Genomic DNA, 56,706 nt, shown 5'->3' with positions numbered 1-56,706 from the left:
CAACCACCTCGATCTCGACGCGGTGCTGTGGCTGGAGCAGTGGTTGCTGAAGTATCCCGGCACGTTGCTGTTGATCTCGCACGACCGCGAGTTCCTCGACAACGTCTGCACGCACACGCTGCACCTGCATGGCGGCAAGGCCAAGCTGTACACCGGCGACTACACCTCGTTCGAGCGCCAGCGCTCCGAGCAGCTGCGGCTGCAGCAGATCACGCACGAGAAGACGCAGGCCGAACGCGCACACCTGCAGAGCTTCATCGACCGGTTCAAGGCCAGCGCGGCGAAGGCCAAGCAGGCGCAGTCGCGGGTCAAGCGCCTGGCGAAGATGGCCGACACCGAAGCGGTGCGTGCCGAGCGCGAGGTGCGGATCGACTTCCCGGCGCCGCCGAAGCTGCCCCATGCGCTGTTGCGCATCAACCACGGCGTATGTGGCTATGCCCTTCCCCCGCGTGCGGGGGAAGGGGCCCGCAGGGCGGATGGGGGCAAGGCGACGGAAGCCGGCCCCCACCCCGGCCCGCCCGGCCCGGCGCAGCGCGCCGGTCGTTCGGGTGACCTGCGTGGCAGTGCCGCGCAAGCAGGTCTCCCTCACCCCCCGCAAGCGGGGGAGGGAGCAGTTGTCATCCTCGACAACGTCGGCTTCGGGCTTGAAGCAGGCGACCGCATCGGCCTGCTGGGACCGAATGGAGCCGGCAAATCGACGCTGGTGAAATCGCTGGTCGGCGAATTGCCGTTGCTCGATGGCGAGCGCTACGCGCACACCGACCTGCGCATCGGCTACTTCGCCCAGCACACCGTCGAGGCGCTGGTGGCCGGCACTTCGCCGATCGACCACCTGCGCGAGATTTCGCCGAACGTCGCCATCCAGGAATTCCGCGGCTTCCTCGGCAAGTGGAGTTTCCCCGGCGACCGCGCGTTCGAGAGCATCGACGGCTTCAGCGGCGGCGAGCGCGCGCGACTGGCGTTGGCCCTGATCGCCTGGCGCCAGCCGAACGTGCTGCTGCTCGACGAGCCCACCAACCACCTCGACCTGGAGATGCGCGAGGCGCTGGCCGAGGCGCTCAGCGATTTCCCCGGTGCCATCGTGCTGGTCTCGCACGATCGCCACCTGATCGGCCTGGTCAGCGATACCTTCTGGCGCGTGGCCGATGGCGTGGTCAAGCCGTTCGACGGCGACCTCGACGAGTACGCGGCGTGGCTGCGCGCACGCGGCAACGCCGGCGAGCTGCGTACGCCGGCGGCGAAGCCGGTCGTGCACGTCGAGCCCGAACCGCCGCCGCCGGGCAAGTCGGTGAAGGTGAATCCGCACAAGCTGGGCAAGGCCGAGGCCCGGGTGGCGGAGCTGGAGCGCGAGATCGCATCGGTCGAACGCGAACTGGCCGATCCCGGCGTGTATGGCGATGCCGCGAAGGTCGCCGCACTCGGACAGCGACAGGCCGCGTTGCGCGAAGAACTCGAAGTCGCGGAATCGGAGTTGCTGGCGTTGTACGGCTGAGCTCCGGTTGCGGGGGCGCTGCGCGGCGGGTACGGTGTCCGGATGAATATCCAGACGACCCTCAAGCTGTGTTCCGTTGCCGCGCTTGCCGTGGCCCTCTCCGCTTGCGTCCGCGTCAGCACGGACTCCGGCGACAATGCCGCCGCCCAGGCCGACGCCGCCGCCGAAACGCTGCAGGACGCGGCTGCAGGCGCCGAACCCGCCGATGCCTTCCTCGCCCGCCTTGCCCGGCACTGCGGGCAGGCCTTCGAGGGCCGCATCATCGCCAACGAACCCCGGTCGCCCGAACCCCACGCATTCGAAGGCAAGACCCTCGTCATGCACGTGCGCGGCTGCGACGACCCGACCCGCGAGCTGCGCGTGCCGTTCCACGTCGGCGACAACCATTCCCGCACGTGGATCCTCACCCGCACCGACAGTGGATTGCGTTTGAAGCACGACCATCGCCTCGAGGACGGCAGCGACGATCCCACCACGATGTACGGCGGCGATACCGCCACGGCAGGCACCGCGCAACGCCAGGAGTTCCCGGTCGACCAGGCGTCCATCGACACGTTCAACGCGCGCGATGGGTTGTCGGTCTCGGTCACCAATGTCTGGGCGATGGAAATCGATCCCGGCCAGCGCTTCCTGTACGAGCTGTCGCGTCCGCAGGACGATCTCAATCCCCAGGGGCGCCTGTTCCAGGTCGAGTTCGACCTGACCCGCCCGGTCGACCTGCCGCCCACGCCCTGGGGTTACTGAGTCCCTGGAGCCGGCGTTGTTTCCGCAGCCCGGCGCACCCTTGAATCCCCGGCCCCAGTCCCCAGACTGGGGCCGGTTTTCGTCAGCAAGCCCGATACCGCCATGCCGATCTACGCCTTCGAATGCACGTCCTGCGGCCACAGCTTCGACAAGCTGCAGAAGCTGTCCGATCCCGATCCGGAGATTTGCCCGTCCTGCGGCGAAGCCGGCATCAAGCGCCAGGTGACGGCACCGGCGTTCCGGCTGGCCGGCAGCGGCTGGTACGAAACCGACTTCAAGAAGGATGGCGACAGGAAGCGCAACCTGGTCGAGTCCGGCGGCGGTGCCGCAAAGCCCGAAGCGGCCTGCAGTGAGTCCGGCAAGCCGGCATCCGGTGAGGCTTCCGGCAAGCCGGAGGCGGCGAAACCTGCGCCCGCGCCGGCTCCGGCGGCGGCCAAGCCTGCCGCCGGAGACGCCTGAGTACCGCGATCAGCGGGCGCTGAACAGCCCGCGGCAGCCGTTGCTCACCCAGATGGTGTTGCCGCGATGGCCCCAGGTGCTGCCTTCGCGACACGGGGCCGAAGACTGTTGCTGCTGCAGGAAGGGGCGCCCGTAGCTGTTGTTCCATGCGCAGGTGTTCTGGCGGTTGTTCTCGCTCGCGCAGCTGACGCTGTAGCCGCTGGCACCTCCACCTGCGTGGCCACCGGCCATGAAGATGCCGCGACAGCCGTGGTTCACCCACAGCACGTTGCCACGCGTGCCCCAGGTGTTGCCTTCGATGCACGGCGCACTGGACAGCTGACGGACAAGTCGCGCGCTGGCTGCGCCGGGGATGGCGCATTCGCGCAGGCGGTTGTTGAGGCTTTCGCAGCGGATCTCGCGGCCGCCGCCGCCGCCCCAGCCCTGGCCGGGGCCGAACTCGGCACGGCAGCCGCCGGTGACGTTGATGCGGCCGGGCATTGCGGTCCAGTTCTGGCCCTCGACGCAACGCGTGTCGGACAGCTGGCGCAGCAGCCGGGACGGCCCTTGCCACGGGGTGCTGCAGGATTGCGGCCGGTTGCGGTCGCTTTCGCAACGCACCACATTGCCTCCGCCGTGCGGTGGGCCGGGGTTCCAGCCACCGCCACTGCTGCCGGCCAGCGAGGTGGCGATGTCCTGCTTGATGCGGCTGAAGGTCCAGTTCGAGCGGTTCACCTGGTCCAGGTAGAAGCGCAGCTGGTCGTCGGGGATGCGCCGCCCCCGCGACTGTTCCGAGTACTCCAGGCTGATCACCCGCACCTGGTCGTCGCGCGAAAGCGTGCGCAGGTTTTCCGGCGCGTAGGCGCGCGTCGCGGGCTGGGCGTGGGACGTGGCCGGCATGGCGGCAAGGCCGGCGGCCAGTGCCGCGGTGGTCAAGACGATGCACAACAACCTGCTCATGGCGATCTCCCTCATGGATGGAAGCGATGGCGGTGCCGGCGTCCCTGCCGCGTCCGGGCGTGCGAACCGTTAAAATGCGCCCTTTCCGGCGTCTGCCGGCGGATCGTACACCCGGAGCCCCCATGCGTACCCATTTCTGCGGCCTGATCGACGAGGCGTTGATCGGCCAGCCCGTGACCCTGTGCGGCTGGACCGACGTCGCCCGCAACCTCGGCGGGGTCTGCTTCATCGACCTGCGCGACCACGAGGGCATCGTGCAGGTGACGGTGGAACCGGACAACGTGGACGTGTTCGCGGTGGCCGAGACGCTGGGCTACGAGGACGTGTTGCAGGTCGAAGGCGTGGTGCGTGCGCGCCATGCCGTGAACGCGAAGCTCCGCACCGGCCAGGTGGAAGTGATCGCCACGAAGATCACCGTGCTCAACAAGGCCGAGCCGTTGCCGTTCCACCACCACGAGAATCCCGGCGAGGACACGCGCCTCAAGTACCGTTACCTCGATTTGCGCAGCCCGGAGATGCAACGCAAGCAGCGCACGCGCATCCGCCTGGTGCAGGCGCTGCGTCGCTGGCTGGACGCGCGCGGCTTCCAGGACATCGAAACCCCGATCCTCACCAAGGCCACGCCGGAGGGGGCGCGCGACTTCCTGGTGCCGGCACGCATGCACCCGGGCGAGTTCTATGCGCTGCCGCAGAGCCCGCAGCTGTTCAAGCAGATCCTGATGGTGGCCGGCTTCGACCGCTACTACCAGATCGCGCGCTGCTTCCGCGACGAGGCGCTGCGCGCCGACCGCCAGCTGGAGTTCACCCAGCTCGACATGGAGTTCGCGTTCGTCCGCGAGCGCGACGTGCAGGATGCGGTGGAAGGCATGATCCGCGACGTCTTCAGGGAAGTGATGGACGTCGAACTCGACGCGCCGTTCCCGCGCCTGACCTGGTTTGATGCGATGCGTCGCTACGGTTCCGACAAGCCCGACCTGCGCTTCGATCTTGAACTCGTCGACGTGGCGGACCTGGTCAAGGACAGCGGCTTCGCCGTGTTCACTGGCCCTGCCAACGACCCCGATGGACGCGTCGTTGCGTTGCGCATTCCCGGCGGCGCGTCGCTCAGCCGCAAGCAGATCGACGAGTACGCCGCGCATGCCGCCAAGTACGGCGCGAAGGGGCTGGCCTACATCAAGATCGACGAGGCAGGCGCCATCAGTTCGCCGATCCAGAAGTTCTTCAGCGAAGACGCGTTCGCTGCGTTGCTCGCGCACGTCGGTGCCGGCAACGGCGATATCGTCTTCTTCGGTGCCGGTGCCTACAACAAGACCAGCGACTTCATGGGCGCGGTGAGGCTGAAGGCCGGCAAGGACTTCGGCCTGGTGCAGGACGGCTGGAAGCCGCTATGGGTCACCGACTTCCCGATGTTCGAATGGGACGACGAGGCGCAGCGCTACGTCGCGCTGCACCATCCCTTCACCGCGCCCGCGGTCGACGACATCGACGACCTGCGCGCGAACGCCAGGACCGCGGTGTCGCGCGGCTACGACATGGTGCTCAACGGCAACGAGATCGGCGGCGGTTCGATCCGCATCCATCGCCCGGAGATGCAGAGCGCGGTGTTCGAATTGCTGGGCATCGGCGCGGAAGAGGCGGAGGCGAAGTTCGGCTTCCTGCTGGACGCGCTGCGCTACGGCGCGCCGCCGCATGGCGGCATCGCCTTCGGCATCGACCGTATCGCCGCGCTGATGGCCGGCACCGAATCGATCCGCGACGTGATCCCGTTCCCCAAGACCACCAGTGCGCAGTGCCTGATGACCGGCGCGCCGTCGCCGATCCCGGACGCGCAGCTGGCGGAAGTGCACGTGAGCGTCCGCAAGCGCGAAGACTGAGCGCCGGGCCGGCGGCGCCACGGAGCGCCACCGGCCGTCGATCGGTCGGATCACCCGTCCGCGAAGCGCAGCGGCGCTGTCGCCGGTGCCCGTGCCAGACGTGGCAGGTAGGCGGTGGGGCCGCTGCGTTCGACGCGTGGGCCGCTGCCCAGTCGCAGGGCGCGCAAGGCTTCCTCGGTGACCAGTGTCGCCAGCCTGCGTCCCAGGCAGGCGTGCGCTCCACCACCGAACGCGAGGTGCCCGCGCGCGCCACGCTCCGGATCGAAGCTGCCTGGCCGTGGATAGACGCGCGCGTCCAGGTTCGCCGACGCCCACCACATCAGTAGCGTGGTGCCTGCTGCGATGTGCGTGCCGTCGAACGCGATCGGCTCGCGCGCCATGCGCACGCTGAGCATCGTCGGCGAAGTGAGCCGTAATGCCTCCTGCACCACCGCTTCCAGGGACCAGCGCCCCTCGTGGATGGATGCAGGCAGGCTTGGCTGGCGCAGCAGTACGTCCAATGCGCAGGCAAGGGCGGATGCTGTGGTCTCCACCGCATCGATCGCGAATGCGGCCACCAGGTCCGACGCACGGGCAGGGGTGTCCGGCACCAGCCGTGCCGCCATGTCGATGAGCATGGCGGAGCCTGCGTTGGACTGGTGGGCCTGCAGCAGCGCCAGCAGTCTCGCGGCGGCTGCGTTTGCGCGCATGGACCGCGCTGCATCGGGGGCGTCGTTGAGCGCGGTGTTGATGACGTCCATGTCTTCCGGCAGCGCGTCCGCGCAGGCGGGCGGCAGGTCGCACAGCGCGCAGAACATCCGCGCCGCCAGGGGCCGAGCGAAGTGGGACACCAGGTCCGGCGATGGCTGCGTCGGCAGCGAATGCAGCAAGTCCGAGCAGGCGGCGGCCGCCTCCGGGCGCAGTGCGTCGATGCGTCGCGCAGACAGCCCGGCGACCACGGCGTTGCGCAGCGGGCGGTGGGTGGGTGCCGATTGCAGGAACAGGCCCCAGCGCAGCAGGCGGTTGATGTCCGGATGCCGGGGATCCTCCACCAGCGGATGGCCGTCGGCCCGCGGGTCGCGCGCGAGGGCGAGCAGGGCCCGGTGGCCGAGGACGGCGATTGCGCCGTCGCCCGCGTCGAACAGCGATGCACCGGTGGCGAGTGCGGCATCGAAGAAGGGTTGCGGATCCTGCCAGAACGCAGGATCGGCCGGGAGCGTGAAACGCGGCATGATCATATCTCTCTCCAGTCGAGGCACAGCGGCCCGTCGCGGCACCCTCGGGGGCTGCGACGGGATGGGCATTGGCTGTGCGCTCAGCGCAGACGGATCGAGGCGGTCATCGATGGGCTCCGGTTCGCGCAGAAGTATAGCCAGGCATCAGACACGGCGTCGGCGAACGGCTGGAGCCGTGGTGGCGTCAGCTGCGACAATGCCGCAGTGAACGAACTTCCCGATCGCGTCGGTCCCCCCCTCCAGCCCCGAAGCCTGCACGTTCGCCGGGCCACGGCAGACGACGCCTGGACCCTCTCGGCGCTGGCCACGCGCACGTTCACCGAAACCTTCGGCCACCTGTATCCGGCGGATGATCTCGCGTTCTTCAACGAAAACGCCTACGCCCCCGACAAGCAGCGGGTCATCCTGTCGCATCCCGACTACGCGGTCTGGCTGCTCGAACGCGATGGCGAAGCCGTGGGTCACGCCGCGGCCGGTCCCTGCGGCCTGCCGCATCCGGACGTGCGCGAGGGCGACGGCGAACTCAAGCGGCTCTATCTGGTGAACAGCCTGCAAGGCGGCGGGCACGGCACGCGCCTGATGCAAACGGCAATGGACTGGCTGCTGCGCGACGGTCCACGCACGCTGTGGGTGGGCGTCTGGTCCGAGAACTTTGGTGCGCAGAAGTTCTATGCGCGCCATGGCTTCGAGAAAGTCGGTGGCTACAAGTTCCCCGTTGGCAACACGCTGGACGACGAGTTCATCCTGCGCAGGCCCGCATGAAGACCGACGTCGCCACCATGCTTTCGCGACGCGCCTTGCTGGCGGTCGCCGGCCTTGGATTCGTGCTGTTCGCCGGCTTGTGGCTGCTGTCGATGGCGCGGCCGCACCTGGTGGAGCAGGCCGCGCGCACGCTGCTGGTGGAGGAAGTGGAACGGCGTGTCGGCGAGCGCCTGGACCTGCTGTCCGGGCACACGGTGGTCGGGCTGGCACGCCAGACGATGGCAAGGCATGCCGGCGAAGCGGAACAGTTGCAGCAGCTGCAGCGCATGCTGCCGGCGCGCGTGGCCGGCGTGGTGGATGCCATGTCCGATCCGCAGTGTCCCTGCCGCGCGGAACTGGCGCAGCGGATGCACGACGGGATCGGTGCGCGCCTGCAGCAGCTGGCCCGGCTGGATGAGCGCCTCGATGGCCTGGTCCGCGGTGCGTATGCGCATACCGCCGCCAGGCTGCATCGCGAGTTCCGCATCTTCACCGGTGCCAACGCACTGGTGTTCCTGCTGCTCGGGATCGTCGCGCTGCGCAAGCGGGCGGTGGCGTTGCAGCTATGGGTGCCCGCGGTGGTGCTGGTGGCCGCCGCGACCGCGGCCGCCTGCCTCTACCTGTTCAACCAGGACTGGGTGCGTACGATCGTCTTCGACGACTACGTCGGCTACGGCTATTTCGCCTGGCTTGCATTGCTGGTCGCCCTGTTCGCCGACATCCTGGCCAACCGGGCGCGGGTGACGACACGCATCGTCAATGCCGTCCTGGATGCCATCGGGAGTGCAGTCACGGCAGTGCCGTGCTGAGCGCGTCGCCAGGCCAGGACAATGGCGTGGCGGAGGGCGGGCATCGGCTGTCCAGGTGCCGTTTCGACCGGATGTGCGCGAACGGCCGCATTCGCATGCGGCCGTCGCGTATCGAGCCCTGATTCGAAAGTTCACTCGCGGAGGAAGTCCAGCAAATCCTGGTTGAGCCGATCCTTGTGCGTGTCGGTGATGCCGTGTGGCGCGCCGGGATACACGATGACCTTCGCGCCCTTCGCGTAGCGCGGCACCGCGTTCGCCGTGAGGTCGACCGGCACGATCTGGTCGCCGCCGCCGTGGATCACCAGCGTCGGCACGTCGAACCGACGCAGGTCGCCGCGGAAATCACTGGCCGAGAACGCGGCAATGGAGTCGTACGTGGCCTTGTGTCCTGCCTGCATGCCCTGCGCCCAGAACGACTGGATCAGGCCCTGGTTGGGCGTCGCGCCCGGCTGGTTGAAGCCAAAGAACGGGCCGGATGCGATGTCGAGGTACTGTTGCGAGCGATTGGCCTGCGCGTCCTTGCGGAAGCCGTCGAAGACTTCGAGCGGGATGCCGTCGGGGTTGTCGTCGGTCTTCAGCAGGAACGGCGTGACCGCACCGACCAGCACCGCCTTCTTCACCCGCGCCGTGCCGTGTCGGCCGATGTAGCGCGCCACCTCGCCGCCACCGGTCGAGAAGCCGACCACGGTGACGTCGCGCAGGTCGAGGGCAGCGATCACCGCGGCAAGGTCATCGGCGTAGTGGTCCATGTCATTGCCATCCCAGGGCTGGCTGGAGCGGCCGTGGCCGCGGCGGTCGTGGGCGACCACGCGATAACCCTGCGACGCCAGGAAGATCATCTGCGATTCCCAGCTGTCCGAGTTCAGCGGCCAGCCGTGGCTGAAGGTGACGACCGGGCCGTCCTTCGGGCCCCAGTCCTTGTAGTAGAGGCGGACGTTGTCGTGGGTGACGATGTAGCTGCCGTCGACGGTGGCGCTGGCGGTGGCCTGCGTCGGGTTGGCCGGCTGCGCGGCGTTTGCGGTGAAGCCGGCCTGGAGGGCGAGCGCGAGCAGGCTGGCGGCGAAGGCGCGGGAGACGGTGAGGGTGCGGGTGTTCATGGTGTTTTCTCCGGATGAGTGCGTGCGTGAAGGGCGTTGTCGATCAGTCGGCGATGTGCAACGTCACGTCGATGTTTCCGCGCGTGGCGTTGGAGTAGGGGCAGACGAGGTGGGCCTGGTCGACCAGGGCCTGCAGCATGTCGCGGTCGATGCCGGGCGCCGCGATGGTCAATTCGGCCTCGATGCCGAAGCCGGCGGGGATCTGCCCGATGCCGACCTTGCCGGTGACCGTGGTGGTCGAGGGCAGGGCGACGTTCTGCTTGCCGGCGACGAACTTCAGCGCGCCGAGGAAGCAGGCCGAGTAGCCGGCGGCGAACAGTTGCTCGGGATTGGTGCCGGGGCCGCCGGCGCCGCCCAGTTCGCGCGGGGTGGAGAGGGCGACGTCGAGGACGCGGTCGGAGGACCGGGCGCGACCGTCGCGACCACCGGTGGCGGTGGCCGTCGCTGCGTAGAGGATCTTTTCGATGGACATGGCGGTGGTTCCTGTCTGGGTGGGCTTGCCGGGCGGTGTTGCCTGGTGATGTGTACTTTGCGCGCCCATCCGGAACCATTGGTGATGTAAAGTATTGAAAACTTGATCTGGAGTATCGATATGGCCGACCGGCTCGCGGCGCTGATGGCGCATTTCCCGGTGAGCGCGCAGGTGTTCAACACCGGGGCGCTGTGCGGCATCAACACGCTTGAAAGCGATGGCGTGCACGGCCAGTTGCATCTGGTGCGCAGCGGCCCGGTCGAGATGCGCCACGGCAAGGAAACGCTGCAGGTGGAACGACCGAGCCTGCTGCTGTTCCCGCGCCCGCTGACGCATCGCTTCGTCACCGATCCCGTGCGCGGTGCGGACATGGTGTGCGCCAACCTCGCGTTCGAGGGCGGTGCCGCCAATCCGATCGCGTCGGCGCTGCCGGACGTCGTCTGCGTGCCGCTGGACGAGATCCGGGGCGCCGAGCCGGTGCTGTCGCTGCTGTTCGAGGAAGCCTTCGAGCAACGCTGCGGGCGCGTCGCGCTGGTCGAGCGACTGTTCGAGGTGGTGATGATCCAGGTGCTGCGCCAGCTGATGGAAAGCGGCGAGGTGCGTGGCGGCCTGCTGTCGGGTCTGTCGCATCCGCGCCTGCGCAATGCACTCGTGGCGATGCATGAAGCACCCTCGCGCGAGTGGACGCTGGACGAACTGGCGGACGTGGCCGGCATGTCGCGCAGCGTGTTCGCCATGACCTTCCGCGAGACGGTGGGGACCACGCCGGGCCAGTACCTGCAGGGTTGGCGCATCGGCCTGGCACAACAGGCGTTGCGTCGTGGCCGCCAGTTGAAGGTGATCGCCGCCGACGTGGGCTACGGCAGCGAAGCGGCACTGTCGCGCGCATTCAAGGCGCAGACAGGGCTTTCGCCACGTGCATGGAAGAATGCGCATGCGTTGGCGGCATGAACCTGGAGGGTACGGATGGCAGGCAGGGTGGCCAGGCAGGTGTGCAGGTGATGGCCGTGGCGCCGGACACCCGCCGCGTGATCCTGCTGCACGGCGTGTGGATGGTCGGCGCGACCATGCGCTGGATGGCGGCACGCCTGCGGGAGGCGGGGTTCGAGCCGGAAGTGTTCGGCTACCACAGCATCCTGGGTGGACCAGCGGCGGCGGTGCCGAAGCTGGTGTCTTTGCTGCGCGAAAAGGGGCCAGCGCATCTGGTGGGCCACAGCCTCGGTGGCCTGGTCGCGCTGGAGGCGCTGGCGGCCAAAGCCGTCGACATGCCCGTGGCGCGAGTGGTGTGCCTGGGCACGCCGCTGTGCGGCAGTCGGGCGGCGAGGGTGTTGGCGCGCCGATCGTGGACCGGGATCTACCTCGGGCGCAGCGCCAGCCTGCTTCGGCAGGGGTGCGTGACCTGGCCGCCGGGCATTGAGGTCGGCATGGTCGCCGGCTGCGTGCCGCGGGGCTTCGGCGCCCTGGTCGCGCGGTTCGAGGGCGCGCACGACGGCACCGTATCGGTCGAGGAAACCCGGGCACCGGGGCTGGCCGGCCACGTGGTGGTGGAGGCCAGCCACACCGGGCTGCTGGTGTCGCGCGCCGCCGCCGCGCAGGTCGTCGGCTTCCTGCAGACGGGCCGCTTCCCGGCGTGACGCCGGGCTTGCTGCGCCGCCGTATAATCCCCGCTTTCCCGCAGCATCCGGTTCCTGACGCATGGGACGTGGTCCATCCATCGAGTCGCGCAAGAACGCGGTCGACGCCCAACGGGGCAAGATCTTCACCAAGATCATCCGTGAGATTTCCGTGGCGGCGCGCGCCGGCGGCGGTGATCCCGCGGGCAACCCGCGCCTGCGTAGTGCGATCGACAAGGGCCTGTCGGTCAACATGTCGAAGGACGTGATCGAGCGCGCGGTCAAGAAGGCTACCGGCGAACTGGAAGGCGTGGAGTACGAGGAGATCCGCTACGAGGGCTACGCGCCCGGGGGCGTGGCGGTCATCGTCGACTGCCTGACCGACAACCGGGTGCGTACCGTGGCCGATGTGCGCCATGCGTTCGGCAAGTTCGGCGGCAACCTCGGCACCGAGGGCTCGGTGGCTTTCATGTTCCGGAAGCTCGGCGTGCTGTCGTATGGCGCCGGTGCGGACGAGGATGCGATCACCGATGCCGCGATCGAGGCCGGTGCCGACGACGTGGTGGTGTATCCCGAGGATGGCGCGATCGACGTGCTCACCGCGCCGGATGCCTTCAACGACGTCAAGGACGCGATGGTCGCCGCCGGGCTTGCGCCGGATCTCGCGGAAGTGACGATGCGTGCCGACAACGACATCGCCGTCGAAGGCGAGACCGCGCAGCAGGTGGTCAAACTGCTGCGCTGGCTGGAAGACATGGACGACGTGCAGAACGTGTACTCCAACGCCGACCTCGGCGAAGACGCATACGCGTAAGCCGGTGACGTGACCAGGATCCTCGGCATCGACCCGGGCTCGCAGCGCACCGGCGTGGGCATCATCGACATCGATGCCGCGGGTCGTGCGACGCACGTGTTCAATGCGCCGCTTGTGCTGCTGGGCGAGGGCGACTTCGCGCTGAGGCTCAAGCGCCTGTTGCTGGGATTGAACGCGCTGATCGACGAATGGCGGCCTGACGAAGTGGCGATCGAGCGTGTGTTCCTGGCGCGCAACCCGGACTCGGCGCTCAAGCTCGGACAGGCGCGCGGCGCGGCGATCAGCGCCGTGGTGCTGCGCGACCTGCCGGTGTTCGAGTACGCGGCCAAGGAAGTGAAACTGGCGGTCGTGGGCCGCGGCGGCGCCGAGAAGCAGCAGATCCAGCACATGGTGGGCCTGATGCTGAACCTGCATGGCAAGCTGCAGGCCGACGCCGCCGACGCGCTGGCGGTCGCCATCACCCATGCGAACGTGCAGGCGACGGCGCGCCGCCTCGGTGTCAGCACGCAACTGGCCTGGAGCCGCAAATGATCGGACGCTTGAAGGGAATCCTGGTCCACAAGCAGCCGCCCTGGCTGGTGGTGGACGTGCATGGCGTCGGCTACGAGCTGGAAGCGCCGATGAGTACCTTCTACGACCTGCCGGAGGTGGGCCGCGAGGTATCGCTGTTCACCCACCATGCGCAGAAGGAAGACAGCGTGTCGCTGTACGGCTTCCTCACCGAGTCCGAACGACGGCTGTTCCGCGACGTGCAGAAGGTCAGCGGCATCGGCGCGAAGATCGCGCTGGCGGTGCTGTCGGGCACCTCGGTCAGCCAGTTCGCGATGCTGGTGCAGACCGGCGACGTGGCGGCGCTGACCAAGATCCCGGGCATCGGCAAGAAGACCGCCGAGCGCATGGTGGTGGAACTGCGCGACCGCGCGGTGGACTTCGTCGTCGCCGGTGGCGTGCCGCCGGTGCAAGGCGCTGCCGATCCGCTGTCGGAAGCCACCATCGCCCTGCAGCAGCTGGGCTACAAGCCGGCCGAGGCGCAGAAGATGGCCAAGGCCGCGGCGGCCGATGGCGATCCTGCCGAAGCCATCATCCGCAGGGCGCTGCAGTCCGCGCTGCGCTGACCCACGTTCCAGAGCAAGCCCCCACGCCAAGCCCATGAACACGTCATCCCCATCCCAATCGCAGCATCCGGGCGGGCTGTCCGCGAGCGCGCGCGGCCTGATGTTCGGCGCGATGGCCATCGTCTTCGGCGATATCGGCACCAGTCCGCTGTACACCATCAAGGAAGCGTTCTCGCCGCAGTACGGGCTGGTCGCCAACCACGACACTGTGCTCGGCCTGCTGTCGCTGGTGTTCTGGTCGCTGATGCTGGTGGTGACGCTGAAGTACGTCACCGTGATCCTGCGCGCCGACAACGAAGGCGAGGGCGGCATCATCGCCCTGATGACGCTCACGCGGCGTTTCGTGGCCAAGGGCACGCGCTCGGCCTACCTGATCGGCGTGGTCGGCATCTTCGGCGCGGCGCTGTTCTTCGGCGACGGCGTGATCACGCCGGCGATCTCGGTGCTGGCCGCGGTGGAAGGGCTGCAGGTGGTGTCGCCGCGGCTCAACGGGTTGGTGATCCCGCTGACGCTGCTGGTGCTGGTGGCGCTGTTCTCGATCCAGCGCTACGACACCGCGCGTTTTACACGACTGCTGTTCGGCCCGATCGCGGGATTGTGGTTCTTCGTGCTGGCGCTGATGGGCGTGATGAACATCCTGCACGACCCGGAGGTGCTGAAGGCCGTGAATCCGCTGTGGGCGGCGCAGTTCTTCGCCGACCATACCTTCGGCGGCATCTTCATCCTTGGCGCGGTGATCCTGGCGGTCAGCGGTGGCGAGGCGATCTACACCGACCTGGGGCGCTTCGGTGCGCGCCCGATCCGCCGCGCCTGGTACTTCTTCGTGCTGCCGGCGCTGATGCTCAACTACCTCGGGCAGGGCGCACTGGTGCTCGAGAACCCGGAGGCCGCGCGCAACCCGTTCTACATGGGCGTGCCGGAATGGGGGCTGGTGCCGATGATCCTTCTGTCCACCGCGGCCACGGTGATGGCGTCGCAGGCGGTGATCGCCGGCAGCTTCTCGGTGGCGCACCAGGCCATGCAGATGGGCTACATCCCGCGGATGACGGTGCGCCACACGTCCAGCAGCAACATCAGCCAGATCTACATCCCGGCGATCAACTGGTGGATGATGGCGATCGTGGTCGGGCTGGTGGTGGGCTTCGGCAGTTCGTCGGCACTGGCCAGCGCGTATGGGGTGTCGATGTCGATGACGATGCTGATCGACACCGTTCTGCTGGCCGTGGTGGCGCGCGCGCTGTGGCCGCGCTGGCGGGTGTGGGTGATCCCGCTGTGCATCGTGCTGCTGATGATCGACCTGGCGTTCATCGTCGCCAATTTCGTCAAGATCCCGCTGGGCGGCTGGTTCCCGGTGGCGCTGGGCGTGGTGCTGTTCACGATGCTGCGTACCTGGCGCCGCGGCCGCAAGCTGCTGCGCGCGGAGATCCAGAAGGACGGCATCGACCTGCGCACCTTCCTGCCGGGGCTGATGCTGGCGCCGCCGGTGCGCGTGCCCGGCACGGCGGTGTTCCTCACCGCGGACAAGCACGTGGTGCCGCACGCGTTCCTGCACAACCTCAAGCACAACAAGGTGCTGCACGAGCAGAACGTATTCCTGACCGTGGCCACGCTCAACGTCCCGTACTCGCACAAGCGCATGGTGGTGGAGCAGATGGGCGACGGTTTCTACAAGGTGCTGCTGCGTTTCGGATTCATGGAAACGCCGGACGTGCCGCAGGCGCTGATGCAGACCTGCGACGTCTGCGAACTGGTGCTGGACCCGATGGACACCACCTATTTCCTCAGCCGCGAGAACGTGGTGGCCTGCGTGCGCCGCGGCGGCATGCCGCTGTGGCGCGACAAACTGTTCGGCGCGATGCACCGCAACGCCGCGCCGGTGGCGGGTTACTTCCACATCCCGGGCAACCGGCTGGTGGAACTGGGCGCGCAGGTCGAGATCTGAGCGGAATATTCTCCGCCTGCGACTGCTCCGGTCGTCTGTAGGAGCAGTCCATGCCCGCGACCATCCTCGCCATCCCGGCGCAAGCCGGGACCCAGTGCGCAGGAGAAGTGCCCGAGTCCGGGAACACCGAGGGGCGCCTGCCGGGACCACGCCGAGTCGCGGCCCGATATCCGCTTGGTCGGCGCGGTCCCGGCAGGCGCCTCCACACCTCCAACGGGCGGAACGGAAAGCGAGGGCAAGGGCGCCGCCACTTCGCTCTTTTCCCGAATTCGCGAGCGTCTGTCGAGCGCAGGTCCAATGCCGCCGCAACCGAGCGGATATCGGGCCGCGACTTGCGGTGGCATTGGACCTGCGCGCCCGCGGCCCGTGAGTCCCCCCCGATCGCGGAGAACTTCAAAAGGACGCCGGCCGCCGGGCTGCGCCGGGGTGGCGGAACTGGGAAGGCGCTGCGGTCGGTACCTCTCGCGCCCATCGACGTGCCCGCACGAACGGCTACACCAGATTCGCGAACGTCTCCACCAGCTTGGTCGGTCCGGAGATCACCAGGATGTCGCCGGGCTCGATGTAGGTATCGGCCTGGGCATAGATGAAATCGGCATGGCGGCGCTTCACGCCGACCACGGTGATGCCGTATTTCTGGCGCAGGTTCGACTCGCTGAGGGTCATGTCCAGCGATTCTTCCGGCGCGGTGGTCTTCGCGATGGCGAAGCCGTCCTCGAATTCCATGAAATCCATCATCTTGCCGGTCACCAGGTGCGCCACGCGCTCGCCCATCGCCGCTTCGGGATGCACCACGTGGTGCGCACCGATGCGTTCGAGGATCTGGCCGTGGCGCAAGCCGGTGGCCTTGGCCCAGATGTCGTCGACACCGATCTCCTCCAGCGCCAGCACGGTCAGCACGCTGGCCTCGATGTCGCTACCGATGCCCACCACCGCGTGCTGTACGTGCTTGAGGCCCAACTGCTTCAATGCGTCGATGTCCGTGGAGTCGGCCTGCACCACGTGGGTCAGGCGATCGGCCCACTTCTGCACGCGTTCGGCATTGGAATCCACGCCCAGCACCTCGTGGCCCAGCCGCATCAACGATTCGGCCACCGCTCCGCCGAAGCGGCCCAGGCCGATGACGACCACGCTGTCTTCGGAACCTGCAATTGACTTAGCCAACGATGGGGCGCTCCTCTGGATAGCGGTACAGGCGGCGCGTCGCGCGCAGCGCCAGACCAGTGGCGACGGTCACCGTGCCGACGCGGCCGATGAACATCAGGATGATGATGATGCACTGCCCGGCGGGCGGTAGCTGCGAGGTGATGCCGGTGGACAGGCCGACCGTGGCCGTGGCCGAGATGGCCTCGAACATCACGTCTTCCAGCGGGAAATCGGTCACGCTCATCAGCGCCAGTGTTCCCACGGCAAGCAAGGCCATCGCCAGTAGCACCACGGTCAGCGCCAGGCGCAGCGTCTGCGACGGGATGCGGCGGCCGAAAGCGATGGTGTCGGGTTCGTTTCGGATTTCCGACCACACCGCGAAACCGAGCAGGAAGAACGTCGTCAGCTTGATGCCACCGGCAGTGCCGGCACTGCCGCCACCGATGAACATCATGGCCCACGTGGCGGCCTGGCTTTCCAGGGTCATCGCCCCGGTAGCGATGGTGTTGAATCCGGCGGTGCGCGCGCTGACCGCGCCGAACACCACGCTCAGCCATTTTTCCCACGTCGGCATCCCGCCAAGCGTCGCCGGGTTGTTCCACTCGTACAACGCCAGCACCGCGCCGCCCGCCACGACCAGCAATGCCGAGCCGAGGAGCGTGATCTTGGTGTGCACCGACCAGCGCCGGTAGTTGAACAGCTTGTGCCGCAGCTCGTACACCACCGGGAAACCCAGGCCACCCAGTACCACCGCGAAGGTGATCGCGAACAGCACCCACGGGTCGTGCGCGAAGCCCATCAGGCTGTCCGACCAGGTCGAGAAGCCCGCGTTGTTGAAGGCCGACACCGACTGGAACGCGCCGTGCCAGGACGCTTCTCCCCATCCCATTCCGTAACCGAAGCGCAGCCGCAGCGTCAGCGCCAGCCACACGATCGACTCGACGATCAGCGTGGTCAGCAAGACGATCTTCACCACGCCGCCCACGCTGCCCAGCCCCAGCCGGGTGTCATGCTGCGCGGCCACGCGGGTGTTGAGGTTGAGCCGCCCGGCGACCAGCAGGCCCATCAGGGTGGCGCCGGCCATGATGCCGAAGCCGCCGACCTGGAACAGCCCCATGATCACCACCTGGCCGAAGCCCGACCAGTAGGTCGGCGTATCCACCACCACCAGGCCGGTCACGCACACGGCCGACGTTGACGTGAACAGCGCCGTCAGAAGCGGCGCGGAGCCTTCGCCCATGGTCGCGCCCGGCAGCATCAGCAGGCCGGTGCCGATGACGATGACGATCAGGAAACCGATCGGGAGCAGGCGGGCGGGATGGCGGATGCCCTGTTGCAATGCGGACTCCGACGCGGCCGGGGAGGGGCGCGACGGCGCGCATTGTGCCACGCACGCGATCAAGTCCGCGGCGGGCGCCCACGCTGGCAATCGCGCCAGGCGCCCCCATGTCGATGGACATGGATCGTCTCGACATGCCCGTTTCCCTGCTGGACCTGGCCCCGGTCTGCGAAGGCAGCACGCCGGCGCAGGCCTTCGCCAACGCGCTCGACCTCGCGCGCCATGCCGAGTCGCTGGGCTACACCCGCTACTGGCTGGCCGAGCACCACAACATGCCCGGCATCGCCAGCGCCGCGACCGCGGTGCTGATCGGACACATCGCCGGCGGCACGTCGCGCATCCGCGTCGGCGCCGGCGGGGTGATGCTGCCCAACCACGCGCCGCTGCAGGTGGCCGAGCAGTTCGGCACGCTGGCTTCGCTGTACCCGGGTCGCATCGACCTGGGCCTGGGGCGCGCGCCGGGCACCGACCAGCCCACGGTGCAGGCGCTGCGTCGCTACTACGCCGGTGCCGACGCGTTCCCGTCCGACGTGATGGAACTGCTGCGCTACTTCGAGCCGGTGCAGCCCGGCCAGCCGGTGCAGGCCGTGCCCGGCGCCGGGCTGGACGTACCGGTGTGGATCCTGGGCTCCAGCCTGTTCGGGGCGCAGCTCGCTGCGTCGCTGGGCCTGCCGTATGCCTTCGCGTCGCACTTCGCGCCGGCGGCGATGACCGAGGCGCTGGCGCTCTACCACCGCGACTTCCGGCCGTCGAAGCGGTTGCGCCAGCCGCACGCGATGCTGGCGCTCAACGTGGTCGCGGCCGACACCCGCGCCGAGGCCGAGCGGCTGTTCACCACCCAGCAGCAGAGCTTCGTACGCCTGCGTCGCGGTGCGCCCGGGCTGATCCCGCCGCCGATCGACGACATCGATGCGTTCTGGACGCCGCAGGAAAAAGCCATGGTGGGGCAGGCGCTGGCCTGCGCCGTGGTGGGCGATGCCGCCGACGTGCGCGAGGGCATCGCCGAATTCGCGCGCCGCCATCGCCCCGACGAGCTGATGCTGACTGCCAACATCTTCGACCACGCCGCCCGCCGGCATTCGTTCGCGCTGGCGGCGGACGCGTTCGCGCGAAAGGGCCACGCGGCGGCCTGACCACGATGCGTGGCGACGGGGGCCGTGCGATCATGCGGGGATGACCACGGACCGCATCATCGACGCCGACGCCACGCGCGAGGACGACGCCATCGAGTCGTCGATCCGGCCGAAGCGGCTGGCCGATTACCTGGGCCAGCAGCCGGTGCGCGAGCAGATGTCGATCTACATCGACGCTGCGAAGCAGCGCGCCGAGGCGCTCGACCACGTGCTGATCTTCGGGCCGCCGGGCCTGGGCAAGACCACCCTGTCGCACGTGATCGCCAACGAGCTCGGCGTCAGCCTGCGGGTGACGTCGGGACCGGTGATCGAGAAGGCCGGCGACCTGGCCGCGCTGCTGACCAACCTGCAGCCGCACGACGTGCTGTTCATCGACGAGATCCATCGCCTGTCTCCGGTCGTGGAGGAAGTGCTGTACCCGGCGATGGAGGATTTCCAGCTCGACATCATGATCGGCGAGGGCCCGGCCGCGCGTTCGATCAAGATCGACCTGCCGCCGTTCACCCTGATCGGCGCGACCACGCGCGCGGGCCTGCTGACCGCACCGCTGCGCGACCGCTTCGGCATCGTGCAGCGGCTGGAGTTCTACAGCGCCGACGAACTCACGCGGATCGTGCGCCGTTCGGCGCAGATCCTCGGCATCGCCTGCGAAGGCGAGGGCGCCGTCGAGATCGCGCGTCGCTCGCGCGGGACGCCGCGCATCGCCAACCGCCTGCTGCGGCGCGTCCGCGACTACGCGCAGGTGCGCGCGGATGGCCGCATCGATGGCGCCGTGGCCGGTGCCGCGATGCAGATGCTGAAGGTGGATCCGGAAGGCTTCGACGACCTCGACCGTCGGCTGCTGGAGTTGATCATCGACAGCTTCGACGGCGGGCCGGTCGGGGTGGAATCGCTGGCCGCGGCCCTGTCCGAGGAGCGCGGCACGCTGGAGGATGTCATCGAGCCCTACCTGATCCAGCAGGGCTTCCTGGTGCGCACCGCGCGCGGACGCATGGCGACCCACAAGGCCTATCGTCACATGGGGCTCACGCCGAAGGACGGCCGCGCGGACCTGTTCGCGGGAGATGCCGGTGGCGGGTGATCCGGCGCACGGTTCGCCGTTCAGTTGGCCGACAAGGGTCTACTGGGAAGATACCGACGCCGGTGGCGTGGTGTACCACGCGCAGTACCTGGCCTTCCTGGAGCGCGCGAGGACCGAGTGGTTGCGCGCACTGGGGCACGGCCAGGAACAGCTGCGCGAGATGCACGACCTCGTCTTCGCGGTGCGGGCGATGCGGATCGATTTCCGCAAGCCCGCGCGGCTGGACGATGCACTGGAGGTGTCCGCCGCCCTGCGCCAGTGCCGCCACGCCAGCCTGGTGATGGCACAGGCCATCCATCGCGACGGGGAACTCCTGCTGGATGCCGAGGTCAGGGTCGCTGCGCTGTCCGCGCGCGACTTCCGCCCTCGCGCCATGCCGCCCGCGCTGCTTGAAGAACTGGAACAACACGTGATCGCCCCCGGAGCCGACGAATGACCCCCATCGCCGCCATGCTGCTGCAGGCCACCGAAATCCAGCCGCTGCCGGACGAGTCCGCGGCCACCGCGACCCAGCTTGCGGATACCGCGACGGCGGCCGCCAACGTGGCTGCGCACGGCGGCATCAACTATTTCGACCTGATGCTCAAGGCCAGCCTGCCGGTGCAGCTGATCATCCTGCTGCTGCTGGTGGGTTCGGTGGTGAGCTGGGTGATCATCTTCCGCAAGTCGCGCAGCTTCAAGCAGGCCAACGAGGACGCCGACGATTTCGAGGACCGCTTCTGGTCCGGCGCGGATCTCAACAAGCTCTATGCCGGCGCGACCGACCGCAACCGCATGGTCAATGGCCTGGAGGCGATCTTCGAATCCGGCTTCCGCGAGTTCTCGCGGCTCAAGGACCGCCGCGACCCGGAAGGCCGCGCGCAGCTGGAAGGCGCGCAGCGTGCGATGCGCGTGGCCGGCACCCGAGAACTGGACCGGCTGGAACGCAACCTGGAGTTGCTGGCCAACATCGGCTCCACCGCGCCTTACGTCGGCCTGGTGGGCACGGTGTTCGGGATCATGGTGACCATGCACGACATGCTCAACAGCGGCGAGCAGGCGGGTATCGCCGCGGTCGCACCGGGCATTTCCGAAGCGCTGTTCGCGACCGCCATCGGCCTGTTCGTCGCCATCCCGGCGGTGTGGGCCTACAACCGCTTCACCACGCGGGTCGAACGCCTTGCGGTGCGCTACGAGAGTTTCGCCGAGGAATTCAGCTCCATCCTGCAGCGCCAGACGCCGGCGGGCTGAGCGGAGGCCGACATGTCCGGAACCGTGATCCGCCGCAAGCGGCGCAAACTCAAGTCCGAGATCAACGTCGTGCCGTACATCGACGTGATGCTCGTGTTGCTGATCATCTTCATGGTGACCGCGCCGCTGCTGACGCTGAGCGTGGACGTGAAGCTGCCGTCGTCCACGGCGCTGGCCACCGCGGACAGCAGCGAGCCCTACGTGGTCGTGGCGTACCCCGACGGGCGCTACGGCCTGTCGCTGCCCGGGGCCAGCCAGCCGGAGATACTGGCCGACGACGCGTTGATGCAGCGACTGGCGGCAATGCGCAACCAGCAGGGCAGCGAACTTCGGATCATGGTGGCGGCCGATGGCGCCGCGCCGTACCAGCGCGTGATCGATGCGATGGGCGTGTTGCGCAATGCCGGCATCAGCAACGTCACCCTGATCTCCGACGCAGGCGGCAATGCACGCTGAAGCCGTCAGGCAACGCTTCGACGGCGACGACGAGGGCTTGGGCCGCGCCGTCGCGCTGGCCATCGCCGTGCACATCGGCCTGGCCCTGGTGCTGTGGCTGGGGGCGAAGATTTCCTGGGACCGCGAGCCGCTCAGCGTGGCCGGGGCACCGTCGATGGAAGCGACGCTGGATGTCTCCAGCAGCGACCAGCGGGCGGTGACCCGCGCACTGGAGTTCACGCCCGAACCCATCCCCGAGCCGGTGCCGGAGCCCGAACCGCTGCCGATGCCGATCGAGGATCTGGTGGCACCGCCGCCGCAACCGGCGCCCGAACCCCGTCCGCAGGACGCCCCGGTGCCGCCGCAACCTGCGCCGCAGGAGCGCGTGCCCGATCCGGCCCCGGTCAACCAGGAGGAAGTGCGCCGCGACGCCGAGCGCGAGCGCGCCCGCATCGAGCAGGAGCAGGAAGCCAGGCGCCGGCAGGAGCAGATCGAACTGGCCGAGCGCCAGCGCCAGGAAGAGGCCGAGCAGAAGCGCCGGCAGGCGCAGCAACAGCTCGAGCGTATCCGCGCCGAACGCGAGCGCGCCGCGCGCGAGGCGCGTGAGGCGCAGGAGCGCGTGGACCGCATCGCCCAGCGCGAGGCGCAGCAGGCTTCGCAGCAGCAACAGGCGTCTGCACCGCCGCCACCCGGCAACCAGGGCACGGATGATGCGCTGGCGGGGCGTTACGCCGCGGCGTTGCAGGACGCGATCCTGCGCAACTGGACGCGGCCCGATTCTGTGCCACTCGGCCAGCGCTGTCGCATCGTCATTCGCCAGATCCCCGGCGGCACGGTGACCTCGGCCGAGGTGGATCCCTCCTGTCCCTACGATGCCATGGGCCGGCGGTCGGTCGAGGCGGCGGTGCTGAAGGCGCAGCCGCTGCCGTATGCAGGCTTCGAGTCGGTCTTCCAGCGCACCCTGATCCTGAATTTCACCGCGCAGGACCGTTGACCCCGCGCTCGTGGTGGACAAGTCCGCCTGCGTTCATCTTCATCCGGCCGTTCGCGGCCAAGCTGTATCAAGCCTTCTTTCCCGGACATCCCCTGCTGCCATGAAACGACTCCATCGCTGGCTGTTCGTCCTGTTCGTGTCGCTCTTCCCGCTGGCTGCCTCCGCGCAACAGGGGCTGGAGATCGACATCATCGGCGGCAACGCCTCGGCCCTGCCGATCACCATCGTGCCGATGCCCTACCAGGGGTCAGGTGCGGCCCCGGATACCGACGTGTCTGCCGTGATCCGTGCCGACCTCGAGCGTTCCGGCCAGTTCCGCACGCTGCCCGAGCGCGACATCGTCGAGCGTCCGACCCGGGGTGCCGACCTCAATTACCCCACCTGGCGGGCGCTGCGGCAGGACTTCATCGTGGTCGGCCGCGTGGTCGATGCCGGCGGCGGCAGCTACCGCGTCGAGTACGAACTGTTCGACGTGGCCAAGCAGGAACGCCTGCTCGGCTTCGCCATGACCGCGCGCAGCAATGCCATGCGCGACGTGGCCCACCAGATCGCCGATGCGGTGTACGAGAAGATCCTCGGCGTGCCGGGCGCGTTCTGGACCCGCATCGCCTACGTGACGTCGTCAGGCACCGGCAGCAATGCCCGCTATGCCTTGATGGTCGCCGATTCCGACGGCTGGAACCCGCAGACGGTGGTGCGCTCGAACGAGCCGCTGCTGTCGCCGGCCTGGAGCCCGGATGGCACCAGGCTGGCCTATGTCAGCTTCGAGCGCGGCAATTCCGCCATCTACATCCAGGACATCGTCAGCGGCAGCCGTGAGCTGGTGTCCAGCTACCGCGGCATCAACAGTGGCCCGGCGTTCTCGCCCGATGGCCGCAGGCTCGCGCTGACCCTGTCGCGCAGCGGCAACCCCGAGATCTACGTGATGGACCTCGGCAGCAAGGCGTTGACCCAGATCACCAACCACTTCGGCATCGATACCGCGCCGGTCTGGAGCCACGATGGCACCAGCATCTATTTCACCTCCGACCGCGGCGGCCGCCCGCAGATCTACCAGGCGCCCGCCGGGGGCGGCGGGGCGACGCGCGTGACCTTCGAAGGCAACTACAACTCGGACCCCAGCCTGTCCTTCGATGGCAAGAAGATTGCCGTGGCGCAGGGCGCGGGCAACGTGTACCGTATTGCGGTGCTGGATCGCAGCCTCGGGTCGCCCCGCTGGTCCACGCTGTCGCCGGGTTCGCTCGATGAGTCTCCGAGCTTCGCCCCCAACGCCAGCATGGTCCTCTACGCGGCGCGTGAGGGACGGAGGGGTGTGCTGTATGCCGTCTCGGCCGATGGTCGCGTTCGCCAGCGCCTGGTACTTGCGGACGGGGACGTCCGCGAACCTGCTTGGGGGCCTTACCGTACGCGGCGTTGACTTCGCCTGCACACGGTACGGTCCAACCTGAATGACCAAAGCCCTGTCAACGCCAAAGGATCGACGAGATGAAGACCACCACGCCTGCTCTGATCGGCAAGCTGCTGCTGGCCGCTGCTATCTGCACCACCATTGCTGCCTGTAAGCGGGATGTCCGGCCCACCACGCCGACCGATACCGGTCCGTCGACCGGCACCGTGACCGACCCGGGTCCGACCACGCCGGGCGCCTACGGTCCCAACGACCTCGATACCGATGCCTGCCTGCGGCAGCGCGTGGTCTACTTCGATCTCGACCAGGACGCACTGCGTCCGGAATTCCAGGCCGCCATGGCCTGCCACGCCAAGTACCTGCGCGATCGTCCTTCGTCCCGCATCACGCTGGAAGGCAACGCCGACGAGCGCGGCAGCCGCGAGTACAACCTCGGCCTGGGCGAGCGTCGCGGCAACGCGGTGTCGTCCGCACTGCAGGCCAACGGTGGCTCCGGCGGCCAGCTGACCGTGGTCAGCTATGGTGAAGAGCGCCCGGTTTGCACCGAGTCCAACGAAGATTGCTGGGCCCGTAACCGCCGCGTCGAAATCGTGTACACGGCGCGCTGATCCAGCGGTCCTGTAGATGCTGAAGATCCTTGCTCCAATCGCGTGCGCGGCGGCCCTGGTGGCCGCCGCGCCCGCATTCGCCCAGCGGGCCAGCCTGGCGGATCGTGTCGCGGTGCTTGAACAGCGTGCCGCCGACAACCAGGGCAACATCGACCTGCTGAACCAGCTCACCGCGCTGCGCACCGAGGTCCAGGCCCTGCGGGCCCAGGTGGAGGAACTGCAGCAGCAGAACGAACAGCTGCGCACCACCAGCCAGCACCAGTACCTCGACCTCGACGGTCGCCTGGAGCGTCTGGAAGGCGGGGCCATGCCGCCGGCCGCTGCTGGCGGGCAACCGGCGCTGCCGCCTCCTGCCTCCGCAACGTCCCCGGCGGCCCGGGATCCGGGGCCGACCATCCACGGCGATCCCGGTTCGTTGTCGCAGATGCAGGTCGCCGACGAACGTGCCGCCTATGAGGCGGCGTTCGATGCGCTCCGTTCGGGCCAATACGAGGAATCGGCCCGCCGCTTCCAGCAGTTCCTCACCCAGTTCCCGTCGGGCAGCTACGCACCGAATGCGCGCTACTGGCTGGGGGAGAGCTACTACGTCACGCAGGACTACGCGCGGGCGCTGGAGCAATTCCAGACGCTCGTGCGGCAGCATCCGACCCACGACAAGACGCCGGGGTCCGTGCTCAAGATCGGCCTCTCGCAGTACGGCCTGAACGACCTGGATGCCGCGGAAGCCACCCTGGCACGCGTCGGCCAGCAGTATCCCGGCACCGATGCCGCGCGTACCGCCGAGGATCGCCTGCACGCGATCCAGATTTCGCGCCTCCGCTAGAATCGCCGCATGACCGCCGTTTCGCCCGATGCGGCCGCCGCATCGAACGCGGACCGGCTCAAGCTCACCGAAATCTTCCTGTCGCTCCAGGGCGAAGCCCGCGACGCTGGCTGGCCGACCGTTTTCGTGCGTCTCACCGGGTGCCCGTTGCGCTGCCAGTATTGCGACACCGCCTACGCCTTCCATGGCGGCGAATGGTGGTCGATCGACGCGATCGTCGAGCATGTGCGCAGCTTCGGCGTGCGCCATGTCTGCGTGACCGGCGGCGAACCGCTGGCACAGAAGCGTTGCCTGGAGCTGTTGTCTCGCCTGTGCGACGCCGGGCTGGCGGTCTCGCTGGAAACCTCCGGTGCGATCGATGTGTCGGCCGTGGACGCGCGGGTGTCGCGCGTGGTGGACATCAAGACACCGGGTTCGCAGGAAGCCCACCGCAACCGCTGGGAGAACCTCCCGCTGCTGACCGCGCATGACCAGGTGAAGTTCGTCATCTGTGGCCGTGACGATTACGCGTGGGCACGCGACCGGGTGCGGGAGCACCGGCTGGACGCGCGCTGCGACGTGCTGTTCTCGCCCAGCAAGTCCGAGGTGTCGCCCACCGACCTTGCCGACTGGATCGTCGCCGACCGCCTGCCGGTGCGTTTCCAGCTGCAGTTGCACAAGCTGCTGTGGAACGACGAGCCCGGGCGATGAGCAGGCCACTGGAAACGCGGTCATGAAGAAGAAGGCAGTCGTCCTCCTCTCCGGCGGCATGGATTCGGCCGTGGTGTTCGCCATCGCGCGCGAGCAGGGATACGCCGTGCACGCGCTGAGCGTGAGCTACGGCCAGCGGCATACCTCGGAGCTGGCGGCGGCGGGGCGGCTCGCCCAAGCGATGGGGGCGGTGGCCCAGAAAGTGGTGGGCGTCGACCTGCGCAGTATCGGCGGCTCTGCCTTGACCGACGACATCGACGTGCCCGAGGCGGGTGGCAGCGGCATCCCGGTCACCTACGTACCCGCGCGCAACACCATCATGTTGTCGGTGGCACTGGGCTGGGCCGAGGTGCTGGGCGCGGCGGACATCTTCTGCGGCGTCAACGCAGTGGATTATTCGGGCTACCCGGATTGCAGGCCCGAGTTCATCGCGGCCTTCGAGCGCCTGGCCAACCTGGCCACCAAGGCCGGGGTGGAGGGAGTGGGGTTGCGCATCCACGCCCCGTTGCTGCACATGGGCAAGGATCGCATCGTCCAGGAGGGGGTTCGCCTGGGCGTCGACTTCGCGCACACGGTCTCGTGCTACGACGCGGATGCGGAGGGCAGGGCATGCGGGCGATGCGATGCCTGCCGGCTTCGCGCGGCGGGCTTCGCCGATGCCGGGATCCCGGACCCCACGCGCTACGTGGCCTGATGCTGCGCTAGAATATTGCCGCGCCGGTGCAACGCCGGTCGTTCGTCGTCGGGTCGTTAGCTCAGTCGGTAGAGCATCGGACTTTTAATCCGCTGGTCGATGGTTCGAATCCATCACGACCCACCATCACGCTTCAGCCTTCGTGCGGGGCACGTCGTCATTCACTGGCAGTCGCGTCCCGGATGACATCCAGCACCGCGTCCCCATAGCGCCCTAGCTTGCCGGCGCCGATCCCGCCCATGCCGGCCAGTTCGCTCTTGCTGGCCGGGCGGCGACTGGCGATCTCGCGCAGGGTGCTGTCGTGGAAAATGACGTAGGCAGGCACGTTCTGCTCCTGCGCCAGCCGCGCGCGCAGCGCGCGGAGCGCCTCGAACAGTGCGAGGTCGGCGGGATCGAGGTCGATCGCGATCTGCGAGCGCGCGACTCCCGTGCCGGTGCGATTGCGTTCGCGCCTCCCTGGAGGCTTGCGCAAGTGCACCGCCTGCTCGCCCTTGAGTACCGGGCGGCTGCTGGCGCCCAGCCGCAGGCCGCCGTAGCCCTCGGTGTCGACTTCCAGGAAGCCCAGCGCCACCACCTGGCGGAAGACGCTGCGCCAGGTGCGCGCATCCAGGTCCGCGCCGACGCCGTGGACGGCGAGTTGGTCGTGGCCGAACTGCCGGATACGTTCGCCGTCGCTGCCGCGCAGTACGTCGATCAGGTGCGCCGCGCCGAAGCGCTGGCCGGTGCGGTACACGCAGCTGAGCGCCTTGCGAACGGCCTCGGTGGCGTCCCACGATTCCGGTGGCTGCAGGCAGTTGTCGCAATGGCCGCAACTGTCGGGGTACTCCTCGCCGAAGTTCGCAAGCAGCACCTGGCGGCGGCAGCGCATGGATTCGCAATAGCCCACCAGCGCGTCCAGCTTGTGATGCTCCAGCCGCTTGCGCTCGTCGCCGGATTCGGACTGGTCGATCATCTGCCGCAGCAGCACCACGTCGCCCAGCCCATGGCACATCCAGGCGTCCGCCGGTTCGCCATCGCGGCCGGCGCGCCCGGTCTCCTGGTAGTAGCCCTCGATCGACTTGGGCAAGTCCATGTGCGCGACGAAGCGCACGTCGGGTTTGTCGATGCCCATGCCGAAGGCGATGGTGGCCACCACCACCACGCCGTCTTCCAGCAGGAAGCGACGCTGGTTGGCGGCGCGGGCGGCGGCTTCCATGCCGGCGTGGTAAGGCACGGCATCGATGCCGTGGCCAACGAGGAATGCCGCGGTTTCGTCCACCTTGCGCCGCGACAGGCAGTACACGATGCCGGCGTGGCCGGTGTGTGGCTGCAGGAAGGCGAGCAGCTGTTGCCTGGCGTTTTCCTTCTGGGTCACGGTGTAGCGGATGTTGGGCCGGTCGAACGAACTGGCGAAGCGGCGCGCCTCCACCAGTTCCAGCCGCTCGGCGATCTCGCGCTGCGTGGGCGGGTCGGCAGTGGCCGTCAGCGCCATCCGTGGCACGCCAGGCCAGCGTTCGTGCAGCACGGTCAGTTCGCGATACTCGGGGCGGAAATCGTGTCCCCATTGCGACACGCAGTGCGCCTCGTCGATGGCGAACAGTGCGATCTGCGAGCGCTCGAGCATCGACAGGAAGCGTTGCGTCAGCAGGCGCTCCGGCGCGACGTACAGCAGGTCGAGGTTGCCCGACTGCCAATCGCGTTCCACGTCCTGCGCCGTGGCCGCATCCAGCGACGAATTCAGGTAGGCCGCGCGCACGCCAAGCTGGCGCAACGCCTCCACCTGGTCCTGCATCAAGGCGATCAAGGGCGACACCACGATGGCGGTCCCATCGCGCAGCAGGGCGGGCAGCTGGTAGCACAGCGACTTGCCGCCACCGGTGGGCATCAACACCAGCGCATCGTGGCCAGTCGCGACGTGTTCGACAATGGCGGCCTGTTCGCCGCGGAACGCGGCATGGCCGAAGACGCGGCGCAGCAGCGCCTCGGGGGATTCCTTCATGCGGCTAGGATACCGCCGCGCCGATGGCAGGCCGTCGGAAAACCGCCCGGCGTGGCGTCGGGCAACAGCGAACGCCGCAGATCGCTGCCGCGGGCGCGCGGCGTACGGCACGCCCGCGGCGGAAGGCTCACTGCAGCAGCGAGCGCAGCATCCAGGCGTACTTTTCGTGGGTCTGCAGGCGCTGGACCAGCAGGTCTTCCGTCGGCTCGTCGTCGATGTCGTCGGCCACGTCCAGCGCCTTGCGCGCGGTGCGACACACGGCCTCGTTCGCCATCACCAGCTGTCGCACCATCTCGCGCCAGTCGGGGGCTTCGGTGGCGCCGGGCTCTTCCTTGATCGACGACAGCTTGATGAACTCGGCATACGACCCGGGGGCGTTGTAGCCCAATGCGCGCATGCGTTCGGCGATTTCGTCCAGCGCGCCCCACTGCTCGGTGTACTGCGTCTCGAACATCACGTGCAGCGAATTGAACATCGGCCCGGTGACGTTCCAGTGGAAGTTGTGGGTCTTCAGGTACAGGGTGAAGCTGTCGGCGAGGAACTTCGACAGCTCCTTCGCGATCTTCTTGCGATCCTTGTCCGGCAGGCCGATGTTGATGCCGGGCCCGCTGTCGTTCGGTGCCGGTGATGCGGCCGGTACAACGGTCGAGGCGGGACTGGCGCCACGCGACGCCTTCGGTTTCCTGGCGGCTTTGGCGGGCTTGGCGGTCTTGGTCTTGGCCATGGGGAGTCTCCTGGGATGGGGTTCGGCGACAATACGCCGCTGGCAGCAAGGACATGTGGCGCCCGTGCGCGAACGCAAGGCAGGCGATGAATTCTAGGCAGGCACCCGCGACGGCTCCGTTAAAGCTGGCGCGGCAAGCGATCGACGGAGCGCTGGCGCGTGACCGTGGTCGGCTGCTGGGCCTGTGGTCGCGCTGGCGCGAGGCCCCGGCAGATGCCCAGCGCCAGGCCCGGTTCGGCACCGCGCTGGAGGCGTCGGTGGCGGCGCGCGTGGCACGGGCCGCGATGTTGCCGGCGGTACCGACGCTACCGGACCTGCCGATCAGCGCCGAGGCGGAGCGCATCGTCGCGCTGATCCGCGGGCACCAGGTGGTGGTGGTGGCCGGGGAAACCGGCTCCGGCAAGACCACCCAGCTGCCCAAGCTGTGCCTGCGGGCGGGCCGGGGTGCGGCGGGGATGATCGGCTGCACCCAGCCGCGCCGCATCGCCGCCCGCGCGGTGGCGCGGCGCGTGGCGGAGGAGTTGCAGGCGCCGATGGGCGGGCTGGTCGGCTACCAGGTGCGCTTCAACGACAACGTGTCCGAGCAGACCGCGATCAAGTTCATGACCGACGGCATCCTGCTGGCCGAGATCGCCTCCGACCGCTGGCTGTCGCGCTACGACACGATCATCGTCGACGAGGCCCACGAGCGCAGCCTCAACATCGATTTCCTGCTGGGCTACCTCAGGCAATTGCTGCGCAAGCGCCCGGACCTGAAGCTGGTCGTGACCTCGGCGACGATCGACACGGAACGCTTCTCGCGGCATTTCGACGATGCGCCGGTGGTCAGCGTGGAAGGGCGCGGCTATCCGGTGGACGTGCGCTGGCGACCGCTGGAAGGCGAAGGCGAAGAGGGTGGCGAACGCACGGTGCTGGACGGCATCGTCGCCGCCTGCGACGAGATCATCCGCGACCGCGGCACCGGCGACACCCTGGTGTTCCTGCCTGGCGAGCGGGAGATCCGCGATGCCCACCGCGCGCTCGAGGGCCGCAAGTACCGGCACACCGAGATCGTGCCGCTGTACGCGCGGCTGTCCGCGCGCGACCAGGACCGCGTGTTCAATCCCGGCCCGCAGCGGCGGATCGTGCTGGCCACCAACGTCGCCGAAACCTCGCTGACGGTGCCGCGCATCCACTACGTGGTGGATCCCGGGCTGGCGCGGGTGAAGCGCTACAGCCCGCGGCAGAAGCTGGACCGGCTGCACATCGAGCCGGTATCGCAGGCCAGCGCCGACCAGCGCAAGGGGCGCTGCGGGCGGATCGCGCCGGGCACCTGCCTGCGGCTGTATTCCGAGGCCGACTTCCAGTCGCGGCCGCAGTACACCGATCCCGAGATCCGTCGCGCCGCGCTGGCCGGCGTGATCCTGCGCATGCTGTCGCTGGGGCTGGGCGACATCGAGGCGTTCCCGTTCGTCGAGCCACCGGACCCGCGCGCGGTCGCGGACGGCTGGCAACAACTGGCCGAGCTGGGCGCGGTGGATGCGCAGCGCAAGCTGACCGAGATCGGCCGCACGATGGCCAGGCTGCCGGTGGACGTGAAGCTGTCGCGCATGCTGGTGGCCGCGCAGGCCCACGGCGTGCTGCCGGAGATGCTGGCGATCGCGTCCTTCCTCGGCATCCAGGACCCGCGCGAGCGCCCGGCCGACCAGCGCGCCGCCGCCGATAACGCGCATGCGCTGTTCGCCGATCCGAAATCGGAGTTCGTGGGCATCCTCAAGCTGTGGCAGGCCTATCGCGCCGCGCACGAGGAGATGACGCAATCGCAGCTGCGCCGGTGGTGCGAGAAACACTTCCTCGGCTTCCTGCGCATGCGCGAATGGCGTGAACTGCATCGGCAATTGAAGCTGCAGTGCGAAGGGTTGTGGAGTGGGGCGGGTCTCGAGCCGCCATCACCCGACGCCTGTCCGCCGCGTCGGCATCGACCGTCGGCGGAGAATGTCGGCGCGACCGGTCGCTTGCGGGGGCGCGCGGGGAAGCACGCGTCTGCGGACGGAGTCGCGGGTGGCAAGGTGGCGGCTTCGTGGTGGGAAGGTGATGGGGTGGCGGGTCGGGACCCGCCCTACGCATTGCTGCATCGCGCCTTGATTGCGGGCCTGCCCACGCAGCTGGGCCATCGCACCGATCGCGGGCTGTACGACGGCCCGCGCGGACGCAAGTTCCAGTTGTTCCCCGGCTCGGCGCTGGCGAAAAAGCCGCCGTCCTGGGTGCTGTCGGCGATGTTGCTCGATACCGAGCGCGTCTGGTCGCTGACCAACGCAGCGATCGAGCCGGACTGGGTGATCGCCGAACTGCCGCACCTGCTGGCACGACGCCACCACGATCCGCGCTGGTCGCGGGGGCAGGGGCGCGTGATCGGCAGCGAGCAGGTCAGCCTGCTCGGACTGGTGCTGGCACCCAAGCGTCCTGTCGACTATGGGCGGCTGTATCCGCAGGAAGCGCGGGCGCTGTTCCTGCGCGACGGTCTGGTCAGTGGCGAGATCAACCTGCGCGCGGCGTTCCTTGCGCGCAACCTGAAGGTGCTGGAGACCGCGCTGGAGGAGGAGGCCAAGCAGCGCAAGGCCGGGTTGGTCGTGGACGAGGAATGGATGGCGCAGTGGTATGCCGACCGGGTGCCAGCGGACATCGTCGATGCGCGCTCGCTCGATGCCTGGTACGCCAAGGCGCCGCCGCCGGCGAAGCGCGCACTGGAATGGACGCGCGACGACCTGCTGGTCGGTGATCGCACCGATGCGGCTCGCTTCCCGGCCTACCTGCCGTTGGGCGACGTGCGCCTGGCGGTGCGCTACCGCTTCGAACCTGGCGCGCCGGATGACGGCATGACGGTGGTGGTGCCGCTGCACCTGCTCAACGCACTGGACGAGGTGCGCCTGTCCTGGCTGGCGCCGGGCCTGGTGGAGGACAAGGCGGCGGCGATGATCCGCTCGCTGCCCAAGCCGCTGCGTCGCAACTTCGTGCCGGCGCCGGATTTCGCGCGTGCTTTCGCAGAGGCGCACGCAGCCGACGAGGGCGATGCCTTCGCCGGTGCGCTGGCGCGTTTCCTGCAGAAGCTGACCGGCGTGGCGGTTGCGGGCACGGATTTCGACGAGGCCGGGCTGGAAGCGCACCTGCGCGTGAACCTGCGGCTACTCGATCGCGACGGACGCAACGTGTTGGCCGAGTCGCGGGATCTGGATGCCTTGCGTGCGCAGTACGGCGCACATGCCGCACGCGAATTCGCGTCACGCGCGGCCGAGGGCATGGCGCGGTCCGGGCTGCGCGGCTTTCCGGCGCAAGCGATCCCGGTGTCCGTGCCCGGTGCGGGCGGAGTGCCCGCGTATCCGGCGCTCAGCGACGACGGCGACGCCGTGTCGCTGGGCGTGCATGCGGACGCGGCGGAGGCTGCGAGACGCCATCCCGACGGCGTGCGCCGCCTGCTGCGGATCGCCCTGCAGGAACGGATGAAGCAGGCGCGCAAGCAGCTGCCGGTGCAGCCCAGGACCGCACTGCTGTATGCGGCCATCGAATCGGGTGCGCCGCGTCCGGGCAAGGACGGCGACCGCCTGCGCGAGGATCTGATCGAGGGCGGCCTGGCGGCGCTGCTCGCCGACGGCGTTGCGGACATCCGTGACCTGGAGGCCTTCGAGGCGAAGCGCGAGGTGGTGGGCAAGGCCCTGTTCGGCGAAGCGATGCAGCGCCTGCGGCAGGCCGAAGCCATCCTGGGCGGCGTGGCCGAGGTGCGCGCGAAGCTCGAGTCGCCGTTGATGGGCTGGGCCAAGGCCAATCTCGACGACATGCGCGGGCAATTGGCGGCGCTGGCGGCGCCGGGTTTCCTTCGCGATGTGCCGGCCGACGCACTGGCGGTGTATCCGCGCTACCTGAAGGCGCTGTCGCTGCGCGCGGAGCGCGCGCTGCGCGACCCCATGCGCGACCAGCAGCGCATGCTCGACCTCAAGCCATTGGCCGACGCGCTGGAAGAGGCCGCAGCGAAAGGGCAGGGCGATGCCGACGAACGGGCGACACTGCGCTGGGCGCTGGAGGACCTGCGCGTGGCCGTACATGCGCAGGAACTCGCCCCACGTGGTGGCATGACCATGAAAAAACTGGCGACGCGGATTGCAGCCCTTGCGGGATGACGCCAAGGCCGCCGCCCGCAAGGCGCGTGGGTCGTTGCAATGATGGATCCCCGCCTTCGCGGGGATGACGTTCCGGTAGCCGCGCGCAAGGCGCGCGAAGCGCCAGGTCACTCGATCCGTTGCACCTTGGCCTGGGTGTTGTAGCCGTCGATGCGCATGTACCACACGCCCATCACGCCCGGGCGGATGCGTACCCCGGGGTTGGTGCGGCGCACGCCGGCCAGCTGCGTGGCATCGGTCTGCTCCCAGACCTGGCCGTTGTCGAGCCGGTAGCGCTTGCCGCGGCCGAAGCCGTTGAACTCACCGTCGATCGAGGCAACGATCGGCTCTTCCGAACCGAAGTGGAAGAAGCCCCGGTTCCTCTCGACCACCTCGCGGCGGCCTTCCTCGCGCGCCTGCTCGGTGGCGGCGGCAACGGCGGCCGTTGCTTCCTGCTGCACGCGACGGTCGAGCCAGGTGTTCAGGCGGGCCAGTTCTTCGGCGCTGAGCTTGTCGAGGCCTGCGGCCTTGAACTCGTCGGCGCTCATGGCCTGTTCGATCGGCGGCGCCTGCTGCGCCAGCACGGATGCGGGCAGGACGAGCAGGGCAGCAAGCAGGATGCAGTGGATCGTGCGCATGGGTGTTCCTCCGGGCCTGAGGCGGATAGTGTAGGGCCTCCGTTCCGTGGATGCGGCGATGGCGACGGCGACGGCCGCCGATCTCGACACCTTGCTTTCGCTGCCGGCGTGCACGTCGCTGGACGCGGGCTTGCGCGCGCTGCTGCACGAAGCCGCCGACGCGTCGCCTGCTGCCGCTTGGGCAGGCACTTCCGCCGAAGCCCGCGACACGCTGGAAGCCCTTGCCCTGCTGAAGGCCGATGGTGAATCGGTCGCGGCGGCGATCCTTGCGATGGTGCCGGCCTGGCGGGAGGCATTGCGGGACGCGTTGCCGTCGCGGCAGCCCGCTGTGGCGCTGCTGCTGGATGGCCTGCAGGCGGCCGGGCAGGTGCGTGCGCTGCATGCCGAACGCGGCGGTGCCGGCAATGCCGAAGGTTTGCGTCGGCTGTTGCTGGCGATGGTGCGCGACCTGCGCGTGGTGCCGGTGCTGCTGGCGCAGCAACTGGCAAAGCTGCGCGCGGCGCCGACGCTACCGCAGGACGAGCGTGAAGCCCTGGCGCGCCTGACCCGCGACATCCACGCACCACTGGCCAATCGTCTCGGTATCTGGCAACTGAAGTGGGAACTGGAAGACCTGGCGTTCCGGCATCTGGAACCCGAGACCTATCGCCGTATCGCGGCGCTGCTGGACGACAAGCGCGTCGGCCGCGAACGCTTCATCGAGCAGGTCAAGCAGCAACTTGGCGAGGCGCTCGCCGCGCAGGGCGTCCATGCGGATATTGCCGGCCGGCCGAAGCACATCTACAGCATCTGGAAGAAGATGCGGAAGAAGGACGTGCCGATCGGTGAGCTCTACGACCTGCGTGCGGTGCGCGTGCTGGTCGACGACGTGGCGGCCTGCTATGCGGCGCTGGGCGTGGTGCACGCGCTGTGGCTACCGGTGCCGGGCGAGTTCGACGACTACATCGCGCGGCCCAAGAACAACGACTACCGCTCGCTGCACACCGCCGTGGTCGGTCCCGAAGGCAAGACGCTGGAAGTGCAGATACGAACCCGCGAGATGCACGAGCAGGCAGAGCTGGGCGTGGCCGCGCACTGGCGGTACAAGGAGACCGGTGGCTCGCAGCGTTCGTCCGCGGCGAATGCCTCGCTCGACCGCAAGATCGAGTGGATGCGACGCCTGCTGGAGTCGCACGGCGAGGCCGCGGGCGACGGTGCGCTGGCCAGCGGCTTCGATGCCGAGCTGGTGGAGGACCGCGTCTACGCGCTGACGCCGATGGGCGAAGTGATCGACCTGCCGGCGGGCGCGACGCCGCTGGATTTCGCCTACCACGTGCACACGATGGTGGGCCATCGCTGCCGGGGCGCGAAGGTCGATGGCCGCATCGTGCCACTGGACCACGTGCTGCACAGCGGGGATCGCGTCGAAATCCTCACCGGCAAGACCGCCGAGCCGCGGCGCGACTGGTTGCTGGCGTCGAACGGCTTCCTCGCCAGCGCCCGCTCTCGCGAGAAGGTCCGCACCTGGTTCCACAAGCTCGACCGCGAACGCAACCTGCAGGCAGGGCGCGAGATGCTGGACAAGGAGCTGCGCCGGCTGGGCCTGTTGAATGCCGACCTGGTGCCAGTGCTGTCGAAGTTCAACGTCACCAGCGCCGACGACCTTTGCGTACTGGTGGCGCTGGGCGACGCCGGTCCGCACCAGGTGGGGCGCGCGCTGCTGGAACGCGAGCGTGCCGATGCCGCGCCGTCGGACGCGGCGCAGGTGCGGGCGGTCGCGCCGCAGCGCGTGCCGAAGGCCGCGGCTTCCGCATTCACGGTGGTGGGCGTGGGCAACCTGCTGGTGCAGATCGCGCGCTGCTGCCATCCGTTGCCGGGGGAGGCGATCGCCGGCTACCTCACTCGGACACGTGGCGTGACCGTGCATCGTTCCGATTGCGTTGCCTACCGGCGACTCGCCGCACAGCAGCCGCAGCGGACCCTGCCGGTCGAGTGGGGCCGCGCCGGAGGCGGGCATGAGGCGGCCGTGGTGGTGGATGCGGTGGACAGGCGGCACCTGCTGCGCGACCTGGGCAACCTGATCGCACAGGAGGACGCCCACGTCTTGTCGATCGCCAACGATGTCGCGTCCGGCGGGCGGGTGCGCTTCCGCCTGCGGCTACGGGTGCATGATTTCGGCCAGCTGAGCCGGCTGCTGGGCAAGATCGAATCGCTGCCCGGCGTGGAGCGGGCCAGCCGCGGCGAAGGATGATGGCCTGTTCAGCGTCGGCGCTTATGCTGGCGCGGTGAACCCGCCATCCCAACGCGACCCGGGCAGGTATCGACAGGAACCGACCCTGGGCGATGGCAGCCGCGTGCCCCTGTACGACCATCGGCCTGACCGACGGCCGGCAGGCGATGGGCAGGTGCGGCGCTGGCGGTGGTGGCTGCTGGCCGGACTCGCGCTTCTCGCCGTGCTCGTGATCGTCTTCCGCGGCATGCTGGCTGATCGGCTGATGCCGCAGACGCGCGCCCAGGCATTGATCGGGCAGGCCGCGCAGGCGTTGGCCGAAGGCAGGCTGACCGACGCCGATGGCAGCGGTGCGCGCGAACTGTACGAAGCCGCGGTGGCGATCGATCCCGACCGTCCGGAAGCTCGCGCCGGCCTGGCGCGCGTGGCCGATGCCGCACTGGTCATGGCCCGAGGCGCCATCGCGCAGGATCGCTTTGCCGATGCGCACGCGGCGCTGAGGCTGGCGCGCGAGCTGGCCGTGCCGCGTGCGGATGCGGATGCCGTGGCCGACCTGTTGCGCGAGCGTGAAGCCGCCCATGCCGGTATCGACGGATTGCTGGCGCGTGCCGAGGCGTCGAGCATGGACGGCCGCCTGCATGGAGGCGAAAACGCCGCGCTGCCTCTGTATGCACGCGTGCTGGCGCTGCAACCGGGTCATCCCGATGCCTTGCGGGGGCGAGAGGATGCCATCGGGGTCGTGCTCGACGGCGCACGGGATGCGCTGCGGCGCGGCGAGGTCGCAGATGCCGCGAGTGCCATCGCGCTCGCCCGTCAATTCGACGCCGGGCATGTCGATCTGCCGGATACGCAGGCCCGCCTGGTCGAGGAACTGGAAGCGCTGAGACGCCGCGCCGATGCCGACCTGTCGCGCGGCCGCATCGAGCAGGCGGTCGCGGCCTGGCAGATGCTGCTCCAGTACGACGCGAACGATGGCGATGCACTCGCCGGCCTGCAGCGTGCGGCGGAGGCGCACGCGGCGCGCGCGCGGCGCCATGCGGCCGACTTCCGCTTCGCCGAAGCCGATGCCGCCTTGCGCGAAGCGCAGGCGCTGGCGCCGGACAACGGCGGCGTGCGTGCTGCCGTCGCGCAGGTGGAGCGTTCCCGCCGGGCGCATCGCAGCACGGGCGCGCCGATGCCCACCGCGGAGCGCGCGCGTCGCGTGGAGGCCTTGTTGCAGCAGGCCAGCGCCGCCGAGGCCCGCGGCGACCTGCTTACGCCGCCTGGCGACAGCGCCTACGACAAGCTGCGCGCGGCGCAGGCGCTTGCCCCCGGTGATGCCGGCGTGCGCCGCGCAGTCGGCCGGCTGCTGCCAACGGCACGTGCCTGCTTCGAGAGCGGCCTCAGCGCCAACGACCTGGGCCGCGCACGCGGCTGCCTGGACGTCCGCGAGGCCTTGGGCGAGGACGATGCGAACCTCAGCCAGGCCCGTCGTCGCCTGGCGCAACGCTGGCTGGCGATTGGCGACGAGCGGCTTGCCGGAGGCCAACTGCAGTCCGCGCGCGCGGCGCTGGAGGCTGCGCAGGCCATCGATCCGGCGACGCCGGGGATCGACCCGTTCGCGGAGCGGTTGCGTACGGCGGCTGGCAACGCGCAGCGTTGAGTCAGGCGATGCGTTCATCCGGCCGTCCGCCTAGAATGGATCGGATGCCACCCCATGCCGCGCCAATTGCCGGGCTCCGGACACTTCCGCCACCGTCCCTGTGCCGTTCGTTCGTCGAGGTGGCAATCCGGGCAGGGGGCCGTTGATGCGTGTTGCGGTGGCCCTGTGCACCTACAACGGTGCCCGCTTCCTGCAGGCGCAACTCGACAGCCTCGCCGCGCAACGCCGACGGCCTGATGCGCTGGTGGTCGGCGACGATGGGTCCACCGACGGCACGCTCGAGATCCTGGAGCGGTTTGCGGGCGAGTCGGGTACCGGCATCCGTGTCGACATCCGGCGCAATTCGCGGAACCTCGGGTTTGCCGCGAACTTCGACGCTACCCTGCGCCGGTCCGATGGCGACGTAGTGTTCCTGTGCGACCAGGACGACGTCTGGCACCCGGACAAGATCGCGCGCATGTGCGGCGAGTTCGAGCGGCGCCCGCGGCTTGGCTTGCTGCATACCGATGCAAGGCTGGTCGATGTCGACGGCCAGGACATGGGTTGCGGACTGTTCGAGGCCCTTGAGATGACGGCTGCGGAAATCGCCGCCGAGCACGCGGGCCGCGCTTTCGACGTGCTGCTTCGCCGCAACACCGTGACTGGCGCGACGGCGGCGATCCGGCGGGAAGCGCTGCACGAGGCCTTGCCGGTGGCGGAAGGCTGGGTTCACGATGAATGGCTGGCGCTGCGCACATCGCTCGGCTGGGAGGTGGACTGCCTGCCATGGGCATCGATCGATTACCGCCAGCACGGTGCCAACCAGATCGGCATGCGGCGGCGTACATTGCGCGAAAAGCTGGCCGGCATCGATCGTCCGAAGCGCGTATTCATGCAGGATGTCGCCGATCGGCTGACGCTCTTCCTGCAGCGCTGCGACGACGCCGGCCTGCCCCTGCCGCAGGACAGGCGCGACGAGATCCTCGCCAGGATAGGCCATGCCCGATATCGCGCTGGCTTGCCAACGACGCTTGCCTCGCGCTTGCGTGCCGTGCTCGCCGAGTCGCGCGCCGGGGGCTACCACCGCTTTTCATCGGGCTGGCGCTCCATCGCCAGCGACGTGGTGGATCTGAAGTGACGCCGGCATCGCAGGGGCATACGTCCGCCGTTTCAGTCTGCGCGGTGATCGTGACGCATCGACCCGACGTGACGCTTCTGCGTCGCGCCGTGGCCGCGATCAGCCGGCAGGTCGGGGGGCTGGTGCTGGTCGACAATGCCACCCGTTGCGATGCATTCGAGGCCCTGGTTGCTGAATTGACGTCCGACGGTGGTCGCGTCCTGCGCAATCCCGGCAACCTCGGCCTGGCCGCGGGCTTCAATGCCGGGATCGGCGCGGCACGCGAGGCGGGTTTCAGTCACGTCCTGCTGCTCGACCAGGACAGCGTGGCGGAGCCATCGATGGTGGAGGCCTTGCTCGACGGTCTCGCAAGCCTGTCGCGCCAGCAAAAGGTGGCGGCTGTGGGGGCGCAGTTCGTCGATCCCCGCAATGGCGTGGTCGGCCCCTTCGTGCGCATCGGGTTTCCGTTCAACCGCAAGTTGCCTGGTGGCCCCGGCGAACGCGTTCGGTGCGATTTCCTGATCAGTTCCGGTTCGCTGGTCCCGCTGGACGTCATCGATGACGTGGGCGCGATGGACGAGGCGCTGTTCATCGACAACGTGGACATGGACTGGAGCTTCCGGGCGCGCCACCTTGGCTACCAGCTGTACGGTGTCTGCGATGCGCGCATGCAGCACAGCATCGGTGATGCCTTGCGCCCGTCGCGCTTCCGCCGGCGCGGGGTGTTCATCCACAGCCCGCTGCGGCTGTACTACCTGACCCGAAACCGCCTGTTGCTTTATCGCCGTCCGCATACGCCTGCCAAATGGGTGGCGCAGGACCTGCCCCGGCTGGCGGGCAAGTTCATGCGGATGGCTCTGCTCATCCCGCCGCGCGGTGAAAACGCCCGTGCGATGCTGCACGGCATTCGCGACGGCTTGGTCGGTCGTTCCGGTCCGCGCCCGTAACGCGCGGCTGTCTGCCCGGTGAATGGCGGCAGGCCGCCGGACGGGGGCATTGGCTAGACTCCACCCACCCAACAGGAGCCGGCGGCCGTGGCCCGCATCGAATACGACGAAGACGACATCGACGACGATGGCCCGGACGCCGTCGCGCCCGACTGGCGGCGCCGGCTGCTCACCTGGGGCCTGGCCGTGGTCGGGCTGGGCCTTGGCTTCCTGATCCCGTACGTCCTGTACCTCAACCACCAGGTCAGCGAGCGTTTCGGCGAACTGCAGTGGCAGGTGCCCACCCGCGTCTATGCACGCCCACTGCGGCTGGCGCCGGGCCTGGCGATGGATGCGCAGACGCTGAAGACCGAGCTCGATGCCGCCGCCTACCACGAGGGCGACGGCGTGCGTGCCGGCACCTACGTGCGCGACGGCAGCCGCTGGACCATCGCCAGCCGCGGCTTCCGCGACATCGACGGGGCGGTGGGCCCCAGCCGCATTGAAGTCGTCGTCTCGGGTGGTCGCGTGACCGCCGTGCGCGACCTCGTCGGCAAGCGCGAGGTGCGTGCGGTGCGGCTGGATGCGGCACGCATCGCCACGCTGTACGGCCAGCGCCAGGAGGAACGCCGCCTGGTCCGCGCCGACGACGTGCCGCAATTGTTCACCGACACGCTGCAGGCGGTCGAGGATCGCGACTTCGCGCACCACCACGGCATCGACCTCAGCGGCATGGCGCGCGCGGCCTGGGTGAACCTGCGTTCGGGCGAACGTCGCCAGGGCGCCAGCACGCTCACCCAGCAGCTGGCGCGCAGCGGCCTGCTGGGCATCGGTCGCGAGGTGACCTGGAGCCGCAAGCTCAACGAGATCCTGTACGCGCTGATCATCGAGGCGCGTTACGGCAAGGGTACGATCCTCGAGGCCTACCTCAACCAGGTGTACCTCGGCCAGCGCGGGGCGCAGGCGATCCATGGCGTCGCCGCCGGTGCCGAGTTCTGGTTCGGGCGTCGCCTCGAGGATCTGGAAACGCATCATGTCGCGCTGCTGGTCGGCATCATCCGCGGACCGTCCTACTACGACCCGCGGCGGCACCCGGAGCGCGCGCAGGCACGGCGCGATTTCGTGCTGGCCAACATGCTGCAGACCGGGCTGATCGACCAGGCCGAGCACGACCGCGCGCTGAAGGCGCCGCTCGGCATCACCACGTCCCCGGGTAGCATTGCCGCCAACCGTTTCCCGGCCTACGTCGACCTCGTGCGCCGGCAGCTGGCGCGCGATTTCCCCGCGAATGAATTGCAGGGCGCGGGACTGAGCGTGATGACCGGCATGTCGCCCTCGGCGCAGGCCTATGCCGAAGCCTCGGTGGTCGCTACGTTGAAGTCGCTGGAGACCGCGAAGCGTCCGCCGCTGCAGGCCGGCGTGGTGGTGACCGACGTGCACGACGGCGTGGTGGTGGCCGTGGTCGGCAGTGGGCAGCCGACCGTGCACGGCTTCAACCGTGCCGTGGAAGCGCAGCGACCGGTGGGTTCGTTGCTCAAGCCTTTCGTCTACCTGCTGGCGCTGGCGCGGCCGACGGAATATTCGCTGGCGACCTGGGTGGACGATTCGCCGGTCTCGGTGACGCTGGCCAATGGCCGGCGCTGGAACCCGGGCAATTCCGATGGCCGCAGCCACGGCAGCGTGCGGCTGATGGACGCGCTGGCGATGTCCTACAACCAGTCGACGGTGCGCGTGGGCATGCAGGTCGATCCGCGGCGCCTGGCCGAACTGGTGCACACGCTGTCGGGCGTGCGCGCCGAGCCCAATCCCTCGCTGATCCTGGGGTCGCTGGACCAGAGCCCCTATGCGATGGCGCAGCTCTACCAGTTCCTGGCATCCGGCGGCGAGATCCAGCCTCTGCACGCCGTGCGCGGCGTGCTCGACACGGAAGGACGCGCCGTCAACCGTTACGACAAGAAGCCGGCCCCGGCGACCGAAGGCGATGCCATCGCCGCGCGCCTGGTCACGTTGGCGCTGCAACATGCGGTGACTTCGGGCACGGGTCGGCAACTGGTCAATGATGGCCTGGGTCGCCTCAACGCCGCTGGCAAGACGGGGACCAGCAACGATGGCCGCGACAGCTGGTTCGCTGGCTGGACCGGCGACCACCTGGCCGTGGCCTGGGTGGGCAACGACCAGAACGAGATGACCGGCCTGTACGGCGCCACCGGTGCGATGCGGGTGTGGTCGGGCATGTTCTCGCGCCTGCCCAGCGCACCGCTGCGCGTCGGCGATGCCGGGCTGGACTGGCAATGGGTGGCGCAGTCCAATGCCACCGATGCCAGTTGCCCGGGGGCGCGCCGGTTCGCGTTCGTCAACGGTTTCGCGCCGCCTTACCAGTCCTGCGTGCAAGCTATGCCGGGCCTGTTCGAGGGCGAGGGCGAGGGCGAGGGCCAGGAGCGTCGCGGCTGGCGCGAGTGGTTCGGCCTTGGCCGTCGCGACGAAGCCCCGCAACCTGCCCCCGTGACCGAGGAGCCTACGCCTTGACCCCTCTCCAGCACGCGGTTGCTTCCGCCGCTGCCGCGTCCTGCCTGCTGCTGGCGGCCTGCGGTACCGGCCCGGTGGCACCCGACCCCGTGGCCGAGCCGCTGACGACCGACACACCGGACCAGATGGTCGCGAAGATCCGCGCCATGGCCGGCGACGGCGAAGGCGAACTGGCCGTGCAGCCGCTGCGCGACCCGATGGTCGACGACCTGCGTGAGCAGGCCGAACGCCTCCATGCGCAGGGCGCGCACGAAGACGCCGCGGAAGCGTTGGACCAGGCGCTGGAGATCGTGCCCGGCGATCCGGCGCTGCTGCAGGAGCGTGCCGAAGCGGCGATCCTGCTGCGCGATTTCGACGGCGCTGGCGCGCTGGCCGAACGCGCCTTCGCGCTGGGGGCACAGGTCGGGCCACTGTGCCGCCGCCACTGGGCCACCATCGAACAGGTGCGGCTGCTGGCGGGCGATGCCGAGGGCGCAACGTCGGCGCGCGCGCAGGTCGAGGGCTGCAAGGTCGCCGGGCCTGAGCGGTTCTGAGGAGTCGAACGAGGGGCGGCTCGCGGATCGGCGTCGCCGGTTCGGTGCCTGTCGCGCCGATGCGGCGCTCCTACAATGGCAGGCCCGGGGCGATGTCCCACGATGATGGACGCGCGTTCCGCCATGGATGAGCTTTCCGCCGACAGTATTGCCGCCCTCGGCGAGGGGGGCGCGCTGGCGCAGGCGCTGCCCGGATTCAAGCCGCGTGAGGCGCAGCAACAGCTGGCGACGGCGGTGGCCGACGCCCTGTCGCAGCGGGGCACGCTGGTCGCCGAGGCCGGTACCGGCACCGGCAAGACGTTCGCCTACCTGGTGCCGGTACTGCGGTCCGGTGCCAAGGCCATCGTGTCCACCGGAACCCGCGCGCTGCAGGACCAGTTGTTCCATCGCGACCTGCCGCGCGTGCGCGATGCGCTGGGAACCGGGATCAAGACTGCACTGCTGAAGGGCCGCGCCAACTACCTGTGCCGCTACCGGCTCGAGCGTGCGAAGGGCGAGCCACGCTTCAGCTCGCGCGAGCAGATCGCGCAGTTCCAGCGCGTGGTGGCGTGGAGCGGGCGCACGAAAATGGGCGACCTGGCCGAGATCGACGCGCTGCCGGAAGAATCCCCGCTGCTGCCGATGGTCACCTCCACGGCCGAGAACTGCCTGGGCAGCGAATGCCCGTCCTGGAACGAATGCTTCGTGGTGCAGGCGCGGCAGCGTGCGCAGTCGGCCGACGTGGTGGTGGTCAACCACCACCTGTTGCTGGCCGACATGGCGTTGAAGCAGGAAGGCTTCGGTGAAATCCTGCCGGGCGCGCAGGCCTTCATCATCGACGAGGCCCACCAGCTGCCGGAACTCGCGGCGCAGTTCTTCGGCGAAGGCTTGTCGGCGCGGCCGCTGGTGGAGCTGGCGCGCGACGCGCTGGGCGAATGCAAGGACGTGCAGGGTGCGTTGGCCATGGTGCAGGAGCCTGCGCGCGGGCTGGAGCACGCCACGCGCGCGTTGCGGGCGGCGATGGAAGGCTTGCCCTTGCGCGGCACGCAGCAGCGCGCGTTGCACGGGCGGGGGATCGACGACGCTCTGCATGTGCTGGCCGATGCCCTGCAGCGCCTGCGCGATGCCTGCGCGCCGCTGCGCGAGACCGCGCCGGGATTCGATGCCTGCCATGCACGTGCGCAGGAGTTCCTGTCGCGGCTGGCACGCTGGCGTGCCGAGCGCGACTTCGATGGCGAGTTCGAAGCCGCCGACGACGATGTGCGCTGGTACGAACTGACCCCGCGCGGGTTCCGCTTCCAGCGCACGCCGCTCGATGTGTCCGCTCCGCTGCGCGCGCATCGCGAACGCTCGCACGCGGCATGGGTGTTCACCTCGGCGACGCTTGCGGTGGACGGCCGCTTCGACCATATCGTCGAGCGGCTGGGCCTGGACCAGCCGGCGACACTGCTTGCGCCCAGTCCCTTCGATTGGCCCAGGCAGGCGCTGTGCCTGTTGCCGCAGCGAATGCCGCAACCGTCGTCGCGCGACTACACGCAGGTGGTGGTGGACACGCTGCGGCCCGTGCTGGAAGCCTCTGCGGGCCGCGCCTTCATCCTGTTCGCCTCGCATCGTGCGCTGCGCGAAGCCGCGGCCCTGCTGCGCGACGAAGGCGCGCCGTGGCCGCTGTACGTCCAAGGCGAGGCGCCGCGGCAGGTGCTGCTGCAGCGGTTCCGCGAGTCCGGCAACGGCGTGCTGCTGGGTGCGGCGAGCTTCCGCGAAGGCGTGGACGTGGCCGGCGGCGCGTTGAGCGTGGTGGTGATCGACAAGCTGCCCTTCGCCGCGCCCGACGACCCGGTGTTCGAAGCGCGACTGGACGCAGTGCGGCGCGCGGGTGGCAACCCGTTCCGCGACGAGCAGCTGCCGCAGGCGGTGATCGCCCTCAAGCAGGGCGTCGGCCGCCTGATCCGCACCGAGACCGACCGCGGCGTGCTGGTGTTGTGCGACCCGCGATTGACGCAGAAAACCTATGGCCAGGTGTTCATGGATTCGCTGCCGCCGTTCGCGGTGACGCGCGACGTGCGCGACGTCGAGGCGTTCTTTGCGCCAGAATGCAGCGACCGAAACCGCGAAGGGGCAGTGTGATGGCAACCGGCAAACCGCGTGTGCACGGCATTGGCGGCGTGTTCTTCAAGGCCGATGATCCCAAGGCACTCTCCGACTGGTATGGACGCCATCTCGGGCTGGAGGTCCAGGAGTGGGGTGGGGCGATCCTGCCCTGGAAGCGCGCCGACACCGGCGGCGAGGCCTGTACGGTCTGGTCGCCGTTCAGCGCCACGACCGAGTATTTCAGGCCCGGGAGCAAGGATTACATGCTCAACCTCCGTGTCGACGACCTTGCCGCGACGCTTGCCGGCCTGCGCGCCGAAGGATGCGAGGTGCTGGAGCGCTACGAGGAAAGCGAGCAGGGCAAGTTCGGCTACGTGCTCGATCCGGAGGGCGGACTGGTGGAACTCTGGGAGCCGGCGGCCGGCCAGGGCGGCTGAGCGCAGAGCGGGACCCGATCATGAAACTGCTCGCCTTCGAAACCGCCACCGAAGCCTGTTCCGTCGCCGTCTGGATCGATGGTGAGGTCCATGAACGGTTTGAGGTGGCGCCGCGTCGCCACGCCGAACTCGCCTTGCCCTGGGCCGAGGCGTTGCTGGCCGACGCCGGCATCGCCCGGGCGCAGCTCGACGCCATCGCGGTTGGCCGGGGGCCCGGCGCGTTCACCGGCGTGCGGCTGGCGATCGCGCTGGCACAGGGCATCGCGCTGGCGCTGGACCGGCCGGTAGTGCCGGTGTCCACGCTGGCGGTGCTGGCGATGCACGCGCCTGCCGGCAAGGTGCTGGCGGCGATCGACGCGCGCATGGGCGAGGTCTATGCCGGCCTGTTTTCCCGCGATGGCGAAGGCGTGGCCACCATGGGGCCCGAAAGCGTGTCGCCTCCGGATGCCGGCGTACTCCCCGGCGACGACCCCGGCTGGCATGGCGTGGGCACCGGATTCGGGGCAGTCGAGGGTGCATTGCGCGATGCGCTCGCGCCGCGGCTGGCCAGCGTGCAGGCCACCGCATTGCCGCGGGCCTCCCACCTTGCGCACCTGGCCTCGGCGGCCTTCGCGCGTGGCGAAGCCGTGGCGCCCGAGCGCCTGGAGCCGGCCTACCTGCGCGACAACGTGGCGCTGACGCTGGAACAGCAGGCGGCCTTGCGCGCGGCGCGTTGAGACGAAGCAATGGCGCGCCGCCGCGGGGCGATCGCGCGTTGAACCTTGGTCTCCATCGGCGGTCAGCAGTCCCGGTCCTTCCCGGATGAAGCCGATGCCGAAGAACGAATCGCCAGATCGCGTCGCCGCCGGGCGCTGGCCGATGCGCATGCTGCGCGAGCACGGCCCCTTGCTGCTGCTGATCCTGCTGATGATGGTGGCGCGCTCGTCGTTCGCCAACCATTACCAGGTACCCAGCGGCTCGATGCAGCCGACGCTGCAGCCCGGCGACCGCGTCGTCGTCGACATGAGTGCCTATGGCCTGCGCCTGCCGTTCACCGGGATCGAAGTGCTTGCACGCGGTGCGCCGGCACCGGGCGACGTGGTGGTGTTCAAGTCGCCTGGCGATGGCACGCGCCTGATCAAGCGCGTGGTGGCGGTGGAGGGGCAGACGGTGGCCCTGCAGCAAGGGCGGTTGTGGATCGATGGCAGACCGTTGCAGGTGATCGGCGATGGCGATGCGGAGCGCGTGGGTGGCCGTGTCGTGCAACTCGATCTCGCGCATGGCGGCGGGCCGGACATCGTGCCCCTCACGATTCCCGAGGGGCAGGTGCTGGTGCTGGGCGACCATCGCGGCAACAGCGTGGACGGGCGCTACTTCGGGCTGGTGCCTGCGGATGCGCTATATGCCAAGGCGGTGGGGGTGTATTGGCGGCGGGGCGAGGGGCCGGTCTGGAAACGCCTGTAGTAGGGGCGTTGTCATGCTTGACTGAGATTGCGAATGTCCGTTTTCGCGGTTTGTATTCCTAGATGGGTGAACGAATGACGTTTTCCGAGGACGGCTAAGAAAGCAAGAGCATTCCGCCCGTGAACGGGCGGGTTCATTTCTTTTTGCTGGCCCAAAAAGAAACGAACCAAAGAAAAAAGGCCCTCCCCGACAGAGCTAACGTTTCTGGCCGGGTTCGACGGGATTTTTCGACAGGACATCCATGTCCTGTCGAAAAACGTCCGGCATCCATGCCGGACGCCCTCCGGGTCTGCAAGCATCAATGCTTCGTCACGAAGATCAAAGGCTGACGCTCTGCCCCTTTCATCGAGCTGCCCGGGCACTTTCCAGACCCGTAAGGCGCCGCACAGGATGTGCGGCGTTTTCCGACCGAGCCGCGCCAAACGTTATCTTCCAGCGCAACGCCGATGAACGCGTCGCCACGCGTGAAACGATCAACACGACCGAAGAACTGCTTTACGGCGAGCCGGAGAATCCCAACGCGCTCTTCTGCCAATCATTAGCTCCGTCGGGGGAAGGCCTTTTTTTCTTTGGTTCGTTTCTTTTGACTCGCGCCTATGGCGCTCGCCCTTCGGGCCGGCTTCGCCGTTCGTACGCACGATGTGCGTACAGTGGGCCAGCAAAGAAAAGTAACCCGCCGAAGGCTGAAGCCTTTGCGTTCAATCTCCAACAAGACCAGGCGCGGAATGGTTCCAGTCCATTGCCTGATTCGTGGAAATCAATCGTCCAGCATCGTCCCGCCCGGCAGGAACTGCCACGTCCGGGTCACGTGCAGCACGTCGATGTTCTCGTCGGTGCGCGGCAGCGGCGGATACGGTTCGGCCAGTCGCGCGATCCGCAGTGCGGCGTCGTCCAGCAGCCGCGTGCCGCTGGACTTCAGGATCTCCGCACGCTCGACCGAACCATCGCGACGGATCGCGATGCTGATCACCAGTTCGCCGGACAGTTGCCTGCGGCGTGCTTCGTCGGGGTAGTTGAGGTTGCCCACGCGCTGAACGCGATCCACCCAGGTGCGCAGGTAGGTGGCATAGGCGTATTCCTGCGTGCTGGCCGAGACGAACTTGCGCTTCGGTCGCTGCGCGTAACGTTCGGAGCGAAGATGGATTTCGGCCGCCAGCCGTGCCATCTCCAGGTCGCGCTCGATCTTCTCCGACCCCCGTGGCAGCGGCGTGTCGTCCGCCTGCGGCGTGGCATCCGGCATCGGCATGGCGTCGGTGGCGCGCGTGCTGGAGACCACGCGCGCCTCCGGGGGGGGCGTGGCATCGGGTGACTGTGCGCGCAGCTGGATCGGGGACACGCCCGGCTCGGGTTGCGGGTCGTGCCCGACCTGCGCGTCGCGCGGCCGGGTGGTGTGGTCGTGTTCGCCACCGCCCTGGTTGCTCGCCTGGGCGAGGAAGTCGGCCTGTGCCTGGGTCAGCGGGCTGGTGGTCTCGGTGAGGATCACGTCCAGCGTCGGCATCACCGGCGCGGCATCGTCCAGCACGAAGCCCACTCCAAGCACCAGCATGCCGTGCAGCAGCAGCGACAGCACCATCGTCGCGCTGAGGCGTTCGCGTTCGCCGATACGCGGCGGCGGAGGCGGGGTGGCGACCGGCATGCGGCTCAGGCGTCGCCGGATTCGATGGCGTCGAACAGCAGCCCGGCGATGTTGATGCTGAACTGCGCGTCGAGCTCGCGGATGCAGGTGGGGCTGGTGACATTGACCTCGGTCAGCCAGTCGCCGATCACGTCCAGCCCGACGAAACGCATGCCCCGGCGCCTCATTTCCGGCCCCACCTGCGCGGCGATCCAGCGGTCCCGGTCGGTCAGTGGGCGGCCTTCGCCGCGGCCGCCGGCGGCGAGGTTGCCGCGGAACTCGTCGCCCTGCGGGATACGTGCCAGGCAGTAGTCCACGGGCTTGCCGTCGATCAGCAGGATGCGCTTGTCGCCATCGACGATCTCCGGCAGGTAGCGCTGCGCCATCGCAAGGTGGCGGCCGCCATCGGTGAGCGTCTCGAGGATGACGTTGAGGTTCGCCTCGCCCGCCCGCGCGCGGAAGATGGAACGCCCGCCCATGCCGTCCAGCGGCTTCAGCACCGCCTCGCCGTGCTCGGCGACGAAGGCCTTCAGCGTCGGCGCATGGCGGCTGACCACGGTTGGCGGGCAGCACTCCGGGAACGCCAGCGCCGCCAGCTTCTCGTTGAGGTCGCGCAGCCCCTGCGGCGCGTTGACCACCTGCGCGCCCTGGCGGTGCGCGATGTCGAGGACCAGGGTGTCGTGCACGTAGTCGGGGTCGACCGGCGGGTCCTTGCGCATCAGCACCACGTCGCCACGGCCCAGCGCACGCTGTGACGCCTGTCCCAGTTCGAACCAGCCCGCAGGGTCGTCGCGGACGGAGAGTGGGGCGATCAACGCGATCGCTTCGCCATCGCGCATGCCCAATCCCCCCGGCATCACGTAATGCAGGCGATGGCCGCGGCGCTGGGCCTCCAGCAGCATGGCGAAGGTGGAATCCTTGGCGATCTTGATCGACCCGATCGGGTCCATCACCACGATGACATCGAACGGCATTTGAACCACCTGCGGCACTTTGCGACAAATGTTATCAGTCCGGGACACACCCCGAATCCCGCAAATTCGACGGCTTGCGCAGTCTTCCTAAAGGCCGCTTGACAGTGTTGCGGCGGGCTGGGGTATAACGGCGGTTGCAGTGGCGCCGGCAGTGACGAGCGCCACGCCCGGGGGAAAGACAAATGACGCAAGACGAAGTTCGCGCCGGTAGCCTCAATGGGCTGCGGGTCATGGTCATCGACGATTCGAAGACCATCCGGCGCACGGCCGAAACCCTGCTCAAGCGCGAGGGCGCCGAGGTCGTGACCGCGACCGACGGGTTCGAAGCGCTGGCCAAGATCGCCGACCAGCGCCCGCAGATCATCTTCGTCGACATCATGATGCCGCGCCTGGACGGCTACCAGACCTGCGCGCTGATCAAGAACAACCAGGTGTTCAAGCACACGCCGGTGATCATGCTGTCGTCCAAGGACGGGCTGTTCGACAAGGCCCGCGGGCGCATCGTCGGCTCCGAGCAGTACGTCACCAAGCCGTTCACGCGCGAGGAGCTCCTCGACGCGATCCGCACGCACGTCAACAACGCCTGACCGGGAACCCGCATCCATGGCCCGCATCCTGCTGATCGAGGATTCCCCCACCGACACCGCCGTGCTCACCCAGGTGCTGGAGCGCAACGGCCACATCGTGCTGTCGTCGGCCAGCGCCGAGGACGGCATCGAGGCGTGCAAGCGCGAGCGCCCCGACCTGGTGCTGATGGACGTCGTGTTGCCTGGCATGAACGGGTTCCAGGCCACGCGTGCGCTGTCGCGCGACAGCGATACCAAGGAAATCCCGGTGGTCATCGTCAGCACCAAGGGCATGGACACCGACCGCGCCTGGGGCATGCGCCAGGGCGCGAAGGGTTACCTGGTCAAGCCGCCCAGCGAGGGCGACCTGATCGACCAGATCAACCAGCTGCTGGGGGCGTGATGGCGAAGCCTGCGCCACTGACGCCGTTCGAACTGCTGGTCGACTACGAACGGCGCAGCCTGGCGCATGTCGCGGGCCTGCCGGAGCAGCTGGACGCACCGGGGCTGTGGCGTGGCGTGGGTTATCGCATCGGCAAGCGGCGGCTGGCGTCGTCGTTCGACGAGGTGGTCGAGATCTTGCCGATGCCACAGGTCACGCCGGTGCCCGGAGCCCAGCCGTGGATGCTGGGCGTGGCCAATATCCGCGGCAACCTGCTGCCGATCGTGGACCTGAAGCAGTTCCTCGAGGGCGAGCGCACTGTCCTGCACGAGGGGCAGCGCGTGCTGATCGTTCGCCAGCCCGATGGCGACGTCGCGGTCACCATCGACCAGCTGTATGGCCAGCGCAGTTTCCATGAAGCACAAGAGACCACTGGCGAGGACGTGGCCGAAGGCCGCTACGCACACCTCGTGGACAGGGCGTACCGGCTGGGCGAAGACACCTGGGGGGTGTTCAGCCTGGACAAGTTGAGCCGGACGCCGGAATTCCGACAAGCCGCGGCCTGAGCCGCCAACGTACATAAATAAGAACTGCAGGACAGGGGAACACCATGAGCACCGTCATCGACAGCATCGCCGGCAGGGGTCGTACCCTCGGCACCAACTTCTGGGTGGTCGTGCTGGTCACCCTGCTGGTGATCTTCGGCGCCAATACCGGGTATGCCGGCTGGAAGGCGGCGCGCCTGGGCGGCGCCAGTACCGCGGCCTCCAGCCTGCAGGTGAACTCGCAGCGGCTGGCCAACCAGGGCCGCGAGGCCGTGGCCGGCAACGCCGAGGCGTTCGCGGCATTCCGCCAGACCAAGGCGCAGATCGATGGCGACGTACAGCAGCTCAACGCCAACTTCGGCGACGCGCCCGACGTCTCCGGCCCCATCGCTACGGTCACCCAGACCTGGGCACCGTTGGCCGAGAATGCCAACCAGCTGATCGCCAGCGAAGAGGCGGTGCTGGGCCTGGCGGGCAACGCCAACCGTTTCGCGCAGAGCGTGCCGCAACTGCAGGCGCAGCTGGACGAAGTGGTGCGCGCGATGTCGGCCAGCGGTTCGCCAGCCTCGCAGATCTACATCGCGCTGCGCCAGGTGGTGCTGGCCGGCAACATGGCGCGCCGCGTGACCGAGATCCAGGCCGGTGGTGCCGGCGCGACGATCTCCGGCGACGCGCTGGCACGCGACGCCGGCGTGTTCGAGCAGGTGCTTGCGGGCCTGCGCTCGGGCGACGAGGCGATGAACGTGCAGCCACTGGGCAACAGCGGTGCCGTCGCGGCGCTCGGCCAGGCCACGACGCAATGGGAGGCGATGAAAGCGGACCTGGATGCCATCCTCGCCAGTTCCGGCGAACTGTTCCGCGCGCAGGCCTCGGCGGCCTCGTTGACCGATGGTTCCGACAAGCTGCTGTCCGACAGCCAGAGCCTGTTCTCCGCGTTCACCGCCTTCGGCTCGCTGAAGGACACCAGCATCCTCGGCAACATCTGGATCTCGATCGTCAGCGGCCTGCTGGCCATCCTCGCCATCGGTGGCCTGCTGTGGTCGTTGAACCGCGCGCAGCGCGAGCGGTTCGAAAGCACGATGGAACTCAACAACCGCAACCAGGAGGCGATCATGCGCCTGCTGGACGAAATGGGATCGCTGGCAGAAGGCGACCTGACGGTGAAGGCCACGGTGACCGAGGACATGACCGGCGCCATCGCCGACTCGATCAACTTCGCCGTCGAACAGCTGCGCAGCCTGGTGCAGACGATCAACGACACCTCGGTGCAGGTGGCGTCCAGCGCGCAGGAAACGCAGGCCACCGCCATGCACCTGGCCGAGGCCGCGGAACACCAGGCGCAGGAAATCAACTCCGCGTCCGATCGCATCAACGAAATCGCCGCCAGCATCGACCAGGTGTCGAAGAACTCCGCGGAATCGGCCGACGTGGCGCAACGCTCGGTGCAGATCGCGACCAAGGGCGCGGGCGTGGTGCGCGAGACGATCGCCGGCATGGACTCGATCCGCGACCAGATCCAGGAAACCTCCAAGCGCATCAAGCGGCTGGGCGAAAGCTCGCAGGAAATCGGCTCGATCGTGGAACTGATCAACGACATCTCCGAGCAGACCAACATCCTGGCGCTGAACGCCGCCATCCAGGCGGCATCCGCCGGTGAAGCCGGCCGCGGGTTCGCGGTGGTGGCCGACGAAGTGCAGCGGCTCGCCGAACGCGCGTCCAACGCGACCAAGCGCATCGAGACGCTGGTGCAGACGATTCAGTCCGACACCAACGAAGCGGTCAGCTCGATGGAACAGACGACCTCGGAAGTGGTCGCGGGTGCACGACTGGCCGAAGACGCCGGTACCGCACTGGGCGAGATCGAAAAGGTGTCGTCCGACCTGTCGGGCCTCATCCAGGGCATCTCCACCGCGGCGCAGCAGCAGTCCGGCGCCGCGGCCAACATCACCCAGACGATGAACACGATCCAGCAGATCACCTCGCAGACCTCGCAGGGCGCGAACCAGACCGCCGAGTCGATCGGCAACCTGGCGCAACTGGCGGCGGACCTGCGTCGATCGGTCGCCGACTTCAAGCTGCCGGCCTGATCGCGCGGACGGGAGCGTTGATGAATCGGATCGTCGCCGGCCGCCAACAGGCGCGTGCCCTCCCGATGGGGGGTGCGCGATGACTGCGTTGCGCGAAGCCATCGAACACACCGCACTGGGCTGGGTGAAACCCGAGCTCGACGAAACACTGCGCCAGGCGAAACTCGAGCTGGAAGCGTACGTCGACGATCCCGCCGACCCCAGCCACATGCGCTTCTGCGCGAGCTTCCTGCACCAGGTGCAGGGCACGCTGCGCATGGTGGAGCTGTACGCGCCTGCGATGGTGGCCGAGGAAATGGAACTGCTGGCGCAAGCGCTGCAGGACGGGCGCGCGCACGATAGGGACGCTGCGTGCGCGGCACTGATGCGCGGCGTCGTGCTGTTGCCCGACTACCTGGAGCGGTTGCAGAGCGGCCACAAGGACATTCCCATCGTGCTGCTGCCGCTGCTCAACGAGCTGCGCGCGGCGCGGGACGAAGGCGGCCTGAGCGAAAGCGTGCTGTTCGCGCCGGATCTCGAGCGACCGCTGCCGGCTTCGGTGCCGCCTGCGGTCGCCGCGAATGGCCCGTCGCGCCATGACGAGGCCATGCCGCGGCTGTCGAAACTGCGCGAAGCCATCCAGGTTTGGAGCGACGCATCGAATCCGCCGCCGCCACTGTTGGCCGACGCCATCGACGACCTGCTGCCGCACGTGCAGCCGGTCCCGACTCGGCGCATGCTGTGGGTGTCTTCGCGCGTCCTGCGGGCGATGGCCGATGGCGCAATGCCGCCGTCCGCAGCCCTGCGCGATGTGTTCGCCGGCGTAGAGCGCGAATCGCGCCGCGCATTCGAGGATGGCTTCGGGATGCCGCGCAGCGAGTCCGCGCTTGAGCCCACGCGCCAGTTGCTCTATCACGTCGCCCACCACGAAGGAGACCATCCGGCGCTGGCCGAATTGCGTGACACCTTCGACCTGGCGATCGAAGCCCCGAGCGAATCCGAGCTCGACCACGCACGTGGCAGCCTGACCGGTCGAAACCGAGCGTTGCTGGACACGGTGTCCGCCGCAGTGAAGGAAGACCTGCTGCGGGTCAAGGATGCGCTGGACCTGCACCTGCGCACCGGTGCCGACGATGTGTCCGCGCTGCAGCCCCAGATCGAGGCGCTGGCCCGCGTCGCCGATACCCTCGGCATGCTCGGCCTTGGCGTGGCGCGCAACGTGGTACAGCAGCAGCGCGATGCCATGCACGGCATCGTCAATCGCGACCTGCCCGCCGACGAAGATGCCTTGCTCGACGTGGCCGGTGCCCTGTTGTACGTCGATGCCACGCTCGACGACCAGGTCGCGCGCCTGGGCGGCGGCGATGTCGAAGGAGGCGAAAAGGACGACTTGTTCTCGGGCGAGGCGCACAAGGTGGTCGAGACCATCGTCCGCGAAGCCATCGCCAATTTCTCCGACGCACGCCAGGCGCTGGTGGCGTTCGTCGAAACCAGCTGGAGCCATGACGAGCTGGTCGAAGTGCCTCGCCTGCTGCAGGAAGTCTCGGGTGCGCTGCGCATGCTGGAACTGCAGCTGCCCGCCGATTACGTCACCGGGGTCGAGCGCTATGCACGCAGCGAGCTGATCGCGCGTCGACGCGTGCCGAACGGGAGGCAGCTCGATACCCTCGCCGATGCATTGGCCAGCCTCGAGTATTACCTCGAAGCATTGGGCGAACAGCGCGCCAACCGCAACGAGATCCTGGACATCACCCGCGCCAGCCTGGAGTCGCTGGGCTACTGGCCGTTGCCGGAAGCCGCATTGGCTCCGGCTCCGGCGCAGCTCGAACAGGCGCCGGCACTGGCGTCGATCGCCGACGCCGGCGAGCCCGAGGCCACGTCGATCGCGGCCGGGACGCGGGGGTCCGAGCCGGCAAGCCCTGTCGCCGACGCCGGGCCGGAGGCAATCGAAACGAGTTTCGAACCTCGCGCCGCGGCCCCCGTCGGCGGAACGGCTGCGGGTGGATTCGAGAACACGGGCGACGACATCGACGACGAGATCCGCGAAGTCTTCCTGGAGGAATTCGCGGAAGAGATCGACAACCTCGACCGCATGCTGCCGCACTGGCGCGCGCAACCAGACGATCTTGAACGCCTGCGTCCGATCCGGCGTGTGTTCCACACGCTCAAGGGAAGTGGGCGTCTGGTCGGCGCCAGGATGCTGGGCGAGTTCAGCTGGAAGATCGAGAGCATGCTCAACCGCGTGCTCGACGGAAGCCGTCCGGCCAGCGCTGCCGTGGTTGCCATGGTCGACCAGGCGTTCTACACGCTGCCCGAGCTGCTTGCCGCACTGCGCGGCAACGGTGGCGTGTCCAGCGACCTTGAGGCGATGCAGGTCGATGCCGATCGCATCGCCGCTGGCGACGACGGCCTGCCGGCACCGCCTGCAGCGCGTGGGCAGGGGGCTGCGGGCGCCTTGGCCGTCGAAACCGTGCCGGCCAAGGTCGATGCCCTGCTGCTGGAGATCCTCGATGCCGAGGTGACCGGCCACCTCGCTACCGTCGACGCCTGGGTCGCCGGCGCGAAGGCTGGCGATGCCCTGGGCACGGATCCGTTGCTGCGCGCGCTGCACACCATGAACGGTGCATTCGCGATGACCGAAGTGCCGGTCGTCAACGGCATCCTCGGTCCATCGGAGAGCTACGCGCGTCGCCTGCTGGCGTCGGCCGGGCCGGCCAGCGACGAGGGTGTTGCGGCGATTGCCGAGCTGGCCGACGTGGTGCGCGACACCGTGGTTGCGTTGCATGCGCCGGCACCGGCGCTGCCGCTGCGCGATGCGCTGGCTGCGCGCCTGGTGGCCTTGCGCGACAGCCTGCCGGAAGCCAAGCCTGCAGCGACGATGGCCGAAGAAGCAGGCATGCTGGCCGAGGTGGGCGAGGAACGCATCGCCACGCCGGGCGGCGCCGAGGCGCTGACCACAGACGACCTGACTACGGACGATCTGAGCGCCTATGGCGACCTGATCGGGCGCGACACGGATGTCCCGATAACGGATGACGATGTGACGGCTTCGGTCGAGGCCGAACCTTCCGAGGCCGATCGAATCGCTGCATTGCGGGCGCAGGAGCATGAAGACATGCTCCGCCTCGAGAACGAAAGGCTTGAAGCGGAACGTCTCTCGGCTGTCAAGGCCAGCGAAGCAGCGGCTGAAGCCGAGCGCCTCGAACTGGCGCAACTTGAGGCCGAGCTGCTCGCGCTCGAGCGTCAGGAGGCAGAGGCTGCCGAGGCCGAACGCGTCGAGGCCGAACGCGTCGAGGCCGAACG

At 68.7% G+C, this 56,706-nt stretch carries 51 protein-coding genes and 1 tRNA gene (1 of these 52 only partly in view); 40 read left to right on the top strand and 12 right to left on the bottom strand.

Annotated features, from left to right (window positions below; all coding sequences use genetic code 11):
- The 3 genes from E2F46_RS16075 to E2F46_RS16065 all read left to right on the top strand — a co-directional run.
- On the top strand, positions 1–1,492 hold the 3' portion of the coding sequence (locus E2F46_RS16075) for an ABC-F family ATP-binding cassette domain-containing protein (RefSeq protein WP_133323598.1). The gene continues 530 nt to the left of window position 1, outside the view; the window shows 1,492 of its 2,022 coding nt (coding positions 531–2,022); its start codon lies beyond the left edge, outside the window; the stop codon is at positions 1,490–1,492.
- Between the two features lie 42 nt (positions 1,493–1,534).
- A complete protein-coding gene (locus E2F46_RS16070; RefSeq protein WP_133323597.1) occupies positions 1,535–2,236 on the top strand; it encodes a hypothetical protein in 702 nt (233 codons plus the stop codon).
- Positions 2,237–2,338: 102 nt separating this feature from the next.
- On the top strand, positions 2,339–2,695 hold the full coding sequence (locus E2F46_RS16065; protein ID WP_133323596.1) for an FmdB family zinc ribbon protein: 357 nt from the start codon (positions 2,339–2,341) through the stop codon (positions 2,693–2,695).
- 9 nt (positions 2,696–2,704) lie between these two features.
- Here the strand turns inward: E2F46_RS16065 and E2F46_RS16060 are convergent, their stop codons facing one another.
- Complete coding sequence (locus E2F46_RS16060) at positions 2,705–3,634, bottom strand: DUF3011 domain-containing protein (RefSeq protein WP_133323595.1); 930 nt, start codon at positions 3,632–3,634, stop codon at positions 2,705–2,707.
- Positions 3,635–3,756: 122 nt separating this feature from the next.
- Here E2F46_RS16060 and aspS point away from each other — a divergent pair, with 122 nt between their 5' ends.
- Positions 3,757–5,508: an aspartate--tRNA ligase gene (aspS, locus tag E2F46_RS16055; RefSeq protein ID WP_133323594.1), complete on the top strand. Its 1,752-nt coding sequence runs from the start codon at positions 3,757–3,759 to the stop codon at positions 5,506–5,508.
- Positions 5,509–5,558: 50 nt separating this feature from the next.
- On the opposite strand, the gene E2F46_RS16050 is transcribed toward aspS, so the two are convergent.
- Complete coding sequence (locus E2F46_RS16050) at positions 5,559–6,725, bottom strand: cytochrome P450 (protein WP_243720483.1); 1,167 nt, start codon at positions 6,723–6,725, stop codon at positions 5,559–5,561.
- A 201-nt stretch (positions 6,726–6,926) separates the two neighbouring features.
- On the opposite strand from E2F46_RS16050, the gene E2F46_RS17735 reads away from it, so the two are divergent.
- Together E2F46_RS17735 and E2F46_RS16040 are read left to right on the top strand one after the other, a co-directional pair.
- Positions 6,927–7,484, top strand: a complete 558-nt coding sequence (locus E2F46_RS17735; protein WP_243720482.1) for a GNAT family N-acetyltransferase — start codon at positions 6,927–6,929, stop codon at positions 7,482–7,484.
- Positions 7,481–8,272: a hypothetical protein gene (locus E2F46_RS16040; protein ID WP_133323592.1), complete on the top strand. Its 792-nt coding sequence runs from the start codon at positions 7,481–7,483 to the stop codon at positions 8,270–8,272. Before E2F46_RS17735 ends, E2F46_RS16040 begins: the two co-directional genes overlap by 4 nt.
- Before the next feature lie 131 nt (positions 8,273–8,403).
- On the opposite strand, the gene E2F46_RS16035 is transcribed toward E2F46_RS16040, so the two are convergent.
- A complete protein-coding gene (locus E2F46_RS16035; RefSeq protein ID WP_133323591.1) occupies positions 8,404–9,369 on the bottom strand; it encodes an alpha/beta fold hydrolase in 966 nt (321 codons plus the stop codon).
- 43 nt (positions 9,370–9,412) lie between these two features.
- On the bottom strand, positions 9,413–9,841 hold the full coding sequence (locus E2F46_RS16030) for an organic hydroperoxide resistance protein (protein WP_133323590.1): 429 nt from the start codon (positions 9,839–9,841) through the stop codon (positions 9,413–9,415).
- Between the two features lie 120 nt (positions 9,842–9,961).
- Between E2F46_RS16030 and E2F46_RS16025 the strand changes: the two genes are divergently transcribed.
- The 6 genes from E2F46_RS16025 (at position 9,962) to E2F46_RS16000 (ending at position 15,325) form a co-directional block, all read left to right on the top strand.
- Positions 9,962–10,792, top strand: a complete 831-nt coding sequence (locus E2F46_RS16025) for an AraC family transcriptional regulator (RefSeq protein ID WP_133323589.1) — start codon at positions 9,962–9,964, stop codon at positions 10,790–10,792.
- Positions 10,789–11,475 carry an esterase/lipase family protein gene (locus tag E2F46_RS16020; protein ID WP_341777571.1) on the top strand — a complete coding sequence of 229 codons (687 nt, stop codon included), beginning with the start codon at positions 10,789–10,791 and terminating at the stop codon, positions 11,473–11,475. Before E2F46_RS16025 ends, E2F46_RS16020 begins: the two co-directional genes overlap by 4 nt.
- 61 nt (positions 11,476–11,536) lie before the next feature.
- Positions 11,537–12,268, top strand: a complete 732-nt coding sequence (locus tag E2F46_RS16015; protein ID WP_133323588.1) for a YebC/PmpR family DNA-binding transcriptional regulator — start codon at positions 11,537–11,539, stop codon at positions 12,266–12,268.
- A 9-nt stretch (positions 12,269–12,277) separates the two neighbouring features.
- Positions 12,278–12,799, top strand: a complete 522-nt coding sequence (gene ruvC, locus E2F46_RS16010) for a crossover junction endodeoxyribonuclease RuvC (protein WP_133323587.1) — start codon at positions 12,278–12,280, stop codon at positions 12,797–12,799.
- On the top strand, positions 12,796–13,383 hold the full coding sequence (gene ruvA, locus E2F46_RS16005; protein WP_133323586.1) for a Holliday junction branch migration protein RuvA: 588 nt from the start codon (positions 12,796–12,798) through the stop codon (positions 13,381–13,383). The genes ruvC and ruvA overlap by 4 nt, the downstream gene beginning before the upstream one ends.
- A gap of 34 nt (positions 13,384–13,417) precedes the next feature.
- On the top strand, positions 13,418–15,325 hold the full coding sequence (locus tag E2F46_RS16000; protein ID WP_133323585.1) for a potassium transporter Kup: 1,908 nt from the start codon (positions 13,418–13,420) through the stop codon (positions 15,323–15,325).
- 492 nt (positions 15,326–15,817) lie between these two features.
- On the opposite strand, the gene E2F46_RS15995 is transcribed toward E2F46_RS16000, so the two are convergent.
- Together E2F46_RS15995 and E2F46_RS15990 are read right to left on the bottom strand one after the other, a co-directional pair.
- Positions 15,818–16,489: a potassium channel family protein gene (locus E2F46_RS15995; protein ID WP_133323584.1), complete on the bottom strand. Its 672-nt coding sequence runs from the start codon at positions 16,487–16,489 to the stop codon at positions 15,818–15,820.
- A complete protein-coding gene (locus tag E2F46_RS15990) occupies positions 16,482–17,810 on the bottom strand; it encodes a TrkH family potassium uptake protein (RefSeq protein ID WP_133323583.1) in 1,329 nt (442 codons plus the stop codon). Before E2F46_RS15990 ends, E2F46_RS15995 begins: the two co-directional genes overlap by 8 nt.
- A 134-nt stretch (positions 17,811–17,944) precedes the next feature.
- Between E2F46_RS15990 and E2F46_RS15985 the strand changes: the two genes are divergently transcribed.
- The 12 genes from E2F46_RS15985 to E2F46_RS15930 all read left to right on the top strand — a co-directional run bounded on the left by E2F46_RS15985 (position 17,945) and on the right by E2F46_RS15930 (position 27,032).
- Entirely contained in the window at positions 17,945–18,943 is a 999-nt protein-coding gene (locus E2F46_RS15985) for an LLM class flavin-dependent oxidoreductase (protein ID WP_243720481.1), read from the top strand.
- Between the two features lie 40 nt (positions 18,944–18,983).
- Positions 18,984–20,024: a Holliday junction branch migration DNA helicase RuvB gene (ruvB, locus tag E2F46_RS15980; protein WP_133323582.1), complete on the top strand. Its 1,041-nt coding sequence runs from the start codon at positions 18,984–18,986 to the stop codon at positions 20,022–20,024.
- Positions 20,008–20,460 (top strand): tol-pal system-associated acyl-CoA thioesterase, encoded by a 453-nt coding sequence (gene ybgC, locus E2F46_RS15975; protein WP_133323581.1) that lies wholly within the window; start codon positions 20,008–20,010, stop codon positions 20,458–20,460. The genes ruvB and ybgC overlap by 17 nt, the downstream gene beginning before the upstream one ends.
- Entirely contained in the window at positions 20,457–21,254 is a 798-nt protein-coding gene (tolQ, locus tag E2F46_RS15970; protein ID WP_133323580.1) for a protein TolQ, read from the top strand. The genes ybgC and tolQ overlap by 4 nt, the downstream gene beginning before the upstream one ends.
- Before the next feature lie 12 nt (positions 21,255–21,266).
- A complete protein-coding gene (locus E2F46_RS15965) occupies positions 21,267–21,710 on the top strand; it encodes an ExbD/TolR family protein (protein ID WP_133323579.1) in 444 nt (147 codons plus the stop codon).
- Entirely contained in the window at positions 21,700–22,683 is a 984-nt protein-coding gene (gene tolA, locus E2F46_RS15960; protein ID WP_133323578.1) for a cell envelope integrity protein TolA, read from the top strand. The genes E2F46_RS15965 and tolA overlap by 11 nt, the downstream gene beginning before the upstream one ends.
- Before the next feature lie 100 nt (positions 22,684–22,783).
- On the top strand, positions 22,784–24,100 hold the full coding sequence (tolB, locus tag E2F46_RS15955; protein WP_133323577.1) for a Tol-Pal system beta propeller repeat protein TolB: 1,317 nt from the start codon (positions 22,784–22,786) through the stop codon (positions 24,098–24,100).
- A gap of 68 nt (positions 24,101–24,168) precedes the next feature.
- A complete protein-coding gene (gene pal, locus E2F46_RS15950) occupies positions 24,169–24,699 on the top strand; it encodes a peptidoglycan-associated lipoprotein Pal (protein WP_133323576.1) in 531 nt (176 codons plus the stop codon).
- 16 nt (positions 24,700–24,715) lie between these two features.
- Positions 24,716–25,522: a tol-pal system protein YbgF gene (ybgF, locus tag E2F46_RS15945; protein WP_133323575.1), complete on the top strand. Its 807-nt coding sequence runs from the start codon at positions 24,716–24,718 to the stop codon at positions 25,520–25,522.
- Positions 25,523–25,531: 9 nt separating this feature from the next.
- A complete protein-coding gene (gene queE, locus E2F46_RS15940; protein WP_133323574.1) occupies positions 25,532–26,212 on the top strand; it encodes a 7-carboxy-7-deazaguanine synthase QueE in 681 nt (226 codons plus the stop codon).
- Between the two features lie 22 nt (positions 26,213–26,234).
- Positions 26,235–26,906: a 7-cyano-7-deazaguanine synthase QueC gene (gene queC, locus E2F46_RS15935; RefSeq protein WP_133323573.1), complete on the top strand. Its 672-nt coding sequence runs from the start codon at positions 26,235–26,237 to the stop codon at positions 26,904–26,906.
- A 50-nt stretch (positions 26,907–26,956) separates the two neighbouring features.
- Positions 26,957–27,032, top strand: a tRNA-Lys gene (locus E2F46_RS15930).
- A gap of 31 nt (positions 27,033–27,063) precedes the next feature.
- Here E2F46_RS15930 and recQ read toward each other — a convergent pair.
- On the bottom strand, positions 27,064–28,884 hold the full coding sequence (gene recQ, locus E2F46_RS15925) for a DNA helicase RecQ (RefSeq protein ID WP_133323572.1): 1,821 nt from the start codon (positions 28,882–28,884) through the stop codon (positions 27,064–27,066).
- A 127-nt stretch (positions 28,885–29,011) separates the two neighbouring features.
- A complete protein-coding gene (locus E2F46_RS15920; protein ID WP_133323571.1) occupies positions 29,012–29,608 on the bottom strand; it encodes a Dps family protein in 597 nt (198 codons plus the stop codon).
- An 86-nt stretch (positions 29,609–29,694) separates the two neighbouring features.
- Between E2F46_RS15920 and hrpA the strand changes: the two genes are divergently transcribed.
- Positions 29,695–33,759 carry an ATP-dependent RNA helicase HrpA gene (hrpA, locus tag E2F46_RS15915; protein WP_133323570.1) on the top strand — a complete coding sequence of 1,355 codons (4,065 nt, stop codon included), beginning with the start codon at positions 29,695–29,697 and terminating at the stop codon, positions 33,757–33,759.
- A gap of 107 nt (positions 33,760–33,866) precedes the next feature.
- On the opposite strand, the gene E2F46_RS15910 is transcribed toward hrpA, so the two are convergent.
- Complete coding sequence (locus E2F46_RS15910) at positions 33,867–34,376, bottom strand: hypothetical protein (RefSeq protein ID WP_133323569.1); 510 nt, start codon at positions 34,374–34,376, stop codon at positions 33,867–33,869.
- 58 nt (positions 34,377–34,434) lie between these two features.
- Here E2F46_RS15910 and E2F46_RS15905 point away from each other — a divergent pair, with 58 nt between their 5' ends.
- The 10 genes from E2F46_RS15905 (at position 34,435) to lepB (ending at position 47,255) form a co-directional block, all read left to right on the top strand.
- The gene (locus tag E2F46_RS15905) at positions 34,435–36,606 is read left to right on the top strand and encodes a RelA/SpoT family protein (RefSeq protein ID WP_133323568.1); all 2,172 of its coding nucleotides are present in this window, start codon (positions 34,435–34,437) and stop codon (positions 36,604–36,606) included.
- A gap of 34 nt (positions 36,607–36,640) precedes the next feature.
- Positions 36,641–38,227, top strand: coding sequence for a tetratricopeptide repeat protein (locus E2F46_RS15900; RefSeq protein ID WP_133323567.1), 1,587 nt, complete (start codon positions 36,641–36,643; stop codon positions 38,225–38,227).
- Positions 38,228–38,372: 145 nt separating this feature from the next.
- The gene (locus E2F46_RS15895; RefSeq protein WP_133323566.1) at positions 38,373–39,344 is read left to right on the top strand and encodes a glycosyltransferase family 2 protein; all 972 of its coding nucleotides are present in this window, start codon (positions 38,373–38,375) and stop codon (positions 39,342–39,344) included.
- Between the two features lie 50 nt (positions 39,345–39,394).
- Positions 39,395–40,270: a glycosyltransferase family 2 protein gene (locus tag E2F46_RS15890; RefSeq protein WP_243720478.1), complete on the top strand. Its 876-nt coding sequence runs from the start codon at positions 39,395–39,397 to the stop codon at positions 40,268–40,270.
- An 87-nt stretch (positions 40,271–40,357) separates the two neighbouring features.
- The gene (gene mrcB, locus E2F46_RS15885) at positions 40,358–42,775 is read left to right on the top strand and encodes a penicillin-binding protein 1B (protein WP_207949620.1); all 2,418 of its coding nucleotides are present in this window, start codon (positions 40,358–40,360) and stop codon (positions 42,773–42,775) included.
- Positions 42,772–43,308, top strand: a complete 537-nt coding sequence (locus tag E2F46_RS15880; protein WP_133323564.1) for a hypothetical protein — start codon at positions 42,772–42,774, stop codon at positions 43,306–43,308. Before mrcB ends, E2F46_RS15880 begins: the two co-directional genes overlap by 4 nt.
- A gap of 123 nt (positions 43,309–43,431) precedes the next feature.
- Positions 43,432–45,411: a DNA repair helicase YoaA gene (gene yoaA, locus E2F46_RS15875; RefSeq protein WP_133323563.1), complete on the top strand. Its 1,980-nt coding sequence runs from the start codon at positions 43,432–43,434 to the stop codon at positions 45,409–45,411.
- Positions 45,411–45,812 (top strand): VOC family protein, encoded by a 402-nt coding sequence (locus E2F46_RS15870; protein WP_133323562.1) that lies wholly within the window; start codon positions 45,411–45,413, stop codon positions 45,810–45,812. Before yoaA ends, E2F46_RS15870 begins: the two co-directional genes overlap by 1 nt.
- Positions 45,813–45,832: 20 nt before the next feature.
- Positions 45,833–46,528, top strand: coding sequence for a tRNA (adenosine(37)-N6)-threonylcarbamoyltransferase complex dimerization subunit type 1 TsaB (gene tsaB, locus E2F46_RS15865; RefSeq protein ID WP_133323561.1), 696 nt, complete (start codon positions 45,833–45,835; stop codon positions 46,526–46,528).
- A gap of 94 nt (positions 46,529–46,622) precedes the next feature.
- Positions 46,623–47,255, top strand: a complete 633-nt coding sequence (gene lepB, locus E2F46_RS15860) for a signal peptidase I (RefSeq protein ID WP_425599845.1) — start codon at positions 46,623–46,625, stop codon at positions 47,253–47,255.
- A 298-nt stretch (positions 47,256–47,553) separates the two neighbouring features.
- Here lepB and E2F46_RS15855 read toward each other — a convergent pair whose 3' ends face one another.
- From E2F46_RS15855 to gshB, 3 genes are all read right to left on the bottom strand, one after another.
- Complete coding sequence (locus E2F46_RS15855) at positions 47,554–47,790, bottom strand: hypothetical protein (RefSeq protein WP_133323560.1); 237 nt, start codon at positions 47,788–47,790, stop codon at positions 47,554–47,556.
- Between the two features lie 222 nt (positions 47,791–48,012).
- Positions 48,013–48,891, bottom strand: a complete 879-nt coding sequence (locus tag E2F46_RS15850; RefSeq protein ID WP_133323559.1) for an energy transducer TonB — start codon at positions 48,889–48,891, stop codon at positions 48,013–48,015.
- A gap of 5 nt (positions 48,892–48,896) precedes the next feature.
- On the bottom strand, positions 48,897–49,844 hold the full coding sequence (gene gshB, locus E2F46_RS15845; RefSeq protein WP_133323558.1) for a glutathione synthase: 948 nt from the start codon (positions 49,842–49,844) through the stop codon (positions 48,897–48,899).
- 182 nt (positions 49,845–50,026) lie between these two features.
- On the opposite strand from gshB, the gene pilG reads away from it, so the two are divergent.
- The 5 genes from pilG to E2F46_RS15820 form a co-directional block, all read left to right on the top strand.
- The gene (gene pilG, locus E2F46_RS15840) at positions 50,027–50,431 is read left to right on the top strand and encodes a twitching motility response regulator PilG (RefSeq protein ID WP_133323557.1); all 405 of its coding nucleotides are present in this window, start codon (positions 50,027–50,029) and stop codon (positions 50,429–50,431) included.
- A gap of 16 nt (positions 50,432–50,447) precedes the next feature.
- On the top strand, positions 50,448–50,813 hold the full coding sequence (locus E2F46_RS15835; RefSeq protein ID WP_133323556.1) for a response regulator: 366 nt from the start codon (positions 50,448–50,450) through the stop codon (positions 50,811–50,813).
- On the top strand, positions 50,813–51,358 hold the full coding sequence (locus tag E2F46_RS15830; RefSeq protein WP_133323555.1) for a chemotaxis protein CheW: 546 nt from the start codon (positions 50,813–50,815) through the stop codon (positions 51,356–51,358). Before E2F46_RS15835 ends, E2F46_RS15830 begins: the two co-directional genes overlap by 1 nt.
- Before the next feature lie 44 nt (positions 51,359–51,402).
- Positions 51,403–53,424: a methyl-accepting chemotaxis protein gene (locus E2F46_RS15825; RefSeq protein ID WP_133323554.1), complete on the top strand. Its 2,022-nt coding sequence runs from the start codon at positions 51,403–51,405 to the stop codon at positions 53,422–53,424.
- 79 nt (positions 53,425–53,503) lie between these two features.
- On the top strand, positions 53,504–56,706 hold a 3,203-nt coding region (locus E2F46_RS15820), incomplete at its 3' end, for an Hpt domain-containing protein (protein ID WP_207949619.1).

It is taken from the genome of Luteimonas aestuarii (assembly GCF_004357985.1).
Classification (GTDB): Bacteria; Pseudomonadota; Gammaproteobacteria; order Xanthomonadales; family Xanthomonadaceae; genus Luteimonas; species Luteimonas aestuarii.
This window is presented reverse-complemented; position numbering and strand designations above follow the sequence as displayed.

What these genes read in the sequence shown, in the direction of transcription:
- E2F46_RS15905 (WP_133323568.1), top strand. Translation starts at nt 34,435, where the DNA reads ATGGCGACGGCGACGGCCGCCGATCTCGACACCTTGCTTTCGCTGCCG.
- E2F46_RS16000 (WP_133323585.1), top strand. Translation starts at nt 13,418, where the DNA reads ATGAACACGTCATCCCCATCCCAATCGCAGCATCCGGGCGGGCTGTCC.
- E2F46_RS15850 (WP_133323559.1), bottom strand. Translation starts at nt 48,891, where the DNA reads ATGCCGGTCGCCACCCCGCCTCCGCCGCCGCGTATCGGCGAACGCGAA.
- E2F46_RS15830 (WP_133323555.1), top strand. Translation starts at nt 50,813, where the DNA reads ATGGCGAAGCCTGCGCCACTGACGCCGTTCGAACTGCTGGTCGACTAC.
- E2F46_RS16050 (WP_243720483.1), bottom strand. Translation starts at nt 6,725, where the DNA reads ATGATCATGCCGCGTTTCACGCTCCCGGCCGATCCTGCGTTCTGGCAG.
- E2F46_RS16060 (WP_133323595.1), bottom strand. Translation starts at nt 3,634, where the DNA reads ATGAGCAGGTTGTTGTGCATCGTCTTGACCACCGCGGCACTGGCCGCC.
- queC (WP_133323573.1), top strand. Translation starts at nt 26,235, where the DNA reads ATGAAGAAGAAGGCAGTCGTCCTCCTCTCCGGCGGCATGGATTCGGCC.
- yoaA (WP_133323563.1), top strand. Translation starts at nt 43,432, where the DNA reads ATGGATGAGCTTTCCGCCGACAGTATTGCCGCCCTCGGCGAGGGGGGC.
- E2F46_RS16030 (WP_133323590.1), bottom strand. Translation starts at nt 9,841, where the DNA reads ATGTCCATCGAAAAGATCCTCTACGCAGCGACGGCCACCGCCACCGGT.
- lepB (WP_425599845.1), top strand. Translation starts at nt 46,623, where the DNA reads ATGCCGAAGAACGAATCGCCAGATCGCGTCGCCGCCGGGCGCTGGCCG.
- pilG (WP_133323557.1), top strand. Translation starts at nt 50,027, where the DNA reads ATGACGCAAGACGAAGTTCGCGCCGGTAGCCTCAATGGGCTGCGGGTC.
- aspS (WP_133323594.1), top strand. Translation starts at nt 3,757, where the DNA reads ATGCGTACCCATTTCTGCGGCCTGATCGACGAGGCGTTGATCGGCCAG.
- tolA (WP_133323578.1), top strand. Translation starts at nt 21,700, where the DNA reads ATGCACGCTGAAGCCGTCAGGCAACGCTTCGACGGCGACGACGAGGGC.
- E2F46_RS15895 (WP_133323566.1), top strand. Translation starts at nt 38,373, where the DNA reads ATGCGTGTTGCGGTGGCCCTGTGCACCTACAACGGTGCCCGCTTCCTG.
- queE (WP_133323574.1), top strand. Translation starts at nt 25,532, where the DNA reads ATGACCGCCGTTTCGCCCGATGCGGCCGCCGCATCGAACGCGGACCGG.
- recQ (WP_133323572.1), bottom strand. Translation starts at nt 28,884, where the DNA reads ATGAAGGAATCCCCCGAGGCGCTGCTGCGCCGCGTCTTCGGCCATGCC.
- gshB (WP_133323558.1), bottom strand. Translation starts at nt 49,844, where the DNA reads ATGCCGTTCGATGTCATCGTGGTGATGGACCCGATCGGGTCGATCAAG.
- ybgC (WP_133323581.1), top strand. Translation starts at nt 20,008, where the DNA reads ATGCCGGTGGCGGGTGATCCGGCGCACGGTTCGCCGTTCAGTTGGCCG.
- E2F46_RS16015 (WP_133323588.1), top strand. Translation starts at nt 11,537, where the DNA reads ATGGGACGTGGTCCATCCATCGAGTCGCGCAAGAACGCGGTCGACGCC.
- E2F46_RS15910 (WP_133323569.1), bottom strand. Translation starts at nt 34,376, where the DNA reads ATGCGCACGATCCACTGCATCCTGCTTGCTGCCCTGCTCGTCCTGCCC.
- ybgF (WP_133323575.1), top strand. Translation starts at nt 24,716, where the DNA reads ATGCTGAAGATCCTTGCTCCAATCGCGTGCGCGGCGGCCCTGGTGGCC.
- tsaB (WP_133323561.1), top strand. Translation starts at nt 45,833, where the DNA reads ATGAAACTGCTCGCCTTCGAAACCGCCACCGAAGCCTGTTCCGTCGCC.
- E2F46_RS16065 (WP_133323596.1), top strand. Translation starts at nt 2,339, where the DNA reads ATGCCGATCTACGCCTTCGAATGCACGTCCTGCGGCCACAGCTTCGAC.
- E2F46_RS16025 (WP_133323589.1), top strand. Translation starts at nt 9,962, where the DNA reads ATGGCCGACCGGCTCGCGGCGCTGATGGCGCATTTCCCGGTGAGCGCG.
- ruvB (WP_133323582.1), top strand. Translation starts at nt 18,984, where the DNA reads ATGACCACGGACCGCATCATCGACGCCGACGCCACGCGCGAGGACGAC.
- E2F46_RS15825 (WP_133323554.1), top strand. Translation starts at nt 51,403, where the DNA reads ATGAGCACCGTCATCGACAGCATCGCCGGCAGGGGTCGTACCCTCGGC.
- ruvA (WP_133323586.1), top strand. Translation starts at nt 12,796, where the DNA reads ATGATCGGACGCTTGAAGGGAATCCTGGTCCACAAGCAGCCGCCCTGG.
- E2F46_RS15985 (WP_243720481.1), top strand. Translation starts at nt 17,945, where the DNA reads ATGCCCGTTTCCCTGCTGGACCTGGCCCCGGTCTGCGAAGGCAGCACG.
- E2F46_RS15870 (WP_133323562.1), top strand. Translation starts at nt 45,411, where the DNA reads ATGGCAACCGGCAAACCGCGTGTGCACGGCATTGGCGGCGTGTTCTTC.
- E2F46_RS15920 (WP_133323571.1), bottom strand. Translation starts at nt 29,608, where the DNA reads ATGGCCAAGACCAAGACCGCCAAGCCCGCCAAAGCCGCCAGGAAACCG.
- E2F46_RS16020 (WP_341777571.1), top strand. Translation starts at nt 10,789, where the DNA reads ATGAACCTGGAGGGTACGGATGGCAGGCAGGGTGGCCAGGCAGGTGTG.
- tolB (WP_133323577.1), top strand. Translation starts at nt 22,784, where the DNA reads ATGAAACGACTCCATCGCTGGCTGTTCGTCCTGTTCGTGTCGCTCTTC.
- E2F46_RS16040 (WP_133323592.1), top strand. Translation starts at nt 7,481, where the DNA reads ATGAAGACCGACGTCGCCACCATGCTTTCGCGACGCGCCTTGCTGGCG.
- tolQ (WP_133323580.1), top strand. Translation starts at nt 20,457, where the DNA reads ATGACCCCCATCGCCGCCATGCTGCTGCAGGCCACCGAAATCCAGCCG.
- E2F46_RS16035 (WP_133323591.1), bottom strand. Translation starts at nt 9,369, where the DNA reads ATGAACACCCGCACCCTCACCGTCTCCCGCGCCTTCGCCGCCAGCCTG.
- E2F46_RS16070 (WP_133323597.1), top strand. Translation starts at nt 1,535, where the DNA reads ATGAATATCCAGACGACCCTCAAGCTGTGTTCCGTTGCCGCGCTTGCC.
- pal (WP_133323576.1), top strand. Translation starts at nt 24,169, where the DNA reads ATGAAGACCACCACGCCTGCTCTGATCGGCAAGCTGCTGCTGGCCGCT.
- E2F46_RS15965 (WP_133323579.1), top strand. Translation starts at nt 21,267, where the DNA reads ATGTCCGGAACCGTGATCCGCCGCAAGCGGCGCAAACTCAAGTCCGAG.
- E2F46_RS15835 (WP_133323556.1), top strand. Translation starts at nt 50,448, where the DNA reads ATGGCCCGCATCCTGCTGATCGAGGATTCCCCCACCGACACCGCCGTG.
- hrpA (WP_133323570.1), top strand. Translation starts at nt 29,695, where the DNA reads ATGAATTCTAGGCAGGCACCCGCGACGGCTCCGTTAAAGCTGGCGCGG.